The sequence below is a fragment of the Ruegeria sp. BHSA162 genome, from assembly GCF_059613385.1.
Genome location: NZ_JBXWSK010000004.1, coordinates 56,550 through 110,367, shown reverse-complemented (window position 1 = coordinate 110,367; position 53,818 = coordinate 56,550). Strand labels below are relative to the sequence as shown.

Annotated in this window: 60 protein-coding genes and 1 tRNA gene (1 of these 61 running past the window's edge); 26 read left to right on the top strand and 35 right to left on the bottom strand. The window is 63.6% G+C overall.

Annotated elements, in window-relative coordinates:
* On the top strand, positions 1-439 hold the end of the coding sequence (locus AC2FM5_RS02855; RefSeq protein ID WP_170390712.1) for a DEAD/DEAH box helicase. It extends 950 nt beyond the left edge of the window; 439 of the gene's 1,389 nt are visible here — the last part of the coding sequence; its start codon lies beyond the left edge, outside the window; its stop codon occupies positions 437-439.
* Positions 440-498: 59 nt separating this feature from the next.
* On the opposite strand, the gene AC2FM5_RS02850 is transcribed toward AC2FM5_RS02855, so the two are convergent.
* Genes AC2FM5_RS02850 through AC2FM5_RS02840 form a run of 3 tightly spaced genes read right to left on the bottom strand, consistent with a single transcriptional unit; the run spans position 499 to position 2,521 of the window.
* A complete protein-coding gene (locus tag AC2FM5_RS02850) occupies positions 499-1,401 on the bottom strand; it encodes an EamA family transporter (RefSeq protein WP_496733786.1) in 903 nt (300 codons plus the stop codon).
* A gap of 21 nt (positions 1,402-1,422) precedes the next feature.
* Positions 1,423-2,325, bottom strand: a complete 903-nt coding sequence (locus AC2FM5_RS02845) for a fatty acid desaturase (protein ID WP_496733782.1) — start codon at positions 2,323-2,325, stop codon at positions 1,423-1,425.
* Complete coding sequence (locus tag AC2FM5_RS02840) at positions 2,318-2,521, bottom strand: DUF2061 domain-containing protein (protein WP_149774534.1); 204 nt, start codon at positions 2,519-2,521, stop codon at positions 2,318-2,320. The genes AC2FM5_RS02845 and AC2FM5_RS02840 overlap by 8 nt, the downstream gene beginning before the upstream one ends.
* 110 nt (positions 2,522-2,631) lie before the next feature.
* On the opposite strand from AC2FM5_RS02840, the gene AC2FM5_RS02835 reads away from it, so the two are divergent.
* Entirely contained in the window at positions 2,632-3,498 is an 867-nt protein-coding gene (locus AC2FM5_RS02835) for a helix-turn-helix domain-containing protein (RefSeq protein WP_496733779.1), read from the top strand.
* 90 nt (positions 3,499-3,588) lie between these two features.
* The gene (locus AC2FM5_RS02830) at positions 3,589-3,771 is read left to right on the top strand and encodes a hypothetical protein (RefSeq protein ID WP_093962276.1); all 183 of its coding nucleotides are present in this window, start codon (positions 3,589-3,591) and stop codon (positions 3,769-3,771) included.
* Here AC2FM5_RS02830 and AC2FM5_RS02825 read toward each other — a convergent pair.
* The 3 genes from AC2FM5_RS02825 to bcoG form a co-directional block, all read right to left on the bottom strand.
* Positions 3,768-4,529: an SDR family oxidoreductase gene (locus tag AC2FM5_RS02825; RefSeq protein ID WP_496733777.1), complete on the bottom strand. Its 762-nt coding sequence runs from the start codon at positions 4,527-4,529 to the stop codon at positions 3,768-3,770. The two genes, AC2FM5_RS02830 and AC2FM5_RS02825, sit on opposite strands and share 4 nt — an antisense overlap.
* Entirely contained in the window at positions 4,526-5,989 is a 1,464-nt protein-coding gene (locus tag AC2FM5_RS02820) for a carnitine 3-dehydrogenase (RefSeq protein WP_496733774.1), read from the bottom strand. The genes AC2FM5_RS02825 and AC2FM5_RS02820 overlap by 4 nt, the downstream gene beginning before the upstream one ends.
* An 81-nt stretch (positions 5,990-6,070) precedes the next feature.
* On the bottom strand, positions 6,071-6,985 hold the full coding sequence (gene bcoG / locus AC2FM5_RS02815) for a 3-dehydrocarnitine:acetyl-CoA trimethylamine transferase BcoG (RefSeq protein ID WP_496733772.1): 915 nt from the start codon (positions 6,983-6,985) through the stop codon (positions 6,071-6,073).
* Positions 6,986-7,118: 133 nt separating this feature from the next.
* Here bcoG and AC2FM5_RS02810 point away from each other — a divergent pair, with 133 nt between their 5' ends.
* The gene (locus AC2FM5_RS02810) at positions 7,119-8,105 is read left to right on the top strand and encodes a GlxA family transcriptional regulator (RefSeq protein ID WP_170358955.1); all 987 of its coding nucleotides are present in this window, start codon (positions 7,119-7,121) and stop codon (positions 8,103-8,105) included.
* Positions 8,106-8,175: 70 nt separating this feature from the next.
* Here the strand turns inward: AC2FM5_RS02810 and AC2FM5_RS02805 are convergent, their stop codons facing one another.
* The 3 genes from AC2FM5_RS02805 to AC2FM5_RS02795 are packed head-to-tail and all read right to left on the bottom strand — an operon-like array spanning position 8,176 to position 11,211.
* Positions 8,176-9,222 (bottom strand): aldo/keto reductase, encoded by a 1,047-nt coding sequence (locus tag AC2FM5_RS02805; protein ID WP_170599608.1) that lies wholly within the window; start codon positions 9,220-9,222, stop codon positions 8,176-8,178.
* Between the two features lie 56 nt (positions 9,223-9,278).
* A complete protein-coding gene (locus AC2FM5_RS02800) occupies positions 9,279-9,740 on the bottom strand; it encodes a DNA polymerase III subunit chi (RefSeq protein ID WP_170366151.1) in 462 nt (153 codons plus the stop codon).
* Between the two features lie 4 nt (positions 9,741-9,744).
* A complete protein-coding gene (locus AC2FM5_RS02795) occupies positions 9,745-11,211 on the bottom strand; it encodes a leucyl aminopeptidase (protein WP_496733769.1) in 1,467 nt (488 codons plus the stop codon).
* 228 nt (positions 11,212-11,439) lie between these two features.
* Here AC2FM5_RS02795 and lptG point away from each other — a divergent pair, with 228 nt between their 5' ends.
* The 5 genes from lptG (at position 11,440) to rsmA (ending at position 17,841) form a co-directional block, all read left to right on the top strand.
* Positions 11,440-12,540, top strand: a complete 1,101-nt coding sequence (gene lptG / locus AC2FM5_RS02790; RefSeq protein WP_496733767.1) for an LPS export ABC transporter permease LptG — start codon at positions 11,440-11,442, stop codon at positions 12,538-12,540.
* Positions 12,540-14,708 (top strand): LPS-assembly protein LptD, encoded by a 2,169-nt coding sequence (locus AC2FM5_RS02785; protein ID WP_496733765.1) that lies wholly within the window; start codon positions 12,540-12,542, stop codon positions 14,706-14,708. Before lptG ends, AC2FM5_RS02785 begins: the two co-directional genes overlap by 1 nt.
* On the top strand, positions 14,699-15,952 hold the full coding sequence (locus AC2FM5_RS02780; RefSeq protein ID WP_496733763.1) for a peptidylprolyl isomerase: 1,254 nt from the start codon (positions 14,699-14,701) through the stop codon (positions 15,950-15,952). Before AC2FM5_RS02785 ends, AC2FM5_RS02780 begins: the two co-directional genes overlap by 10 nt.
* A complete protein-coding gene (gene pdxA / locus AC2FM5_RS02775) occupies positions 15,949-16,914 on the top strand; it encodes a 4-hydroxythreonine-4-phosphate dehydrogenase PdxA (protein ID WP_496733761.1) in 966 nt (321 codons plus the stop codon). Before AC2FM5_RS02780 ends, pdxA begins: the two co-directional genes overlap by 4 nt.
* An 84-nt stretch (positions 16,915-16,998) precedes the next feature.
* Positions 16,999-17,841, top strand: coding sequence for a 16S rRNA (adenine(1518)-N(6)/adenine(1519)-N(6))-dimethyltransferase RsmA (gene rsmA, locus AC2FM5_RS02770; RefSeq protein ID WP_170390353.1), 843 nt, complete (start codon positions 16,999-17,001; stop codon positions 17,839-17,841).
* A 68-nt stretch (positions 17,842-17,909) separates the two neighbouring features.
* Here rsmA and AC2FM5_RS02765 read toward each other — a convergent pair whose 3' ends face one another.
* The 3 genes from AC2FM5_RS02765 to prfA form a co-directional block, all read right to left on the bottom strand.
* Positions 17,910-18,482, bottom strand: a complete 573-nt coding sequence (locus AC2FM5_RS02765) for a DUF4167 domain-containing protein (protein ID WP_170338278.1) — start codon at positions 18,480-18,482, stop codon at positions 17,910-17,912.
* A gap of 239 nt (positions 18,483-18,721) precedes the next feature.
* Positions 18,722-19,567 (bottom strand): peptide chain release factor N(5)-glutamine methyltransferase, encoded by an 846-nt coding sequence (gene prmC / locus AC2FM5_RS02760; RefSeq protein ID WP_496733758.1) that lies wholly within the window; start codon positions 19,565-19,567, stop codon positions 18,722-18,724.
* A complete protein-coding gene (prfA, locus tag AC2FM5_RS02755; RefSeq protein ID WP_496733796.1) occupies positions 19,564-20,619 on the bottom strand; it encodes a peptide chain release factor 1 in 1,056 nt (351 codons plus the stop codon). Before prfA ends, prmC begins: the two co-directional genes overlap by 4 nt.
* Before the next feature lie 56 nt (positions 20,620-20,675).
* Here prfA and AC2FM5_RS02750 point away from each other — a divergent pair, with 56 nt between their 5' ends.
* Positions 20,676-20,984, top strand: a complete 309-nt coding sequence (locus AC2FM5_RS02750) for a hypothetical protein (RefSeq protein WP_425328542.1) — start codon at positions 20,676-20,678, stop codon at positions 20,982-20,984.
* On the opposite strand, the gene AC2FM5_RS02745 is transcribed toward AC2FM5_RS02750, so the two are convergent.
* The 4 genes from AC2FM5_RS02745 to AC2FM5_RS02730 form a co-directional block, all read right to left on the bottom strand.
* A complete protein-coding gene (locus tag AC2FM5_RS02745; protein ID WP_496733756.1) occupies positions 20,910-21,317 on the bottom strand; it encodes a DUF1499 domain-containing protein in 408 nt (135 codons plus the stop codon). The genes AC2FM5_RS02750 and AC2FM5_RS02745 overlap by 75 nt on opposite strands.
* Positions 21,318-21,383: 66 nt before the next feature.
* Positions 21,384-22,331, bottom strand: a complete 948-nt coding sequence (speB, locus tag AC2FM5_RS02740) for an agmatinase (protein ID WP_496733754.1) — start codon at positions 22,329-22,331, stop codon at positions 21,384-21,386.
* 69 nt (positions 22,332-22,400) lie between these two features.
* On the bottom strand, positions 22,401-23,378 hold the full coding sequence (gene speB / locus AC2FM5_RS02735; protein ID WP_496733752.1) for an agmatinase: 978 nt from the start codon (positions 23,376-23,378) through the stop codon (positions 22,401-22,403).
* 35 nt (positions 23,379-23,413) lie between these two features.
* A complete protein-coding gene (locus AC2FM5_RS02730; protein WP_496733750.1) occupies positions 23,414-24,577 on the bottom strand; it encodes a M20 aminoacylase family protein in 1,164 nt (387 codons plus the stop codon).
* 66 nt (positions 24,578-24,643) lie between these two features.
* Between AC2FM5_RS02730 and mazG the strand changes: the two genes are divergently transcribed.
* The 3 genes from mazG to AC2FM5_RS02715 all read left to right on the top strand — a co-directional run bounded on the left by mazG (position 24,644) and on the right by AC2FM5_RS02715 (position 26,950).
* On the top strand, positions 24,644-25,501 hold the full coding sequence (mazG, locus tag AC2FM5_RS02725) for a nucleoside triphosphate pyrophosphohydrolase (RefSeq protein WP_170432260.1): 858 nt from the start codon (positions 24,644-24,646) through the stop codon (positions 25,499-25,501).
* Between the two features lie 61 nt (positions 25,502-25,562).
* Positions 25,563-26,504 carry a nucleoside hydrolase gene (locus tag AC2FM5_RS02720; RefSeq protein ID WP_170449773.1) on the top strand — a complete coding sequence of 314 codons (942 nt, stop codon included), beginning with the start codon at positions 25,563-25,565 and terminating at the stop codon, positions 26,502-26,504.
* Positions 26,501-26,950, top strand: coding sequence for a GNAT family N-acetyltransferase (locus AC2FM5_RS02715; RefSeq protein WP_170358922.1), 450 nt, complete (start codon positions 26,501-26,503; stop codon positions 26,948-26,950). Before AC2FM5_RS02720 ends, AC2FM5_RS02715 begins: the two co-directional genes overlap by 4 nt.
* Here AC2FM5_RS02715 and AC2FM5_RS02710 read toward each other — a convergent pair.
* The 7 genes from AC2FM5_RS02710 to AC2FM5_RS02680 all read right to left on the bottom strand — a co-directional run bounded on the left by AC2FM5_RS02710 (position 26,947) and on the right by AC2FM5_RS02680 (position 32,991).
* A complete protein-coding gene (locus AC2FM5_RS02710) occupies positions 26,947-27,117 on the bottom strand; it encodes a hypothetical protein (RefSeq protein WP_170338259.1) in 171 nt (56 codons plus the stop codon). The genes AC2FM5_RS02715 and AC2FM5_RS02710 overlap by 4 nt on opposite strands.
* Before the next feature lie 134 nt (positions 27,118-27,251).
* Entirely contained in the window at positions 27,252-27,794 is a 543-nt protein-coding gene (locus AC2FM5_RS02705) for a GNAT family N-acetyltransferase (RefSeq protein WP_496733746.1), read from the bottom strand.
* 46 nt (positions 27,795-27,840) lie between these two features.
* Positions 27,841-29,118, bottom strand: coding sequence for a phosphopyruvate hydratase (eno, locus tag AC2FM5_RS02700; protein WP_170366178.1), 1,278 nt, complete (start codon positions 29,116-29,118; stop codon positions 27,841-27,843).
* Between the two features lie 135 nt (positions 29,119-29,253).
* Positions 29,254-30,138 (bottom strand): DMT family transporter, encoded by an 885-nt coding sequence (locus tag AC2FM5_RS02695; protein WP_170449765.1) that lies wholly within the window; start codon positions 30,136-30,138, stop codon positions 29,254-29,256.
* A 148-nt stretch (positions 30,139-30,286) separates the two neighbouring features.
* The gene (locus AC2FM5_RS02690) at positions 30,287-30,700 is read right to left on the bottom strand and encodes a Fur family transcriptional regulator (protein ID WP_093962302.1); all 414 of its coding nucleotides are present in this window, start codon (positions 30,698-30,700) and stop codon (positions 30,287-30,289) included.
* 81 nt (positions 30,701-30,781) lie between these two features.
* On the bottom strand, positions 30,782-31,486 hold the full coding sequence (locus AC2FM5_RS02685) for an endonuclease/exonuclease/phosphatase family protein (protein ID WP_170358914.1): 705 nt from the start codon (positions 31,484-31,486) through the stop codon (positions 30,782-30,784).
* Positions 31,487-31,572: 86 nt separating this feature from the next.
* On the bottom strand, positions 31,573-32,991 hold the full coding sequence (locus AC2FM5_RS02680) for a protein adenylyltransferase SelO (RefSeq protein WP_496733743.1): 1,419 nt from the start codon (positions 32,989-32,991) through the stop codon (positions 31,573-31,575).
* A gap of 66 nt (positions 32,992-33,057) precedes the next feature.
* Between AC2FM5_RS02680 and AC2FM5_RS02675 the strand changes: the two genes are divergently transcribed.
* Positions 33,058-33,477 (top strand): cupin domain-containing protein, encoded by a 420-nt coding sequence (locus AC2FM5_RS02675; RefSeq protein WP_496733741.1) that lies wholly within the window; start codon positions 33,058-33,060, stop codon positions 33,475-33,477.
* Between the two features lie 90 nt (positions 33,478-33,567).
* Positions 33,568-35,109: a phospholipase D family protein gene (locus tag AC2FM5_RS02670; protein ID WP_496733739.1), complete on the top strand. Its 1,542-nt coding sequence runs from the start codon at positions 33,568-33,570 to the stop codon at positions 35,107-35,109.
* Between the two features lie 12 nt (positions 35,110-35,121).
* On the opposite strand, the gene AC2FM5_RS02665 is transcribed toward AC2FM5_RS02670, so the two are convergent.
* The 3 genes from AC2FM5_RS02665 to AC2FM5_RS02655 all read right to left on the bottom strand — a co-directional run bounded on the left by AC2FM5_RS02665 (position 35,122) and on the right by AC2FM5_RS02655 (position 37,313).
* Positions 35,122-35,574 carry a TspO/MBR family protein gene (locus tag AC2FM5_RS02665; RefSeq protein ID WP_170402610.1) on the bottom strand — a complete coding sequence of 151 codons (453 nt, stop codon included), beginning with the start codon at positions 35,572-35,574 and terminating at the stop codon, positions 35,122-35,124.
* A gap of 29 nt (positions 35,575-35,603) precedes the next feature.
* Entirely contained in the window at positions 35,604-36,116 is a 513-nt protein-coding gene (locus AC2FM5_RS02660; protein WP_496733736.1) for an aggregation factor core, read from the bottom strand.
* Between the two features lie 75 nt (positions 36,117-36,191).
* On the bottom strand, positions 36,192-37,313 hold the full coding sequence (locus AC2FM5_RS02655; protein WP_496733735.1) for an anhydro-N-acetylmuramic acid kinase: 1,122 nt from the start codon (positions 37,311-37,313) through the stop codon (positions 36,192-36,194).
* Positions 37,314-37,376: 63 nt separating this feature from the next.
* On the opposite strand from AC2FM5_RS02655, the gene tyrS reads away from it, so the two are divergent.
* The gene (gene tyrS, locus AC2FM5_RS02650) at positions 37,377-38,627 is read left to right on the top strand and encodes a tyrosine--tRNA ligase (RefSeq protein WP_496733733.1); all 1,251 of its coding nucleotides are present in this window, start codon (positions 37,377-37,379) and stop codon (positions 38,625-38,627) included.
* A gap of 54 nt (positions 38,628-38,681) precedes the next feature.
* Here tyrS and AC2FM5_RS02645 read toward each other — a convergent pair whose 3' ends face one another.
* Entirely contained in the window at positions 38,682-39,383 is a 702-nt protein-coding gene (locus tag AC2FM5_RS02645) for a GntR family transcriptional regulator (RefSeq protein ID WP_496733731.1), read from the bottom strand.
* A 112-nt stretch (positions 39,384-39,495) separates the two neighbouring features.
* On the opposite strand from AC2FM5_RS02645, the gene AC2FM5_RS02640 reads away from it, so the two are divergent.
* Both AC2FM5_RS02640 and AC2FM5_RS02635 read left to right on the top strand, forming a co-directional pair.
* A complete protein-coding gene (locus AC2FM5_RS02640) occupies positions 39,496-40,446 on the top strand; it encodes a GlxA family transcriptional regulator (protein WP_170338740.1) in 951 nt (316 codons plus the stop codon).
* A gap of 76 nt (positions 40,447-40,522) precedes the next feature.
* A complete protein-coding gene (locus AC2FM5_RS02635) occupies positions 40,523-41,278 on the top strand; it encodes a 3-hydroxyacyl-CoA dehydrogenase (protein WP_496733729.1) in 756 nt (251 codons plus the stop codon).
* Between the two features lie 55 nt (positions 41,279-41,333).
* Here AC2FM5_RS02635 and AC2FM5_RS02630 read toward each other — a convergent pair whose 3' ends face one another.
* The 3 genes from AC2FM5_RS02630 to AC2FM5_RS02620 all read right to left on the bottom strand — a co-directional run bounded on the left by AC2FM5_RS02630 (position 41,334) and on the right by AC2FM5_RS02620 (position 44,527).
* A complete protein-coding gene (locus tag AC2FM5_RS02630; RefSeq protein ID WP_496733727.1) occupies positions 41,334-43,145 on the bottom strand; it encodes an ABC-F family ATP-binding cassette domain-containing protein in 1,812 nt (603 codons plus the stop codon).
* Between the two features lie 69 nt (positions 43,146-43,214).
* Positions 43,215-43,955: a GNAT family N-acetyltransferase gene (locus tag AC2FM5_RS02625; RefSeq protein WP_170390374.1), complete on the bottom strand. Its 741-nt coding sequence runs from the start codon at positions 43,953-43,955 to the stop codon at positions 43,215-43,217.
* Positions 43,956-44,053: 98 nt separating this feature from the next.
* Positions 44,054-44,527, bottom strand: a complete 474-nt coding sequence (locus tag AC2FM5_RS02620) for an outer membrane protein assembly factor BamE (protein ID WP_093962985.1) — start codon at positions 44,525-44,527, stop codon at positions 44,054-44,056.
* An 83-nt stretch (positions 44,528-44,610) separates the two neighbouring features.
* On the opposite strand from AC2FM5_RS02620, the gene AC2FM5_RS02615 reads away from it, so the two are divergent.
* The 8 genes from AC2FM5_RS02615 (at position 44,611) to AC2FM5_RS02580 (ending at position 49,975) form a co-directional block, all read left to right on the top strand.
* Positions 44,611-45,147, top strand: a complete 537-nt coding sequence (locus AC2FM5_RS02615) for a YceD family protein (RefSeq protein ID WP_170418420.1) — start codon at positions 44,611-44,613, stop codon at positions 45,145-45,147.
* Between the two features lie 205 nt (positions 45,148-45,352).
* Positions 45,353-45,559: a 50S ribosomal protein L32 gene (gene rpmF / locus AC2FM5_RS02610; protein WP_093962313.1), complete on the top strand. Its 207-nt coding sequence runs from the start codon at positions 45,353-45,355 to the stop codon at positions 45,557-45,559.
* A gap of 24 nt (positions 45,560-45,583) precedes the next feature.
* Positions 45,584-46,669 (top strand): phosphate acyltransferase PlsX, encoded by a 1,086-nt coding sequence (gene plsX / locus AC2FM5_RS02605; protein ID WP_170358888.1) that lies wholly within the window; start codon positions 45,584-45,586, stop codon positions 46,667-46,669.
* Positions 46,670-46,692: 23 nt separating this feature from the next.
* Positions 46,693-47,664 carry a beta-ketoacyl-ACP synthase III gene (locus tag AC2FM5_RS02600; RefSeq protein WP_093962315.1) on the top strand — a complete coding sequence of 324 codons (972 nt, stop codon included), beginning with the start codon at positions 46,693-46,695 and terminating at the stop codon, positions 47,662-47,664.
* A 96-nt stretch (positions 47,665-47,760) separates the two neighbouring features.
* Positions 47,761-48,063 carry an integration host factor subunit alpha gene (ihfA, locus tag AC2FM5_RS02595; protein WP_093962316.1) on the top strand — a complete coding sequence of 101 codons (303 nt, stop codon included), beginning with the start codon at positions 47,761-47,763 and terminating at the stop codon, positions 48,061-48,063.
* An 18-nt stretch (positions 48,064-48,081) separates the two neighbouring features.
* Positions 48,082-48,696, top strand: a complete 615-nt coding sequence (locus AC2FM5_RS02590; RefSeq protein WP_496733722.1) for a MerR family transcriptional regulator — start codon at positions 48,082-48,084, stop codon at positions 48,694-48,696.
* 61 nt (positions 48,697-48,757) lie between these two features.
* Positions 48,758-48,834: transfer RNA gene (locus AC2FM5_RS02585), tRNA-Pro, on the top strand.
* A gap of 61 nt (positions 48,835-48,895) precedes the next feature.
* Entirely contained in the window at positions 48,896-49,975 is a 1,080-nt protein-coding gene (locus tag AC2FM5_RS02580; protein ID WP_170390378.1) for a 2'-deoxycytidine 5'-triphosphate deaminase, read from the top strand.
* Positions 49,976-49,978: 3 nt separating this feature from the next.
* Here AC2FM5_RS02580 and AC2FM5_RS02575 read toward each other — a convergent pair whose 3' ends face one another.
* The 5 genes from AC2FM5_RS02575 to AC2FM5_RS02555 all read right to left on the bottom strand — a co-directional run bounded on the left by AC2FM5_RS02575 (position 49,979) and on the right by AC2FM5_RS02555 (position 53,783).
* Positions 49,979-50,218 carry a hypothetical protein gene (locus tag AC2FM5_RS02575; protein WP_093962319.1) on the bottom strand — a complete coding sequence of 80 codons (240 nt, stop codon included), beginning with the start codon at positions 50,216-50,218 and terminating at the stop codon, positions 49,979-49,981.
* A gap of 63 nt (positions 50,219-50,281) precedes the next feature.
* A complete protein-coding gene (gene scpB, locus AC2FM5_RS02570) occupies positions 50,282-50,941 on the bottom strand; it encodes an SMC-Scp complex subunit ScpB (protein ID WP_170338220.1) in 660 nt (219 codons plus the stop codon).
* Entirely contained in the window at positions 50,934-51,728 is a 795-nt protein-coding gene (locus AC2FM5_RS02565; protein ID WP_496733719.1) for a segregation and condensation protein A, read from the bottom strand. The genes scpB and AC2FM5_RS02565 overlap by 8 nt, the downstream gene beginning before the upstream one ends.
* Positions 51,718-52,725 carry a beta-N-acetylhexosaminidase gene (nagZ, locus tag AC2FM5_RS02560; RefSeq protein ID WP_496733717.1) on the bottom strand — a complete coding sequence of 336 codons (1,008 nt, stop codon included), beginning with the start codon at positions 52,723-52,725 and terminating at the stop codon, positions 51,718-51,720. Before nagZ ends, AC2FM5_RS02565 begins: the two co-directional genes overlap by 11 nt.
* Positions 52,722-53,783, bottom strand: coding sequence for an SPOR domain-containing protein (locus tag AC2FM5_RS02555; RefSeq protein WP_496733715.1), 1,062 nt, complete (start codon positions 53,781-53,783; stop codon positions 52,722-52,724). Before AC2FM5_RS02555 ends, nagZ begins: the two co-directional genes overlap by 4 nt.
* Positions 53,784-53,818 lie beyond the last annotated feature (35 nt).

Here is a 53,818-nt window from a genome sequence, read left to right as displayed (position 1 = left end):
CATTCCGTCGGTCAGCCATGTGTTCAACTTCGACGTGCCCAGTCACCCCGAGGACTATGTGCACCGCATCGGCCGCACCGGCCGCGCCGGTCGTGAGGGCAAGGCGATCACCATCTGCTCGGCCCGCGATGAAAAGGCGCTGGATGCGATCGAGAAACTGATCCAGAAGGAAATCCCGCGTCTGGACAACCCGGTTCAGGCCGAACCGGCCGAGGCCGAGGACAAAAAGCCCGAAAAGAAATCGCGCGCCTCGACCCGCAAGGACGAGGTCAAGAAGGACAAGCCCGCCAAGGACGCCGCGTCGAACGACAAACCTGCCAAGGAAAAGCGTGGCAAAGGCCGTGGACGTCGTGACGATGGCGGTCCGGCCGTCGTCGGCATGGGCGATCACTTGCCCAGCTTCATCGCACTCAGCTTTGACGAACGCCGCGCGGGCTGACCCGCCTGCATGGCAAAAAGTTCAGAAGGCGCACGGGCCTCCGCGCGCCTTTTTGCATCTCAGATCGCGGCGACCAGGATCAGGATCGAGAGGCCCAGCAGGACCATCCCCACAATCTCGCGCCGGGTCACCGTCTCGCGGAAGACCAGGACCGAGGCCATGAGGCTGAAAATCAGCTCCACCTGCCCCAGCGCTTTGACGTAGGCCGCGTTCTGCAGGCTGAAGGCCCAGAACCAGCAGAACGATCCGCCGAGGCTGGTCAGCCCGACGAAGACGCCGGTGCGCCGCGTGTCCCACACCGCGCGCAGCTCGGCCCGGTCGCGCCAAACCAGCCACAGCGCCATCGACAGGAACTGGATCGAGACCACGACCGCCAGCGTCACCAGCGCCCGGAACCAGGCCTCGCCATCGCCCAGTTGCAGCGACGCGCCGCGATAACTGACCGCAGAAAAGGCGAACAAGACGCCCGATCCCAACCCCAGTTGCGAGGCGCGGTTGGTTAGGTGACGCCACCACGCCCCACTGCCGCCCGGTGTTTTCGACAACAGGAGAACCGCCAGCAGCCCCAGCAGGATGGCCCCGAACGCACCGGTTGAAACCCGGTCGCCCAGCACGACGAAACCGACGATTGCGGTCTGGATCACCTCGGTTTTCTTGAAGGTGATGCCGACGGCAAAGTTGCGCTGTTTGAACAGCGCCACGACGCAGATCGTGGCAAGGATCTGGGACAGCCCGCCGATGGCGGCATAAAGCCAGAACAGAGGCGGCAGCGCCGGCAGCGGCAGACCGCTGAGCCGGATCGCTCCTGCCAGACCCAGCAGCACCAGAGGCATCGAGTAGGCAAAGCGCGCAAAGGTCGCGCCGGTCGCCGACAGCTTCACGCTGCTCAGCGATTTCTGCAGCATGAAGCGCACCGTCTGAAAGGTGGCGGCGGCCAAGGTTACGGGAATCCACAAACTCATGGCTTCCCTTCTGTCGTCAAATCAAGGTTTTGGCCAGAGCGGATGCGCCACCGGATCCTTGGCGCGCCAGATATACTGCCGGAAAACCTGCCCGTACGAGCGATAGACATAGGCCTCGTTGCAGGCCAGATAGCGCTCTTTCCCTCGGCGATAGAGCGCGGGCAACCGATACCATGGCGCCGCCGGGTTCATGTGATGAACGACGTGCAAGTTGTTGTTCAGAAACAGAAAGGCAAGCGGCCCTCGGTCTTCGACAATCACCGTGCGGGCGCGCGACTTTTCGTGCGCGCGGTGTTCCAGAAAGGTGCGGATCTTGACCAGCGCAAGTCCCAGATAGGCCGAAAGGACAAAGGCCCAGACCGGCATCGCTGATTGCGCCACGACCCACAGAACCACCGCCACGCCGAGCAGATGGAAAGCCCAGGCTAGCCAGATGTCGCGGTCCCCGCGCACCGCACCGCGCCAGTCGTCGCGCAGAAAAGCCAACTGGCCGATGATCGGACCCAGCGCCATGCGCCCCAACAGCGTGTTGTTCGCCTGATAGACCCACCGCTGCCACCGCGGCAGCCTGATCCAGACCGCCGGGTCCAGATAGTTGGACTCCGGATCGTCATAGGGGTCGGTCAGGTTGGCATCCTGATGGTGCGCCAGATGCAGATCGCGGAAGCGGTTGTAGGGGATGAACAGGGTCAGCGGCAGCGCCATCAGCGCCTCGTTCAACGACTTTGCACGGAACGGGTGGCCGTGCAGCGCTTCATGCGTCAGTGAAGAATGCAGCGCCGCGACGACACCCATCATCGGCACCGCCAGCCACAGCGACCACACCGCCACGCCGAATATCGCAATCAGCCAAAGGGCATAGCAGGCTACGATCAGGGCAAAGGTCGGCCATTCGGGGGATTTTGGGGTGGTCGGCTCAGCCATGCCGCCCCCAAGAAATTCCGGCCCAGATGCGTTCGTAAATCACGTAGAGCGTCAGCCCGATGGCCGTGTTCACCACCGCCAATACGCCTCCGACGGCGGCCGAGCCGGTGGCGATCAGCCCCACCACGGTCATGACCGCAAGGCCCATCGCATTCCAAATGATTGCCTTCACGACAGATCTTCGCCGCGTTTCCATTCCGGTCCCCAGTCTTTTTTGGTTTTCACATAAGCGTTACCTGCCGCCGGCCCTGTCGAGAATTCCGAATATGATTAACAAATCTCAGCGACCGTGATATTTATCATCACATGCAGGAAAATTTCGACAAACGAGACCGCGCCGCGCAGTTCCGCCTGCGCCTGGCCCGCGCGATGGACCAGCGGAAGATGAGCCAAAGCGCACTGGCGCGCACCATCGGGGTCGATCGCTCGACCGTGTCCCAGTTGCTGACCGATACGGGCGCGCGCCTGCCCAACGCCCATGTGGTGGGCAGCTGCGCCTCGGCTCTGGGGGTGTCGGCGGATTGGCTGCTCAGCCTCTCGGACCGACCCGAGAGCGCGGCCGAGTTGCTGGCCAGTTCGCTGACCATGACCGAGGCACCCCGCGCGCTGGTCGACGAACGCATCTTTGAATGGCACCAGCAGGCCGCGGGGTACAAGATCCGCTATGTTCCGGCCACCCTGCCCGACATGCTGAAAACCCGCGCCGTGCTGGAATGGGAATACGCGCCGCATCTGGGCCGAACCGCTGACCAGGCCATCGGCGCCTCCGAGGACCGCCTGACCTGGATGCGCGGTGCCCAGTCGGACTATGAAATCGCCATGCCGCTGTATGAGATTCACAGCTTTGCCCATGGCACCGGCTATTATGACGGGCTGCCCCTGAATGAGCGGCTGGACCAGATCGATCACATGCTGGAGCTGTGCGAGCAGCTGTATCCGCGCATGCGCATCTACCTGTTCGATGCCAAGCGGCTTTATTCCGCGCCGGTCACCATCTTTGGTCCGCTGCTCTGCGTTTTCTATGCCGGCAGCCATTACATGGCCTTTCGCGACCGGGACCGGATCGAGGTTTTTACGCGCCATTTCGATACCTTGGTCCGCGAAGCTGATCTGACCGCCCGGCATTTCCCGACCCATCTGCGCCAACTGCGCGCGGCCATTTCGGCAGGGTGACGCCAGTCCATGGGTGCAATTTCCCAGCTGATCCCCTATATTGAAGTGCGCGAAAATCCGAACGATCCGACCCAAAGGAGGATATCAGGAATGGACGCTCTCAAAACCGCTCAATACGCGCGCGCCCTGTATTCGGCGCATGGCGACAAGGCCGAGGCCGAAGCCGCCCAGAAAGCCCGCGAATTCGAAGCCGCAGGAAACGTGGAAGAGGCACAGAACTGGCAGGCCGTCCGCGCCTCGATCCGCCAGATGCGCGGCCCAAACCAGGGCTAAAGCTTGGGGTCGGGGTTCACGGTATGCCCATCGACGGCGATGACCTGCCCCGACACCAACCGTGCCGCATCCGAGGCCAGGAACACCGCCATGGCGGCAATGTCATGCGCTTCGACGAAGCGGCCCATTGAAGTACCCGCCGCATAGCCCCGATAGACCTGATCGCGGGTCATGCCCTTGGCGGCCGCTTCGCGCTGCAGCACGCCCTCCATCCGAGGGCCTTCCACCGCGCCGGGGCAGATGACGTTGCAGCGCACGCCGTGCGGCCCCAGCTCCATCGCCAGGGTCTTGCCCAGCCCGATCACCGCCCATTTCGCCGCTGCATAAGGCGCACGGTTGGGATAGCCGTACTGCCCGGCGGTCGAGGATGTGATCAGCACCACGCCGCGCCCCTGCCGTTTGAGCATCGGCGCCGCGTATTTCGCGCTCAGAAACGCCCCGTCCAGATTGACGGAAATACATTTTTGCCAATCTCTTAGCGCCACATCTTCGACCAATGCGGTCGGCCCCGCGATACCCGCATTCGCGCACAGAACATCCAAACCGCCCCACTGCGCCGCGATTTCGGAGAACAGCGCTGCGACGGCGGCCTCATCCGACACATCGGCCTGCGACCGCCCCCAGTGATCCGGGCAGGCCTGAAGCGCCTTGAAGTCCACGTCCGCCACCCAGACCTGCGCGCCCGCGGCGTCGAACGCCTCGGCCATCGCGCGCCCGACGCCCGAGGCACCGGCAGTGATCAGAACCCGACCGGTCATGACGGTTTGCGGATGGCCGCCCCTGCGCCCTCGGGATAGGGCAACCCGGCCTGCGCTTCGGCGATGCGGGCCATTGCGGCTTCGATCTGCGGCGACGGCGCACAGGGCCGACGGGTTTCCAGGCTGACATGCAGCAGAAAGCTCTCGCCCGTGGCCAGCAGTTTGTCGCCCTCGAACATGCTGTGGAACAGGTGCAGCTTCTTGCCCTGCCCCAACAGCATCTGCGTGCGCACCTCGATTTTCGCCCCGGCATGGGCCTCGTCCAGATACCGGATGTGATTTTCAGCCGTGAAATAGCTGCCGCCCGAGGCGATGTAGTCGGCATCGCAGCCGATGATCTCCATGAAACGGTCGGTCGCTGCGGCAAAGGCCTCGAGATACCGCGCCTCGTTCATGTGGCCGTTGTAGTCGGTCCAGTCGAGCGGCACCGCGCGGGCCAGCGTCAGGATCGGCTGGCTCAGATCGGCCTGATCCAGCGCCGGCAGGGCACCCGGCTTCAGCAGCGCGTCATGCTGGTTCAGCACCGCCCCCGCGCCCCAGTCGCGTGCCTTCAAAGCCCGCATCATTCCCACCAGATTATTGTCGCGAATCCGCTCCAGCTCGCGGATCGAGTGCATCCCCGACTGCGCGTCCGACTGGTCGGCGATCATGTCGACCAAATCATCGGTGAACTCGGGCACATCCATCAGCTTGGTCCAGGGCCATTTCAGCGCCGGGCCGAACTGGGCCATGAAATGCCGCATCCCGGCCTCGCCCCCGGCCACGCGATAGGTCTCGAACAGGCCCATCTGCGCCCAGCGGATGCCAAAGCCCATGCGGATCGCCTCGTCCACCTCCTCGGTCGTGGCTACGCCGTCCTTGACCAGCCACAGCGCCTCGCGCCAGACGGCCTCGAGGAACCGGTCGGCGATATGCGCGTCGATCTCCTTGCGGACCTGCAGCGGGAAGAACCCGACCGAGCGCAACACGTCCTTGGCCTGCGCGACCAGTTCAGGCGGGTTGGCGGACGAAGGCACCAGTTCGACCAGCGGCAGCAGATAGACCGGATTGAACGGGTGCGTCACCACGATCTGTTCGGGCCGCAGCGCGCCTTCCTGCAACTCGGACGGCTTGAACCCGCTGGTCGAGGACCCGATGATCGCCCCCGGATCACAGTCCTCCTGCAGCCCCTTGTAAACCTTCAGCTTCAGGTCCAGCCGCTCGGGCACGCTCTCCTGTATCCACGTTGCCCCCTGCACCGCGTCGGCCATGTCGCCATGAAAGCTCAGCGCGCCTTCGGGCGGCAGCGGCACATCGCTCAGCCCGGGCAGCGACCGCCGCGCGTTGTCCAGGACCTCGCCGATCTTGCGCTCGGCCTCGGGGTCCGGGTCGAACACCCGCACGTTCCAGCCATTCAGCAGAAACCGCGCGGCCCATCCGCCGCCGATCACGCCACCACCGATGATCGCTGCCGTCTTCATCTTCTCTCCTTCGCCCCGAACGTTCACGCCGCACCGGGGGCCATCGTTGTTTGACAGATTTTGCGAGGGTCGCCCCGCCCGTCAGGACGCCACAGGCGCCCGTTTGACCAGCCCCAGTTTCTCGCGCACCTCGGCCGGGCCGATCACCCGCGCGCCCATGTTCTCGATGATCGTTCCGGCGCGCTCGACCAGTTGCCAGTTCTCGGCCAGCACCCCCTTGTCCAGCCACAGGTTGTCCTCGAGCCCCACGCGCACGTTGCCGCCCGCCAGAACCGAGGCCGCCACATAGGCCATCTGATGCCGCCCCAGCGAGAACGCGCTGAAGGTCCAGTCGTCGGGCACGTTGTTCACCATCGCCATGAAGGTGTTCAGGTCGTCCGGCGCGCCCCACGGCACGCCCATGCACAGCTGCACCAGCGCATTCGGGGCCAGAACGCCCTCTTTCACCAGTTGCTTGGCAAACCACAGATGGCCAGTGTCAAAGGCCTCGATCTCGGGCTTCACCCCCAGATCGGTCATCATCTGCCCCATCGCCCGCAACGCGCCCGGCGTGTTGGTCATCACATAGTCGGCCTCGGCAAAGTTCATGGTGCCGCAATCCAGCGTGCAGATTTCGGGCAGACACTCGGCCACATGGGCCACGCGTTCCGAGGCACCGATCATGTCGGTCCCCTCGGCCACGGGAAAAGGGGCTTCGACTCCGCCGAACACGATGTCACCGCCCATGCCGGCGGTCAGGTTCAGAACCACGTCCACCTCGGCGTCGCGGATGCGGTCCGTCACCTCGCGATACAGGTCAAGACGGCGGCTGGGCGCGCCGGTTTCGGGGTCGCGCACATGGCAATGAGCCACCGCCGCCCCGGCCTTGGCGGCCGCGATCGCACTGTCGGCGATCTGCTTGGGCGAACGCGGCACATGCGGGCTGCGATCCTGCGTCCCACCCGAGCCGGTCACGGCACAAGTGATGAATACTTCGCGGTTCATTTCCAAAGGCATGGTGTTATCCCCAAGTTATACACGGCTTCGCCATGGGTTTTCCCCAGGCTTCTCCCCGGATTCCGATTTGCGTCTGGCCCCGACTCTGGCGCAGCCTTGACCAGACAACTTGCCAGAATGCGAATCAGACTTGATGAAATCCGCAAAAAACATCCTCCAGCCCGAGCACCGCGCGCTGAAAACCGCCGTTCTGGTGCTGGACGAGTGCAACACGCTCAGCTTCGCCTCGGCGGTGGACCCGATGCGCGCCGCCAACCGGCTGGCCGACCGCCCGGCCTTCGACTGGGACTACGTGACCGCCACGCCCGAGCCGGCGATGCTGACCAGCGCGTTGCAGGTGCCGGGCATCCCGCTGGCGCGTCTCGACCACTGCGACCTGATGATCGTGATCGCGGGGTTCAACCTGGTGCGCCACGCCACCCCCAGCCTTCTGGCCGGGCTGCGCCGCATCGCCAATACCGGCGCCACGATGGCGGGCATCGACGGAGGCCCCTGGCTGTTGGCCGAAGCGGGGCTGCTTGACGGTCACGCCGCCACCACCCATTGGGAAGATCTCGAGACCTTCGCCAGCCGCTTCCCCGAAGTCGACGTGCGCCCCGACCGGTTCACCGTGTCGGGCAACCGCCTGACCTCGGGCGGCGCGATCCCCGCGGTCGAGATGATGCTGCAAATCATCGCGGCACGCCACGGCGCCGGCTTCGCGGCCCGTGTCTCGGGCCTGTTCCTCTACGAAGGCGCCCCCGAACCCGGCAGACCACAGAGCCGTACTGGGGCGCCACACCGCCACAGCGCCCTGACCGCCCGCGCCAACGCGATCATGCAGGCCGCGCTGGACGACCCGCTGCCCCTGGCCGAGATCGCAAAGGCCCTGGGAACCAGCCCGCGCACCCTGCAGCAGCAATTCCGCCTGCGCCTCAACACCACGCCACAGGACCACTACCTGCAACTGCGCCTGGCCGAGGCCCGCCGTCTGGTCACCGATACCGACATGCCGCTGATGGATGTGGCACTGGCCACGGGGTTCACGTCACAATCCAGCTTTGCGCGCGCTTTCCGCACGGCGCATGGACTATCCGCCCGCGACCTCAGGCAGGACCGCACCCAGCCCACCCATCACTGACGGGCGAGCTTCATCTGGTCATAGATTTGGGGGGAGTTGGCCACGGCGACGGGCGCAGCGCCCCCATCCCTCAATACGGCATCGGATGCGCGCGATGGGCCGCGTTGATCTCGGCCATAACCTCATCGGACAGCACGACATCCCGCCCCTCCAGGATCCGCTCCAGCTGCGCCTGCGTGGTCGCGCCGAAGATGACCGAGGTCATGAATGGCCGCGCCTGGCACCAGGCCAGCGCCATGTGCACCGGGTCCAGCCCGTGTTTAGCGGCAATCGCCAGATAGGCTTCGACCGCGTCGAAAACCCGGTCGCCTTTGCGCCCGCCCATCTGCGGCACGATCGACATGCGCGATCCCTCGGGCACCGCCCCGCCCTGATACTTGCCGGTCAGAAATCCGGCGGCCAGCGGCGAGAAGGCCAACAGACCCACATCCTCATAGGCGCTCAACTCGGCCATGTCGGTGTCATACAGGCGGCACAGCAGGGAATACTCATTCTGGACCGAGGCCACCCGCGGCGCACCCATCTCTTCCGACAAGCGCAGCCACTGGGCGGTTCCCCAGGCGCTTTCGTTCGACAGGCCGAAGGCGCGGATATTGCCCTTGTCCACCTGCGCCTGCAGCGCCTCGAGGCATTCGCGCATGTTGTCCAGAACCGCCTGCCTGTCGCCGCCCGAGGGGTCATAGTCCCAGTTCTGCCGGAACATGTAACTGCCTCGGTTGGGCCAGTGAAATTGGTACAGGTCGATGTAGTCGGTCTGCAGACGCCGCAACGATCCCTCGATGGCCCCGGGGATCGTGCTGGCCGAGATCGGTGCTCCGTCCCGCGCATGCGTGAAGCCGGCCCCCGAGTGCTTGGTCGCCAGAACATAGCTTCCGCGGCGGGCCGGATGTGCCGCATTCCAGTTGCCGATGATCTGCTCGGTCTTGCCTACGGTCTCCTTGGTGATCGGGTTGACCGGGTACATCTCGGCGGCATCAAGGAAATTGATCCCGGCTGCCAGCGCCGTGTCGATCTGACGATGCGCATCCGCCTCGGGGGTCTGCGTGCCGAATGTCATGGTTCCGAGGCACAGGTCCGAGACCTGGATGCCCGTGCGGCCCAACGGTTTCATTTTCATCAATCAATCTCCTGTCGCGCGGATCGCCACGCCTGCAATCTGATTTTGGTCCCAAGTCAGCCGGATTCGGCCTTTTTCTCCCAACGGCCGGATTCCTCCGACCAATACTGCGCCGCGCAACCCGCCGCGGTCAGCGTCTTCCATTGACCACGCGCATGGTCCACCGCGCTTGGATCGTTGCCGTCGAACAGGATGCAAACCCGCTCCGAGGCGGTCACCTCATCCGGCGTCACCTCGGCCCCGTCCACCGCCATCAGGCAAGACGGGTTGTTGGCAGCGTCCGCCTCGGTAGTCAGCAGAATCGGCTGAACCGCGTCATACGGCCCACCTGCCTGCCCATGCGGCAGAAACGCGTCTTCGGGGCCCAGCCAAAGCCTTTCGTCCAGCCAGTCCATCCGCGCAGGGTCAGTACCTCGCACCGCAATCCGCCACCCGGCCTGTCGTGCCTTGTCCAGCAATACCGGCAAGGTCTGCTCAAGTGGATGGCGGGTCAGGTGGTAGAAGTAGACGGCGCCCATCGACCTACTCGAAATTGTCCTGCACGAAACGGCTGAGCGCACGGACGCCCCAACCCGTGGCGCCCTTGGGCGCATAGGACGTTTCCACCGCGACCGAGGCCACGCCCGCGATATCCAAATGGATCCAGGGTGTTTCTTCCTTGACGAAACGCTGCAGAAACTGCGCTGCGGTGATCGAACCGGCCGGCCGGCCGCCCACGTTCTTCATGTCCGCGATGCGCGACTTCAGCAGATCGTCATAAGCCTGCCCCAGCGGCATACGCCACGCGCCTTCATCCTCGGCCCGGGCCGCCTTCAGGAACGCGTCGCAGAAGGTGTCGTTGTTGGAAAACACGCCTGCGTTTTCATGCCCCAGCCCGATGATGATCGCGCCGGTCAAGGTGGCCAGATCGATCATGCCGACCGGATTGAACCGCTCCTGTGCGTACCACATGACGTCACACAGCACCAAACGGCCTTCGGCGTCGGTGTTGATGATCTCGACCGTATCGCCCTTCATCGACTTCACGACGTCGCCCGGCCGCGTGGCACTGCCCGAGGGCATGTTCTCGACCAGCCCGACCAGGCCCACGACATTGGCCTTGGCCTTACGCTTGGCCAATGCGCGCATGGTGCCCGCAACGACGCCTGCGCCGCCCATGTCCATGGTCATATCTTCCATACCAGCGGCCGGTTTGATCGAAATACCGCCGGTGTCGAAAACGACCCCCTTGCCGACCAGAACCAGCGGTGCGTCATCAGCATCGCCGCCATTCCACTGCATCACGACGACTTTCGAGGGGCTGTCCGACCCTTGCCCGACGCTCAGCAGGGTCCTCATGCCCAACTCGGCCAGCTTGTCTTCGTCCAGCACCTCGACCTTCAGGCCCAAATCCTCCATCTCTTTCAGACGGTTGGCAAATTCGCTCGTTGTCAGGATGTTGGCCGGTTCGTTCGTCAGGTCGCGGGTCATGCGCACACCATCAGCAACCGCATAGAGCGGTGCGAAGGCGGCCTTGGCGTCGTCGGGCTTGGCGTGGCAGATGGACACCGCGCCTTTTGCGTCATCGTCCGTGGTTTTGTGCGCGTCAAAATCATAACTGCGCAAAGCAATGCCCAAGGCCAGTTCCTCGGTCCGTACCTGGTTGCCCGCCATGACCAGCAGGTCCTTGCCACCTGCCAGCTTGGCCAGCGCAGCACCGCCCTTGCGGGCTTCGTCCGGTTCGGGGCGGCGTGGCAGGACGAGGATGTCCAATGCCTCTGCCTCCATCCCGCCGGGCCAAGCCAACGAGATCACGTCGCCAGTCTTGACCTTGGCGAAACGGTCGCTTTCCACCAGCCGGGCCACGGCACCACGGGTCAGTCGGTTTGCGCGGCGCGCGGCGGGGTTCATCTTGCCATCGGCGGGAATGAGAATGGCCACCCGGCCTTGGGCCTGCGCCATCAGGTCCAGTTCGAAGGCTTGAAAACGGATTGGTACCAGACTGCTCATTTCTTGCTCCTGAAAAACTCTGCCCACAGACCTAGCCCGCGCCGCCGCCATTGACCAGATAGCAGTTTTCCCCGCCCGCCAATTGCATTAAGGTCGCGCCAAAATGACCGGCAGGCTCGGGGGAGAAAACTTGGCATCATTCGGCAGGCATAGGCCGTCGCGCATGTTTTTGTGCCTTGGCGATTCTGGCAACAGGCCTGCTGGACGCCACGTGCCGGGGATGCGGCCGTGATTCTGGACCGGTACTTCGCCCGCCGCTTTTTGCAGAGCTTTCTGGTGATTGGGGCCATCTTCCTGACACTGATGATCCTGATCGACCTGATCGAACAGGCCCGTCGGTTCAATGACGCCGACCTGTCATTTGGCCAGGTTCTGCAGCTGACGCTGTTGAACACACCCGCTGCGATAAGCGAGATGCTGCCGCTGTTGATGATCCTGTCGACCATTGCCCTGTTTGTCGGCCTCGCACGCAGCTCGGAGTTGGTGGTGACCCGGGCGATCGGCCGCTCGGGTATCCGCGCGCTGTTGGCACCGGTCCTTCTGGCGCTGATAATCGGAACTCTGGCGGTGGCCCTGCTGAACCCGATTGCGGCGGCCACGTCCGAGCAGTACCGGCATTTCTCGGATCTATACAAAAACGGTGGCAGTTCCGCTCTCTCGATCAGCCGCGACGGGCTTTGGCTGCGTCAGGGCTCGCCGCAGGGCCAATCGGTGATCCATGCCCGCGCATCGACCAACGACGCCGAGCTTGAATTGATCGACGTGACCATCATCACGTTTTCGCCCGAAGGTCTTCCGACCCGTCAAATCATCGCCGACGGCGCTCGCCTCGACGACGGGGCCTGGATCCTGCGCAACACCAAGGAATGGCCCCTGTCCAGCGACACCAACCCCGAGACCCACGCCGTCTCGCATGAGACCCTGCGGCTGCCCACTTCGCTGACCCGTCAGCGCATTCTTGAAACCTTGGGCCAACAGGACAGCGTCTCGGTCTATGACCTGCCCCAACTGATCCGCGACCTGCGCGAGGCGGGCTTTTCAACCAAGCAATACGAGGTTTGGCTGCAGGTGCAGCTGGCGCGCCCATTCTTCCTGATTTCGATGGTGTTGATCGGCGCGGCTTTCACCATGCGGCATGTGCGGTTCGGGGGCACCGGCGTCGCCGTGCTGACGGCTGTTCTTCTGGGGTTCGGCGTATATTTCGTGCGCAATTTCGCTCAGATTTTGGGCGAGAACGGCCAATTGCCGATTGTGATTGCGGCCTGGGCACCACCGTTTGCGGCCATATTGCTGTCGCTCGGCCTTCTGCTGCACGCGGAGGACGGCTGATGCGGCGCTTTCTGCCCCTTCTTTTGTCCAGTGCCGTGTTCTTTTCCGGTCCGGGGCTGGCATTGGCCCAGACCTCGGAGACCAGTACGCCCGCGCCTGACACGGCACAACAACAGGATCAGCCTGCCCTGCTGGTGGCTGACAGGATCTTCATCACCCCGGATCGCAAACTGGTGGCCGAGGGCAATGTCGAAGCCTTTCAGGGCGACGTCAAACTGTCCGCACAGCGCGTGGTGTTTGACCGCGAGTCGGGCGAGCTGACGCTGGAGGGTCCGATCCGGATCGATCAGGGCGGACGCTCGACCGTCCTTGCGGACTCAGCGCAGCTGGATGACGGCATCCAGAACGGGTTGTTGACCGGCGCACGGCTGGTGTTCGACCAGCAGGTACAGATCGCGTCGGTTCAGGCAACCCGCGCGGCAGGACGCTACACGCAGTTCAGCAAAGTCTCGGCCACGTCCTGCCATGTCTGCGCCGACGGTCGGCCGCCCCTCTGGCAGATCCGGGCGCGCAAGGTCACGCATGATCAGCTCGAACGGCAGTTGTATTTCGAGGGCGCCCAGTTCCGCATTCTGGATGTGCCGGTTTTCTACTTTCCAACCCTGCGTCTGCCGGACCCGACACTGGACCGGGCAACCGGATTTCTGGTGCCGTCAATCCGCACGACCTCGCAGTTGGGTACCGGCGTCAAAACGCCGTATTTCTTCAAACTGGGCGATCACAGGGATCTGACGCTGACCCCCTACCTGTCGTCCAAGACCACGACGCTTGGCTATCGCTACCGGCAGGCCTTCAAGAACGGCCGCATCCAGTTTGAAGGGGCCTATACCCGCGACGATGTACAGCAGGAGCAGGATCGGGGCTATTTCTTTGCAAATGGCTGGTTCAATCTGCCGAACGACTTCCGGCTGACCTTTGACGTCCAGACCGCATCGGACGACTCGTACTTGGCGGACTATGGGCTGCCTGACTATGACCGTCTGCGCAGCGAGATTGCGCTTGAGCGCATCAAACGCGACACGGCGTTTCGGACCAGCTTCATTCACTACAAGACCCTTCGCGACAGCGAGGAACAGGATGAGATCCCGTCGCAGGTCTTCGATCTGTTCTACCAGAAACGCTATTTCCCCGCGTCCGCTGTCGGCGGTGAGGTGCGGTTGGGCTTCGTCACCCACACCCACACCCGGACCAGCGACGAGGATACCATCGGGCGCGATGTGGCCCGCGCCACATTCGACGCCCAGTGGCTGCGCAGCTGGACCTTTGCCTCCGGGCTGCGCGCGGACGCTGAACTGGGGGCTTCGGTCGACACGTTCGACATTCGCAATGACAGCGCCTACCCCGACCAGATCACCCGGTCGACCCCGCGTGCGGCTTTGACACTTCGCTATCCGATGACCCGGCGCGAAGCCTCCGGCGCGACCCAGTTTCTTGAGCCGATCGCGCAGTTTGGCTGGACCCATGTTTCGGACACCGATGTGCCCGATGACGAAAGCACCTTCCAGGAATTTGACCAGGGCAACCTGTTGTCCCTGTCGCGCTTTCCGGCCGAGGATCGACGCGAAGACGGCACGACGGCGGTCGTGGGCGTGAACTGGGCTCGGTATGCCCCGGGCGGTTGGCGGGCATTGGCCACGGTCGGCCAGGTCTTCCGCTCGACCGCCGATCCGAACTTCACCGCTACGTCCGGCCTGCAGGGAACTTCGTCCGACCTGCTGCTGGCAGGGCAGATCAAGACGAACAATGGCCTGACGCTGGCCGCACGTGGATTGATGGATGGCGATTTCAGCTTTACCAAGGCTGAATTGCGCGGAACCTGGGCCAACGAGGGGACCCAACTGGGCGGAAGCTATATCTGGCAGCAGCCGGACCCGGCCGAAAACCTTGACATGGAAACATCCGAGATACGGTTGACCGCACGTCAACGACTGGATGAAAACTGGAGAGCCAACGCCCTGGCCCGCTATGATCTGGCAGAATCCGAACCGCTGCGGCTGGGCTTGGGTGTGACGTATGAAAATGAATGTGTGCAGGTTAACATGTCCGTCAGCCGGCGATATACTTCGACATCAAGTATTGAGCCTTCGACGGAATTCGGCTTTACCGTTGCACTGACAGGATACGCCGTTGAAGGCGGGGGCAAGAAGTATAAAAGAAAATGCAGCTGATTTCAGGTTTTTCCAGGTTCTTTCGTTCCCGTTGGCTGACGGTATTTGCGCCCGGCCTCGCGGTCGCCATGCTGGCAGTTGCGCCTCAGCAAGCCCCCGCGCAAAGCTTGTTTTCACCGGCGATCCGCGTGAATCAGGACATCGTCACCTGGTACGAACTGGATCAGCGCCAGCGGTTTCTTGAGATTCTGGGTATCCCCGGCAGCTCTGAGGCCGAAGTCCGTAAGGCACTGATCGACGAACGCCTGCGCAAACAGGCCATGCGTGAAGCCGGTATCCAGCCCACACCCGAAGACATTCAGGTTGCGATCGACGAATTCGCCTCGCGTGGTCAGCTGACCCCGGATCAATTCCTGAAGGCACTGGCTGATGCGGGCATCGACCGGGAAACCGTGCGGGATTATGTATCCAGTCAGCTGGCATGGCGCGACTATGTCAGCGCCCGTTTTATCTCTCAGGCCCGTCCGACGGACGACGAGATTGACCGTGCAATGGGTCAGACCGGCGGTGGCGGTCTTCAGGTTTTGCTGTCCGAAATCATCATCCCCGTGAATGCGCAGACCTTGGCACAGGCCGAAGCCTTGGCCGACGAGATCGCCCGTGTCGAAACCATCGATGCATTTTCGGCCGCCGCCACGCAGTACTCGGCAGCGCCGACACGCGAAAATGGCGGACGCCTGGACTGGTTGAACGTCAGCAACCTGCCTCCGGCGCTGCAACCGGTTATCCTTGGCCTGAAGAATGGCGAGGTCACGGCCCCGCTGAGCCTGCCCAACGCCGTAGCCCTGTTCCAGATGCGCGGCCTGCGAGAAGTGGCCGCCAGCACGCCGCGGTTCTCCAAGATCGACTATGCGGCCTATTACCTGCCTGGCGGACTCAGCCCCGAAACACTGCAAAGAGCCGCCGAACTGAAGGAAACGGTGGATACCTGCGACGACCTGTACGGCATCGCCAAGGGGCAACCGCCCGAGGTACTCGACCGGGTCTCGGCAAGTCCGTCCGAAATCCCGCGCGACATCGCGCTGGAACTCGCCAAGCTGGACCCAAACGAGGTGTCGACCTCTCTGACCCGAAACAACGGCCAGACGCTGGTGTTCCTCATGCTGTGCAATCGGACGCGCGATCTGGGTGAGGACACGTCGCGCGAGGACGTGGCCAACGCGCTGACGCAGCAACGCCTGCAGGCATTCGCCAACAGCCTCGTCGAACAACTGCGCGCCGACGCCACCATCATCGAGCAATGACCGCGCCCATCGCGCTCAGCTGCGGAGAACCTTCGGGCATCGGTCCGGAGATCGCCGCCAAGGCTTGGACCGCATTGCGCGACAGCTGCCCATTCTTCTACATCGGCGATCTCGACCATCTGCCGGACAACATTCCCACGACCGAGATCGTAGACCCCGCCCAGGTGGCTGACATCTGCGCAGGGGCGCTGCCGGTGTTGCCGCTGACCTTTCCGGCCCCGAACCTGCCCGGCCACCCCGATCCAGCCAATGCGCCTTCGGTGATAGACGCCATCGAAACCGGCGTGTCACTGGTGCAATCGGGCGCGGCCTCGGCCCTCTGCACGGCCCCGATCCACAAGAAGGCCCTGATCGACGGCGCCGATTTCGCCTATCCGGGCCATACCGAGTTTCTGGCGGCGCTGGCAGGCCGTTCCCGCGTGGTGATGATGCTGGCCAGTGAGCAACTCCGTGTGGTTCCCGCCACGATCCACATCCCGCTGTCGCAGGTGCCCTCGCGCCTCACGCCCGACCTGCTGCGCGACACGATCGCAATCACCGCCGACGGCCTGCGCCGCCAATTCGGCATCCCGCATCCTCGCATCGCGGTGGCCGGGCTCAACCCCCATGCCGGCGAGGGTGGCAAGATGGGCCGCGAGGAACTGGACTGGATCGCCCCTCTGCTGGCCGATCTCACCCCCGAGGGCTACACCGTCACCGGCCCGCACCCGGCAGACACGATGTTCCACGCCGCCGCACGCGCCCGCTATGACGCCGCTATCGCCATGTATCACGATCAGGCGCTGATCCCGATCAAGACCCTCGACTTCGACCGTGGCGTGAACGTGACCCTGGGCCTGCCCTTCATCCGCACCTCGCCCGACCATGGCACCGCGCTCGACATCGCCGGACAGGGCATCGCAAACCCCACCAGCCTGATCGAGGCGCTGAAACTCGCCCAACGCATGGCACAAAGCACTTGATCCTTCATCTGGCGCCAAATATCCCCGCCGGAGGCAAAAATTCTATGGCGCACCGCCTGCCCCTCGCGCCACGGTAACCGGATCATGAGCGCAATCGACACCCTCCCCCCGCTGCGCGAGGTCATCGCCAAGCACCAGCTCTCGGCGCGCAAGTCGCTGGGTCAGAACTTCCTGCTCGATCTCAACCTGACGGCCAAGATCGCCCGGCAGGCCGGCGACCTGAGCCAATGCGACGTGCTGGAGATCGGCCCCGGCCCCGGAGGCCTGACCCGCGGTTTGCTGGCCGAAGGTGCGCGCAAGGTGGTGGCGGTGGAAAAAGATACCCGCTGCATCGCCGCGCTTCAGGAAATCGCCGCTGCCTATCCCGGGCGGCTCGAGGTCATCAATGGCGACGCTCTTGAAATCGATCCGCTTGAACATCTGAACCCGCCCATCCGCGTGGCGGCCAATCTGCCCTACAATGTGGGCACGGAACTGCTGGTGCGCTGGCTGACCCCGCCGGAATGGCCACCCTTCTGGCAGAGCCTGACCCTGATGTTCCAGCGCGAGGTGGCCGAGCGCATCGTGGCGCAGCCCGGCACCAAGGCTTATGGGCGGCTGGCGATCCTGGCCCAGTGGCGGGCCGAGGCGCGCATCGCCATGTCCCTGCCCCCCGGTGCGTTCACGCCGCCGCCCAAGGTCAGCAGCGCCGTGGTCCACCTGACCGCCCTGCCCGAACCCCGCTTTCCGGCCGATGCCGGTATTCTGTCACGTGTCGTGGCCGCTGCGTTCAATCAACGCCGCAAGATGCTGCGCGCGTCGCTCAAGGGGATGGCCCCCGATATCGAGGACCGCCTGAACGCCGCCGGCATCAAGCCCACCGACCGTGCCGAGCAGATATCACTCGAAGCGTTCTGCGCGCTGGCGCGTGAGATACAAAAAACCTGATCCCGAACGAAAACGGCCCCGGACATCTCTGACCGGGGCCTTTGAACTCTGTGCGCAACCGCTATGGCTTATTCGGCAGCCTCTGGTGCATCACCGCCGCCTTGGGGGGCCTGCTCTTCTACGGCCTTAGGCTTGCGTGCGCGCGGTCTCCGGGCAGGTTTGTCCTTGCGCTCGGCCGCTTCGGCCTTGGCGCCCGCGCTTTCGGGCGTCTCGACAAGCCCGGATTCAGGAGTATCCGAATCGGCGTTCAGATCAACGATGTCCGGCTGCGGAGCCTCGGCCGGGTCCGCCTGGCGTGCGGCTTCACGTTCCTGCCGTTCCGCCCGCTCCCGATCGCGCTCGGCCTGACGCTCGCGGTTCTGGCGTTCCTGCTCTTCCCGACGCGCTTCCATTTCGCGTTGCGCCTCGCTCAGCAGGCGCAGGTAATGCTCGGCATGTTGCTGAAAGTTTTCGGCAGCGACGCGGTCATTGGCCAGCTGTGCATCGCGCGCCAGCTGGTTGTACTTGTCAATGATCTGCTGCGGCGTGCCGCGCACCTTGCCCTCGGGCCCCGAGCTGTCGAAAACCCGGTTAACGACGTTTCCACCAGAGGGACGATTGCGGTTGTTCTTTGCCCGCGAGCGGGATTTGGAGGATCTCATCTTACTGTACGTCAGCCTTGTCTTGCACTGTCGATCCACCCGTATTCTGCGCTGCTCTGTGGCCTGTGCCGTCACGGGATGTCGACTTTTTTGGGCTTGGCGTCAGGGGTGCGCCGAAGGGGCGTCAACCGCGCTGACTACTCTGAGTAAGCATGTCCTGACGGCGCAGACAAGGGGTTAATACACCAAATGCCGGGTTTTTTACCCCGACCGGCGTAAATCGGCCTCAGAATCCGCGGCTAGCCCGGCATTCTGGCGCCCACCACCCGGTCCCGCCCGTCCAGATCAGGAACCACACGGATATCCGCCAGCCCCGCCGCGTCGAACAACGCGCTAACCGCCTGCGCCTGTGTCGGACCGATTTCCACCAAAAGCCGTCCGCCGGGCACAAGGTGATCAGGGGCGCCGGCCGCAATCCGGCGATAGGCGTCCAGCCCGTCCGCTTCATCCGTCAAAGCCAGACGCGGCTCGTGCTCGCGCACTTCTGGAGACAGCCCATCCATCTCATCCAGCGCGATATAGGGCGGATTGGAAACGATCAGGTCGAAATGGCCGCCAATGTTTCCAAACCAGTCCGAGCGCTGGATTTCCGCCCGATCCTGCACCCCGTGGGCCACCGCATTGGCGCTGGCCTGCAGGCAGGCGGCCTCGCTCAGGTCGACGCCCAGCCCGGTTGCGCTGGTGCGTTCCGCAAGCAAAGTGATCAGGATGCAGCCCGAGCCGACGCCCAGATCCAGCACGCGGTCGAACGGCTGGCTGAGGGCCGCTTCGATCAGCGCTTCGGTTTCGGGGCGCGGGTCCAGTACGTCGCGGCTGACGCGGAAGCGTCGGCCGTAGAATTCGCGCTCGCCCAGAAGATGGGAAACCGGCACCCGGATCGCGCGCAGCGACACCAGTTGCTCATAGCGTTCGGCGATCTCGGGCGAGAGCTCTTCGGGCGCGATCAGGGTCACGCGGCTGGCCTCGATCCGGGCGGCATGGGCCAGCAGAACCCGGGCGTCCCGCGCCGGGTCGTCCACACCTGCGGCCCGCAGGCGCGCGGTGGCGGCCACCATGGCCTGTGCCGCTGTCAGCGCCGCGATCATTGCGCCATCTCCGCCAACAGGCGCGCCTGATCATCGGCGGTCAGCGCATCGATCACCTCGTCCAGATCGCCCTGCATGATCTGGTCGAGCTTGTAGAGCGTCAGGTTGATCCGGTGATCTGTCATCCGGCCCTGCGGGAAATTATAGGTACGGATGCGCTCGGAGCGGTCGCCCGACCCCACCTGGCTGGCCCGGTCGGCCGAGCGCTCACTGTCGATCCGCTGACGTTCGAGGTCATAGAGACGCGTCTTGAGCACCTGCATCGCGATCTCGCGGTTGCGGTGCTGTGACTTCTCGGAACTGGTCACCACGATCCCCGTCGGCAGGTGGGTGATCCGTACCGCCGAGTCGGTGGTGTTCACGTGCTGCCCACCCGCGCCCGAGCTGCGCATCGTGTCGATGCGAATGTCATTCGGGTCGATCTGGATGTCCACGTCCTCGGCCTCGGGCAGAACCGCCACCGTCGCCGCCGAGGTGTGTATGCGCCCGCCGCTTTCAGTTTCGGGTACACGCTGCACGCGGTGCACGCCGGATTCGTATTTCAGCCGGGCAAAGACGTTGTCGCCCTTGATATGGGCCACCACTTCCTTGATGCCGCCCAGTTCGGTCCGCTGTTCTTCGATGATCTCGAACTGCCAGCCGCGCGCCTCGGCATAGCGCTGATACATCCGCAGCAGGTCGCCCGCGAACAGCGCCGCCTCGTCGCCGCCGGTGCCGGGGCGAATCTCCAGCATCGCCGGCCGCGCATCGGCCGCGTCCTTGGGCAGCAGCGCCAGTTGCAGCGCATGCTCGGCCTCGGGGATGCGCGCCTTGAGCTGCGGGATCTCCTCTTCAGCCAGCTCTTTCATGTCGGGGTCGCCCAGCATCGCCTCGGCCTCGGCCAGATCGGCCCGCAGCTGGCGCCAGGCTGCGATCTGTTCGACCACCGGTTTGAGGTCGGAATATTCCTTGGCCAAAGCCGCGATATCGCCGCCCGAGGCGCCATCGGACATGGCCGCTTCGAGGTACTGGAATCGCTGAGTGATCTGTTCAAGACGTTCTTCGGGGATCATTGGGGCGGTGTCTATCATCCGACGGCTTTGGTCAAGGCCCCGGCTTGTGCTAAGCTATGCCCATGAAACGGATCATGGCCCTGCTGATTGTCTGCGCAACGCCCGGTCTGGCCGATGTCATCGGCCCCGGTGGCAAGGTGCAGGATTGCTATTGCACCGACACATCCGGCGCACGGGTGGAACTGGGTGAGATGGTCTGCCTGCAGGTCGATGGCCGCATGTTCATGGCTCAGTGCCAGATGTCGCTGAACGTGCCGATGTGGCGCGAGGTGTCCGAGGGGTGCCTGTCTTCAGGACTGCAGAGCCGCCAGCCAACCGTCGACCCGGGTGCGGTTGACGTCGAAATCCCGTCGGCCAAATCGTAACCGTCCATAGATGCGCAACGTGTCGCCGTCCTGCTGGGCGGTAGTGTAGTCGGGAAAGCCGAACACCCGGCTGCGGGACACATAGGTGATCCGGCCCTCATCCACCGATCCGGCCAGCACCGTCGTACGCGGCGTCGACCGCGCCATCTTGTCCAGCCGCGCGAGGCCGTCCGGCCCGGTCTGCACCACGCGGATCACGCCTCCGGGCAGGTCACGATCTGCCTCGGCCACGACTGGCACATGCCAGCGCGCGGGATCGGCCGGTGCCAGCCGCACATAGAGGCCAAGCCCGACAACCGCGGCGACGATCAACCAAAGAACCATGCGTTTCATTCCAATCAGACCTTCCGGCAGAACCCTAGCCGCCCGCCGGTACCTGGCAAGACCTGCCGGCCCCGCTTACCGTGACGTCACACCGGGCAGGATGCACAGCAGCTCGAACAGCAGGTTGGCCGCCGTCAGCGCAGTGTTGCCCGACGGATCATAGGGCGGTGAGACCTCGACCAGGTCGCAGCCGACCACGTTCATGCCCCCCAGCGCGTGGATCAGCTGCAGCGCCTGCGGCGTGGTCAGCCCGCCGATCTCGGGCGTGCCGGTGCCGGGGGCATAGGCCGGGTCCAGGCTGTCGATGTCGTAGGTGACATAAACCGGATGCTTGCCGATTTCCTTGCGGATCAACGCCCCGATCTGGGTCAGGTTCTGTTGCCACAACTCCCACGCAGGAAACTGCCGGAACCCCCAACCCTTGGACTCGGTGAAATCGCTGGCCGCATAGCCCGAGCCGCGGATACCGACCTGAAAGGTCTTGGCGGGCACGATCAGCCCCTCTTCATACGCGCGGCGAAAGACGGTGCCGTGGGTTTCGCGCTCGCCGAACATTTCGTCATTCACGTCGGCATGGGCGTCCACATGCACCAGAGCAACGGGCCCGTGTTTCGCGGCAACGGCCCGCAGAATCGGCAGTGTGATCGAATGATCGCCCCCCATCGCCACCGGGATCACGCCCTGCGCAAGGATCGCGTCATAGCTTTCCTTGATGATCCGAAGGCTGTCGGCCAGCGAGAAGGTGTTGATCGCCAGATCTCCGATATCGGCGATCTGGAGGCTGTCGAAAGGCGCAGCGAAGGTGGCCATGTTGTAGGGCCGGATCATCGCGCTTTCGGCGCGGATCTGCTTGGGGCCGAACCGGGTGCCCGACCGCCACGAGGTTCCGATATCCATCGGCACGCCCAGCACCGCCACGTCCAGCCCCGCCAGCGTATCGGCCGCGGGCAACCGCATGAAGGTGTTCGGCCCCGAAAACCGCGCCAGATCATTGCCGCTGATGGGTTGGTTGAATTGGCTCATGGCGTGCGCGCCCCCTGTCCCGTTGGTTCACCTGATACCGGCCATAGCAAAACCATGGCTAACCAATGGTTAAAGCCGCCCGTCTTTCGCCAGCTTGGTCCATCCCAGCAGGCAGATGATCTGGGTCGCAACATGCGCCCCCGCGATCGCCGTGGCCCCCGACGTGTCAAACGGCGGAGACACTTCGACCACGTCGCCGCCCTTGATGTTGATCCCGGCGATGTCGCGCAGGATGATCTGCGCCTGGATCGAGCTGAGCCCACCCCAGACCGGCGTGCCGGTGCCGGGGGCAAAGGCCGGGTCCAGCCCGTCGATATCAAAGCTCAGATAGACAGGACTGTCGCCCAAAATGCCCTTGATCTTCTGCGCCACGGCGGCGGGGCCGGATTCATAGACCTCGCGCGCGTCGATGATGTTGACGCCCAGCGTGTCTTCGTTGGTGGTGCGGATCCCCACCTGGACCGAGCGTTTCGGGTCCACGATCCCCGACTTCACCGCCTTATAGAACATGGTGCCGTGGTCCACCCGGCTCATGTCGTCATCGGCCCAGGTGTCGGTATGGGCGTCGAACTGCAACAGCGACATCGGCCCGTATTTCTCGGCATAGGCCTTGAGAATGGGAAAGCTGACATAGTGGTCGCCCCCCAGCGTGACCGAAGCCACATCCGCCGCCAGAATGGTGCGGATATGATTGGTCAGCGTGTTGGGAAAGGCGGGGATGTTGGCATAATCATAGGCCATGTCGCCATAGTCGATGATCGCCAGCTCGCTGAGCGCATCGAAAGGCCAACCATAGGGCGCATCGGGCGATTGCAGGGCGCTGGCCTCGCGGATCGCGCGCGGGCCCAGACGGGTGCCGGGGCGGTTGGTCACCGCCTGATCGAACGGCACGCCGGTCACTGCGATATCGGCGCCGGTCAGATCCTTGGTGTACAGCCGCCGCAGAAAGGACGTGGCCCCGCCAAAGGTGTTTTCATAGCTCAACCCCTTCAGGTCGGGGTTGGTAAAGGCCTCATCGACCTGATTTTTCGCGTCTTCCAATGCCATTTTGGCCCGTATCCTCCCTGATATCGACCGGACCGTCAGGTCAACGGCTGCGCCTTTTCGACGATGCGCGCAAAAAACGAGGCACCCACCGGTGCGATCTCGTCGTTGAAATTGTACTTGGGGTGATGCAGCCCCGGCCCGTCGCCCTGCCCCAGGAACAGATAGGCGCCCGGGCGCTCCTGCAGCATGTACGAGAAATCCTCGGCCCCCATCTCGCGGCCCGAATTTGCGATCACCCGATCGGCGCCTGCCACTTCGCGCGCCACCTCGGCGGCGAAACGGGTCTTGTCCGCATCGTTGACCGTGGCCGGATAGCCCACGACGTAATCCAGCGTCGCCGTGACCCCGTAGGATGCCGCCTGCCCCTGCACGATTTCTTCAAGACGGGTCATCACCATCTTCTGCACCGCCGGATCGAAGGTGCGGACGGTGCCGTTTAGATAGGCGGTGTCGGGGATCACGTTGTTCACGGTCCCGGTGTGGATCTGGGTGACCGAGATCACCAGATCGTCCAGCGCATAGTGGTTGCGGCTGACGATGGTCTGGATTGCCTGCGCGATTCCGCAGGCGGCCATGACCGGGTCGCGCGTGTCGTGTGGCATGGCACCGTGGCCACCCACGCCCTGAATGTGGATGTCGAACGTATCGACCGCCGCCATGATCGGCCCGGGCGTGGTATAGAATGCGCCCTCGGCAAAGCCCGGCGCATTGTGCAGCGCATAGACCTCGGCGATGTCGAACCGGTCCATCACACCCTCTTTGACCATGATATCCGCACCGCCGCCCTCTTCCTCGGCGGGTTGGAACAGCAACGCCACCCGGCCCCGGAAATTCCGCGTCTCGGCCAGATACCGCGCCGCGCCCAGCAGCATAGTGGTGTGCCCGTCATGCCCGCAAGCATGCATCATGCCCGGTGTCTTCGAGGCATAGTCCACACCCGTTTCCTCAGCGATCGGCAGCGCATCCATGTCGGCGCGCAGCCCGATCGTGGGGCCATCGCCCTGCCCGGTGATGATCGCCACGATCCCTGTTTGCGCGATCCCTTCGTGCAATTCGTCCACGCCGAATTCGCGCAGCCGCTCGGCCACGAAGGCGGCGGTCTGGTGGCAGTCGAACTCCAGTTCCGGGATCGTGTGCAGGTGCTGGCGCCATTCGGCCATGTCGGCGGCGTAATCGGCAATGCGGTTGACGACGGGCATCGGGGGTGGACTCCTGATCCAAGCTGCGGGATGGATGCATCTGACACCGGAACAAGGGGCTTCGCAATGGCTGAAAATCCACTGATCCACGATACCGACGCCGGAATCGAGCGGCTGCTGGAGATCATGCGCCGCCTGCGCGACCCGGAAACCGGCTGCCCATGGGACATCGAACAGGATTTCGCCACCATCGCCCCCTACACGATCGAAGAGGCCTATGAGGTCGCCGACGCCATCGAACGCCAGGCCTGGGACGAGCTCAAGGGCGAGCTGGGCGACCTGCTGTTCCAGTCGGTCTTTCATGCGCAGATGGCCGAAGAGGCCGGGCATTTCACTTTTCAGGACGTGGTGCGCACCATGTCCGACAAGATGGTGGCCCGCCACCCGCATGTCTTCGGCGACGAATCCCGCGACAAGTCTGCCGAACAACAGACCCGCGACTGGGAGGCGATCAAGGCCGCCGAGCGCGCCGGAAAGGAACAGAAAGGCGCGCTGGACGGTGTCGCCGCCAACCTGCCCGCCTTGCTGCGCGCCTACAAGCTGCAGAAACGCGCCGCACGGGTGGGGTTTGACTGGCCCGATGTCAGCCATGTGCTGGACAAGATCACCGAAGAAGCCGCCGAACTGACAGAGGCGCGCAACCAGATGGACGCCGACGCGCTCGAGGACGAATTCGGCGACCTGCTGTTCGTGATCGTCAATCTCGGCCGCCATCTGGGCATCGAGCCCGAGGCCGCGCTGCGCCGCACCAACGCCAAGTTCACCCGCCGGTTCGAACAGGTCGAAGCCCGGCTGGCCGCACGTGGCAAGACGCCGTCAGACAGCACGCTGGAAGAGATGGACGCCCTGTGGGACGCGGTGAAAACCGAAGAACACCGGGCAAATGGCAAACTCCCGCCGCTCAAGGCCGCAAGCGACGCCTGAAACCGCTGGACAAGCCGGGCCGCGCTTGCCAGTGTCCGCCCTTCAAGACCCCGGAGGCCCCATGACCGCGCGCAAGATCATCATCGACACCGACCCCGGACAGGACGACGCCGTCGCCATCCTGCTGGCCCTGGCTAGCCCCGACGAGATCGAGGTTCTGGGCATCACCGCCGTCGCCGGCAACGTGCCGCTGGAGCTGACCGCAAAGAATGCGCGCATTGTCTGCGAACTGGCCGGGCGCACAGACATTCCGGTCTTTGCCGGGTGCGACCGCCCGCTGAAACGCCCGCTGATCACCGCCGAGCATGTGCATGGCAAGACCGGGCTGGACGGCCCCGTCCTGCCTGATCCGCAGATGCCGTTGGCCGAGGGGCATGGCGTCGATTTCATCATCGACACCCTGCGCGCGCATGATCCCGGCGCCGTCACCCTCTGCCCACTGGGGCCGCTGACAAACATCGCCACGGCCTTTCAGAAGGCCCCCGACATCATCGGGCGCGTACAGGAAATCGTGCTGATGGGTGGCGCTTACTTCGAAGTCGGAAACATCACACCCACCGCCGAATTCAACATTCATGTCGACCCCGAGGCCGCTGATATCGTGTTCAAATCCGGCGTTCCGATCGTGGTGATGCCGCTGGACGTGACGCACAAGGCCCTGGTCACCAAACCGCGCAACGACGCGTTCCGCGCCCTTGGCACCATGGTTGGAATCGCGGTGGCCGAGATGACCGACTTCTTCGAACGTTTCGACAAGGAAAAATACGGCAGCGAGGGCGCGCCCCTGCACGATCCCTGCGTGACCGCTTACCTGATCCGCCCCGAGCTGTTCTCGGGCCGCCATGTGAACGTCGAGATCGAAACCCAGTCGGACCTCACGCTCGGCATGACCGTCGCCGACTGGTGGGGCGTCACCGACCGCAAGCCCAACGCGCTGTTCATCGGCGACGTGGACGCCGACGGGTTCTTTGCCTTGCTGACCGAACGGCTGGCGCGGCTATGAGTGCCGCTCTGCGCCTTGCCCGTCCCGAGGACCTTGATCGCCTGATGGGCCTGGTCGCCGCCTTTCACGCTGAGGCCGGGATCGAACAGGACCCCGACCAAAGGCGCGATGCGCTGACGCCGCTGCTGGAAGGCATCCCGCATGGCTGTATTTATCTGATCGGCCCGTCGCGCGCACCGTTGGGCTACATCATCCTGACCTTCGGTTGGTCGGTCGAGTTCGGGGGGATGGACGGGTTCGTCGATGAAATCTACATCCGGCCCGCCATTCGCGGCCGCGGAATCGCCACCGAGGTTCTATTGGACTTGCCCAAAGCGCTGGCGGGTGCCGGCCTGACGGCCCTGCATCTGGAAGTGGATCGAACCAACGAGGCCGCGCAGAAACTCTACCTTCGGACCGGCTTCAAACCGCGCGACCGTTACATGTTGATGAGCAAAAAGCTCTAGCGTGACTCACCGCGGAAGATCAGCCCGGGATTGTAGTACATCTCTTGCACCGGATCGTTCTGCGACACCGGCTCGCCGGTGATCGGGTAGGTGTCAGGCCCTGCGCAGGCCGCCAGAACCCCGACGGAAAGCACGGAAATAACGAGAAGGATTCTTGAAGCGGACATCACGTTCTCCTTTTCTGCTGTACCGTCAAGCTACGCCCGACAACCTCGCACTTGTAGGAACAAGTTCACACATAATCACATTTATGCTTGCATTTTTTCTTCCTGCCTGAATCAAACCCTGGGGTAATGGGAAATTACCCTGCAATTCCATCGGATTCGGAAGAGTCACCCGTCAGTGACATTTCGAAGAACAACAGCTGGCCCTGGGCGATCTCGGGTATATCCGAATAGGCATCGCGCAGCTTGAACCCCAGCGACAGATACAGCCGAGTCGCCGCTTCCAGCGGTTTTCCGGTGTCCATCCGGATCATCTCGAACCCGTCTTTGCGGCACTGGGCAATCAGCGCCTGCATGATCGCACACCCCGCACCCGTACCCCGAGCGTCATCGGTCACGAACACGCGCTTGATCTCGGCGATACCCGGACCGATCGTCTGGAACATCCCGCAGCCCACCGCCTGACCATCCAGCATCGCCAGCCGGGTCCCGCCCTTGGGAGGCATATGCTCGATTTCGATGGCGGACAGAACAGCTGCATATTTCTCGGGTGGATAGAACGTGTTCACGACCTGTCGCGACCGTTCATCCAGCGTCAGCAGGTAGGCGTGATAATCCCAACACAAACGCCGGACAGCATCGAACTGGTCCGGCGTTTTAGGTTCAACGATACTTAGCATGACGGACCCCCGGCCAATGTCGGGGGACAGCCTAGCAGCTTGTGCCTTACTTGCGAAGGATCGAACGCCCCGCGTATTCGGCGACCTCGCCCAGCGTTTCCTCGATGCGGATCAGCTGGTTGTACTTGGCCAGCCGGTCCGACCGCGCCAGCGAGCCGGTTTTGATCTGACCGCAGTTGGTGGCCACGGCCAGATCGGCGATGGTGGCGTCCTCGGTCTCGCCCGAGCGGTGCGACATCACGTTGGTATAGCGGGCGCGGTGCGCCATATCCACGGCGCGCAGGGTCTCGGTCAGCGAACCGATCTGGTTCACCTTGACCAGCATCGAGTTGGCGCAGCCCTTCTCGATCCCTTCGGCCAGTCGCGCGGGGTTGGTCACGAACAGGTCGTCACCTACCAGCTGCACCTTGCCGTCCAGCTCGTCGGTCAGCGCCTTCCAGCCGTCCCAGTCATCCTCGGACATGCCATCCTCGATCGAGATGATCGGATAGTCGTTCACCAGGGCTGCCAGATAGGCCACGTTCTCGTCGCTGCTGAGGGTCTTGCCCTCGCCCGACAGGACGTATTTGCCGTCCTTGTAATACTCGGTGGCGGCGCAATCGAGCGCCAGGTAGATCTCGTCACCCGGCTTGTAGCCCGCCTTCTCGATCGACTTGAGGATGAAATCCAGTGCCTCGCGGGTCGAGGCGATGTTGGGGGCAAACCCCCCCTCGTCGCCGACACCGGTGGCCAGCCCGGCGGCCGATAGTTCCTTTTTCAGAGTGTGGAACACTTCCGAACCCATGCGCACCGCTTCGCGGATGTTGCTGGCGGCCACGGGCATGATCATGAATTCCTGGATGTCGATCGGGTTGTCGGCATGTTCGCCGCCATTGATGATGTTCATCATCGGCACCGGCAGAACCCGCGCCGAGGTGCCCCCCACGTAGCGATAGAGCGGCTGGGTGGTGAAATCCGCCGCCGCCTTGGCCACGGCCAGCGACACGCCCAGAATGGCGTTGGCGCCCAGGCGGCCCTTGTTCGGGGTGCCGTCCAGCTCGATCATGGCGGCGTCGATCGCCACCTGCTCGGTCGCGTCAAAGCCCACCAGCTCTTCGGCGATCTCGCCGTTCACGGCGGCCACGGCTTCGAGCACGCCCTTGCCCATGTAACGGGACTTGTCGCCATCGCGCTTTTCCACCGCCTCATAGGCGCCGGTCGATGCGCCCGAAGGCACGGCCGCCCGGCCCATGGTGCCGTCTTCCAGAACCACGTCCACCTCGACGGTGGGGTTGCCCCGGCTGTCCAGGATTTCGCGTGCGTGGATGTCGATGATGGTGCTCATGATACCGGTCCCTGAAAATGCGTTCGGTTGCATGCCTCATACCAGCACGCGGGGAAAAGTAAACCGGGTCCGTTATCGCTAACACGCATATTTTCCGGCCTTTAGCGCCAACAGCGGCGTGTTTGCGCCAACAGGTCAGCAGACCGCCGGAGCCATGGCCCGCGCAATGCGCCGTTCGCGGATGAACGTGTACATGCCCGACCCGATGATCAGCGACGCGCCGATCATGGTCATCAGGTCCGGCCGTTCGCCGAACATCCACATCCCTGCCAAGATCGAAAACAGCAGCCGCGTATAGCGGAACGGCGTCAGGGCCGAGGCCTCGCCCACGCGCATTGCGGTCACGATCCCCAGATAGCCTAGAACACCAAAACCAACGGCACCGAAATAGGGTCCGATCTGCCCCATCTGCAGCGGCGCCAGAGGCTGCGCCGAGGTCAGCATCAGCACGCCGCCGGCAATCGCGACTGCCGCATAGGCCTGCAGCGCCACCACGGCCGAGGCCACGCGCGCGTCCAGCCGGCGGGTGATCAGGTCCCGCGCGGCAATGGCGATGACGCTGGCCACCACGAACAGAGCCTCGGGCCGAAACCCGTCCAGACCGGGGCGGATGATCATCAGAACGCCGATGAACCCGACACCGATTGCGCTCCAACGGCGCCAGCCGACCTGCTCGCGCAGGAAGAGTGCGGCTCCCATCGTGACCACCAGCGGCATCGCCTGGAACACGGCCGCAACGGTTGACAGGTCGACCAGGGACAAGGCCGTGACAAAACTCAGCGCCCCGACCGCCTCGGTGCACGCGCGGATCACGAACAGCGGTTGCCAGGCGGCCGAGTCAAAGATCGGTTTGCGTGTCACGATGGCCATGGCGGCAAAGACTAGCGCGCAGAACAGCCCCAACACGATCATGACCTGACCGGTCGGCACGGTGACCGACAAATGCTTGATGAACATGTCCTCAAGCGTGAAGGCGGCCATAGCGCCGATGACCAGCAGGATGCCGTTCGCGTTGTTCATGTCATTGCCTATTGAATTCGGACGGCTTAATTGCCGCGTCGCAACGCAGAAGACCCGGATCGCGCCCCCGTGGCAAGCGCGAAGAGGGCTTGGAATCATGAATAGATTTTAGATGACCAATCGCTTTTGGTGATGTGTCCCGGCCGGATCAGTCCTTGTCCAGCGGAACTCCGTACAACTCCAGCCGATGACCTTTCAGGCGATAGCCCAGCTTCGAGGCGATCTTTTCCTGCAGGGCTTCGATCTCGGGGTCCACGAATTCAATCACCTCGCCCGAGTTCATGTCGATCAGGTGATCGTGGTGGTCGCGCTCGGCGTCCTCATAGCGCGCACGCCCGTCGCCGAATTCCAGCCGTTCGAGAATGCCGGCCTCTTCGAAAAGTTTGACGGTGCGATAGACGGTTGCGATCGAAATGCCCGCATCCAGCGCCGAGGCGCGTGCGTACAGTTCCTCGACATCGGGATGATCATCACTGTCCTGCAGTACCTGCGCGATGGTTCGACGCTGGCCGGTCATGCGCAGGCCTTTGGCTTCGCAACGCGCGATGATCGTGTCCGCCATGTCATCCCCCAGAATCCGTTCGGGTTTCTGTCTTAGTACGTCCGCGCAGATTTCGCCACTGTGATTTGCGCCCGCTGCGCCTTAGCCCGCCAGCCGCAGATCGGCCCAGACCGGCAGGTGGTCCGAGGCGATATGCGCGGGCCGTTCCCCGTGCACGCCGTGGGCCAGCGCCTCGAGCCCACCGCCCAGCGCGATCCGGTCCAGCGCGCCCAGAGGCTGCGCGGCGGGAAAGCTGGGCACAGGCGGCAGGAACCGCATGTCGGGAGCCAGACGGTCAAGAATCGGTTGGCGTGACCATTCGTTGAAATCCCCTGCCCAGACGGTGGGCATCCGGTCCAGCGCGCGGCCGTCCTGCCGCAGGTGGATGATCTGCTGACGGCGCCACGCCGAGAACAGCCCCAGATGCATCCCCATCACCCGCAAAGGCCCGATATGGGTGTCGAACTCGACCCGGACCGCCCCGCGCGGCTCCAGCCCCGGCAGATCGTGATGCGCGGCGCAGCGCACCCGGATGTGGTCGCCCCGCCAGATCACCGCGTTGCCATGCCAGCCCAGACTGCCCGCACCGCCCAGATCGACGATCTTCCACCCGGCCTCGTCCAACATGAAATGCGGAAGCGCCGCCGGGCGCGGCGGCAGGCGTTTGTCGGCCTCTTGCAGCACCACGATATCGGCGCCCAGCCGGTCCAGCACCTGCAGGATGCGCTGCGGCTGGCGTCGCAGATCCAGTCCGACGCATTTCTGGATGTTGTAGCTGGCAAGGCGCAGCTTGGGCAAAGTGGTCATCGGTTTTCTACGGTTGTACCCCGTCAGGATTCGCAGGATCGCGCCTGGACGCAAGCCGATAGTTCAGCACAGATGCCGAAACCCGCTCAGGTCCCGCAAAATGTGGCATGCACCACCTCGTCCTGCGTGGGCGGGCGTATCAGATCGGCGGCGTCGGGCTGGTCGCCATAGGGCCGGGCCAGCACTGCATTCAGCCGGTGGAACGGGGCATAGTCGCCCTGAACGGCGGCCTGGATCATCTGTTCGACCCGGTGGTTGCGCGGGATGAAGGCGGGGTTGGCCGCGTGCATCACCGCGGCCGGGTCCGCCTCGCGCGTCAGTCGCGCGCACCACCCCTCGGCCCAGCTGTCGAAAGCCGCCGGATCGGTGAACTGGTCCCGCGCCGCATCGCTGCCCAGCGCGCGGAAGGTATTGGTGAAATCGGCCTGACTCTGCGCCATCCGCGTCAGCAGGTCCGAGATCAGCGCAAGGTCGCCGTCCTCCTCGGTGGTCAGGCCGATCTTGGCCCGGAACCGGCGCAGCCAGTGCTGCTGCATCAATTCGGGCATGGCATGTACGATCTCGGTCGCCTCTTCCACGGCGGCCTGCTTGTCCTCGATCTGCTGGATCAGCGCCGTCGCAAGCTGTGCAAGGTTCCACACCGCAATCTCGGGCTGGTTGGAATAGGCATAGCGCCCCATCCGGTCGATCGAACTGTAGACGGTGTTCGGGTGATAGCTGTCCATGAAGGCGCAGGGGCCATAGTCGATGGTTTGGCCCGAGATGGCGCAGTTGTCGGTGTTCATCACCCCGTGAATGAAGCCCACCGCCATCCATTGCGCGATCAGCGCGGCCTGCGCGTCACGCACGGCGCGCAGCAGGCCCATTGGCCCGACGGCGTCCGGATAGTGGCGTTCAATGGCATAATCCGTCAGCCGCCGCAGGTCGGCGATCTGGCCGCGCGCGGCGAATACCTGGAACGTGCCCACCCGCAGATGGCTTTGCGCCACGCGGGTCAGCACCGCGCCGGGCATCGGGCCTTCGCGCAGCACGACCTCGCCGGTTTCCACCGCCGCCAAGGCGCGCGTGGTGGGTATGCCCAGCGCGTGCATCGCCTCGGACACGACATATTCGCGCAGAACCGGCCCCAGCCAGGCCCGCCCGTCCCCCTGCCGCGAAAACGGCGTGCGCCCCGAGCCCTTGAGCTGAATGTCGCGGCGGATCCCGTCCGTGCCCACCACCTCGCCCAGCAGCACCGCGCGCCCATCGCCCAGCTGCGGGTTGTAATTGCCGAACTGGTGGCCGGAATACAGCTGCGCCAGCGGCTCGGCCCCGTTAGGCAGAGCGTTGCCCGCAAACACCTGGGCCATGTCCTGCGCGTCACCGGGCGAGATGCCCAGCACCTGTGCCAGATCGTCATTGAAAGCCACCAGCCGCGGCGCGCGCACGGGTTCGGGCGCCTGGCGCGCATAAAAGGCGCCTGGCAACCGGGCATACGAATTGTCGAAGGGGATCGTCAGGGTCATGGCGCAAACATATGATCTGTGCGCAGTATTGCCAGCACCAAATCCCATCGCCGTGAAAGGCCCGCCATGACCGCCGACCAGATCATCGACCACCTGCAACTGCAGCCCCACCCCGAAGGCGGCTGGTATGCCGAGACCTGGCGCGCAGACAACACAGGCCGCCCCACCGCGACTTGCATCTATTTCCTTCTGAAACGGGACGAGGCCAGCCACTGGCACCGGGTCGATGCGACCGAGATCTGGCTGTTTCACGCCGGCGCACCGCTGATCCTGTCGATCAGCGAAACCGATACCGGACCTGCAAGCGATCACATGCTGTCCCCCGACCTGAGCGAGGGCGCGCCGCAGGTCATCGTACCCGCCGGGCATTGGCAGGCTGCCCGCAGCACCGGGGACTACACGCTGGTCAGCTGCGTCGTCTCGCCCGGGTTCCAGTTCGACGGGTTCGAATTGGCGCCGCCGGAGTTCGACATTCCCAGGAACTAAACCTCAAGCCCCTGCCGAACCATGCTTGAACTTGCCCTGCCCGATGCGGCAAGGTTCGCGTGTGTATGATTGGGCAAGGACGAGGGCGCGATGCGGCTGATCAAGACTTTGGTGACCGTGGCTGTGATCCTCGGCCTGGGCGTGCTTGGGATGCGGTTGGCTTTTCCGCTGCCCGAGACCAATTTCTCGGAGCGGACATACCGCCAACCCGCGGATTGGACTGGTCCGCTGGGCCAAGCCATCGAGCCGGCGATGCAGCGCAACCCCGGACTGGACGGCGTCCGCCCCCTTGGTCAGGGGCATACCGCATTTGCTGCCCGCGCCATTCTCGCGCGTGAGGCGGTCTCGTCCTTAGATGCCCAATACTACATCTGGCAGGATGACGTGACCGGCCTGATGTTGCTGGACGAATTGCGTGCGGCGGCGGAACGGGGCGTACGCGTGCGCCTTCTGGTCGATGACAACGGCATCTCGGGGCTGGACCCGCTTCTGGCTGAACTGGATGCCATGCCAACGGCCCATGTCCGCATCTTCAACCCGTTCACGCTGCGCAATCCCAAGCTGCTGTCCTATGCGTTCGATTTCGGCCGGTTGAACCGCCGCATGCATAACAAGTCCATGACGGTGGACGGTGTGGCCACGATTGTCGGGGGCCGAAACATCGGCGACATCTATTTCGACTACGGTGCCGGGACGCATTATCTGGATGTCGATACCATCGCGATCGGTCCGATCGTGGACGAGGTGGCCGAGTCGTTCGATGCCTACTGGAACAGCGGATCAGCCTATGATGCCGCGTTGTTCCTGCCCGCTGCGACCGACCCAAGCCTGAAAGTACTGGCCGAGGCCGCGCGTCAGACCGCGGCCGGGGCCGGATACCAAAAGGCAATCCGCGACAATGAACTGGCCGACCGCATCGCCGCCCGCGATCTGCCGTTCGAATGGAGCGCGGTCGAACTTTTTGTCGATGACCCGGCAAAGGGGCTTGGAGAGGTCGAGGGCGAGAACCTCATGGTCGAGCGTCTCATCACCTTTGCCGAAAGCTCCGAGACTTCGCTCGATCTGGTCTCAGCCTATTTCATTCCCGGTCCCCGCGGGGCCGAGCTGCTCGAACGGCTGGCGTCATCCGGGGTCAAAGTCCGGGTCCTGACCAATTCACTGGACGCGACCGATGTGATGCCGGTTCATGCAGCCTACATGGCCTATCGCGACGACCTGCTGGCAAGCGGGGTTCAGTTGCTGGAGCTGCGCGCGTTGCGCGACGAGCACAAGGAACGCAGCCTGCCCGAAATTCTTGCGGGCTCCGCCTCGGGCCTGCATGCAAAGGTGTTTGGCTCGGATGGCAAACGGATCTTCATCGGCTCATACAATCTGGACCCGCGTTCGGCCCGGCTGAACACCGAGATGGGGCTGCTGATCGAGAGCCCCACGATCGCGACAGATCTGGCCCGGCAACTGGACAAGCCGGAATTTGCCTATCGCGTCGAGATGGATGATGACGGTGGGCTGGTCTGGGTTCAGCAGACCAAGGACGGGACGACCACGACCTTTGAGACCGACCCGAACACCTCTCGGTTCCAGCGCGGCCTAGCCGCCGTCGTCAGATGGCTGCCGGTCGAGTGGATGCTCTGACCACCGCTGGCGTCAGTTCAGGACCGCGATCGACAGGTTCAGAACGGTCGCAAACGCCACCCATGCCAGATAGGGCACGAACGCCCAAGCCGAAACGCGATCCACCGGGCGGACACGTGTGATGAACAGAACAATCACCACCAGAAGCGCCAGGATCACTACCAATGCCAGCCAAGGTTGGTGCAGCACGAAGAAGGCGGGCGACCACAGGAAGTTCAGGCCAAGCTGCGCCCACCACAGGCGCATTGCGGGCGATCCCCGGTCGCGTTCGAACTGCCGCCATCCCGCCATCGCGATCAGCACGTACAGAACCGTCCAGACCGGGCCGAATACCCAGCCCGGGGGGTTGAAGACCGGTTTGTTCAGGTTCGCGTACCACTCACCCGGCCCCGTCAGAGTGCCGATCAGTATGCCGCCACCCAGTACCAGAACCAGAAATGCGATACGTGTCAGGGTCTTGGTCATGCCGGTTCCATCCGCAGGTGCATCGCCGCTCAGCAGGTCCCGACCGGTATAGCCGCGCGGGCCGCCGACGAAAAGACACCACGCGGCGGGTTCTGCGCGCCTTCCAAAGAGACCGTCGCACCCTGTATCTCGGCCCCCGAAACGGTGATCTCTCGTCCGCCGCCTGTGTCATCCACATCGATCGTAAAGGCGATTTCCGCACCGGGCGGCATGGCCCGGATGTCCAGATCGACCATCGACTGCCCATCCTGAACCTGAGGCAACCCGTTCAGAAACTCGGACCCCGAAACCATTTCAAAGGGCTGAAACACTTCGACCCCTGCCCCCGCGCCGGTGACATCAAAGATCAGCCCGCCCTGCGACGAGGACAAATCCAGACGCACCGTTGCAGCAGACAGGCTGCAATCGCTGGCGTTGCGAAGAACGAAGCGGTCCTTTGGCGCTCCCTCGACGAACTCAACCTGGACATCGGCCATGGCAGGCGCTGCGAGCGTGAACGCGGCGGCACAACCGGCCGCATTTTTGACAAGGGAACCGATCATCTTCATCTCCGGCGTTGTTGTGGCTACTGCTACAATTACGCGCGAGCGCCTTGGCAGGATCATTTTCCCCGCGTTTCAGCGCGGTGCGCCCTGCGACACCCGGCTGACCGTCCCCCCGCCAACCAACGCCTTTACCCCGGTGGTGCCGGGGCAAGAGGTCGGCATCCCCCGCGCCACGCGCACCGCCAGATAGGCAAAGGCCTGCGCTTCAAGCATGTCGCCATCCAGCCCCACGGCCTCGACAGGATCGACCGGGCAGTCCAGCGCCACGCGCAGCATCTCCATCAAGACCGGGTTCCTGCGCCCGCCGCCGGTGACCAGCACCCGCGCGGGCGGTCTGGGGCAATGCTCCATCCCCTGCACCACCGCCGCCGCACTCATGCCTGTCAGGGTGGCGACGGCGTCGGCGTCGCTTAATTCCTTCACCAGGCCGAACATCTCGGCGAAATCGTTGCGGTCCAGAGATTTGGGCGGCAGTCGGTTGAAATAGGGCTCGGCCAGGAACAGCTCCAGCGCGCCTGTCTCGACCGTGCCCTGCCGGGCCAGCGCGCCGTCGCGGTCCAACGGCAGACCCAGCCGCGCCTGCACCAGATCGTCGATCGGCGCATTGGCCGGGCCGGTGTCAAAGGCCAACAGCGCACCGGGCGCCTCGGGCCCGTCAAAGGACGGGTCCACATAGGTCAGGTTGCCGACACCACCCAGATTCAGAAAGCACAAGGGCGCCGTGGCCCCGACATATTTTGCGCAGGCAAAGTGGAAGAACGGCGCCAGCGGCGCGCCCTCGCCGCCCATGGCCACGTCATCGCTGCGGAAATCCCAGACCACGGGCACACCCAGCGCGACCGCCAGCCCCTCGCCATCGCCCACCTGCAACGTGCCCTTTCCCCGCGGCTCGTGCGCAAGAGTCTGGCCGTGAAAGCCGATCAGGTCCACGTCCTCGAATTCCGACAGCAGCTCGGCATGGGCGCGGGTCACCAGGTCTTCGGCGGCGTGCACTTCGGGTCCGCTCCATTTTCCCAGCGCGGCGCGCAGCAGCTTGCGCTCGTCCTCGGTATAGGGCCTGTACGCGCTGTCGCCGAACCGCAGGATCTGCCGCCCGTCGGTTTCCACCACCGCCGCGTCGACCCCATCGAGCGAGGTGCCCGACATGGCCCCCAGTGCCCGCACTGCCCCAACTTTGCCTCGGGCCTTATTCATGGCCTTTTCCTTCCCTCGTTCGCCGCCTATAACGTGCCCCGCAATTCAACCCCGAGGCAAGACATGACGTATCACCCCAAATCGGATTTCATCGCCACGATGATCGAGCGCGGCTTTCTGGCCGATTGCACCGATTATCAGGGCCTTGACGATGCTCTGACAAGCGGGGTGCAGACAGCCTATATCGGGTATGACGCCACCGCCCAATCCCTGCATGTCGGACACCTGATGAACATCATGGTTCTGCGCTGGTTCCAGAAGCTGGGGCACAAGCCGATCACCCTGATGGGAGGCGGCACCACCAAGGTGGGCGATCCGTCTTTCCGCTCGGACGAACGCCCCCTGCTGGGCCCCGAGCAGATCGACGCCAACATCGCCGGCATGCAGAAGGTGTTCGACAAGTACCTGTCCTATGACGACAGCGACACCGGCGCGCTGATGCTGAACAATGCCGAATGGCTGGACGACCTGAACTATCTCGATTTCCTGCGGGACATCGGGCGGCATTTCTCAGTCAACCGGATGCTGTCCTTTGAATCGGTGAAATCGCGGCTGGACCGGGAGCAATCCCTGTCGTTCCTCGAGTTCAACTACATGATCCTGCAGGCCTATGACTTTCTGGAGCTGAACCGTCGTTACAGCTGCATTCTGCAGATGGGCGGATCGGACCAGTGGGGCAACATCGTCAACGGCATCGACCTGACCCGCCGCGTGCTGGATCACGAGATCTATGGCCTGACCACGCCCCTGCTGACCACCAGCGACGGGCGCAAGATGGGCAAAAGCCAGGGCGGCGCCATCTGGCTGAACGGCGACATGCTGTCGCCCTACGAGTTCTGGCAGTTCTGGCGCAACACCACCGACGCAGACGTGGGCCGTTTCCTGAAGATCTTCACCGAGCTTCCCGTGGACGAATGCGACCGCATGGGCGCGCTGCAGGGGTCCGAGATCAACGAGGCCAAGATCCGTCTGGCCAACGAGGTGACGACCCTGCTGCACGGGGCCGAGGCCGCGGCCAAAGCCGAGGCCACCGCGCGCGAGGTGTTCGAAAAGGGCGGTGTGGGCGGCGACCTGCCCACTCTGACTCTGACTGCCGAGGATCTGGGCGACGGAATCTCGGTCGTGCAGCTGATCGTGAAGTCGGGCCTGGCGAAATCGGGCAAGGAGGCCAAGCGCCTGATCGCCGAAAACGGCGCCAAATTGGATGACGCGCCGCTGACCGATGCGGGGCTGATGATCGACGCGGCGGCCCTGTCCTCGCCCATCAAGCTGAGCGCGGGCAAGAAGCGGCACGCGTTGGTGCAGTTGGGCTGAACCGGCCTGACCCCGAACACGACACACGACGGCCGCCTTCGGGCGGCCGTTTTTCTATCCGCGCTCGACCGAGCCCAACGGCAGGTCCAGACCGGCCGGCGTCACGAACAATTCGATCTGATCGCGCGACAGCGCCCAGTGATCGGCCGCCAGCTGCCCCGCCGCCGCCTCGTCACGCGCCTCGATCGCGGCGATGATGGCGTCATGCTGGGCGCAGGCCAGATCAAGGCTTTCACCCATCCCGGCCTGACCCGGGCGGTAGAAGGTCATGCCGATGCGCGCATGGTCGATCAGCAGCCGCTGAAACGACGGCAGCAGGTAGACATTTGCCGCCATCTCGCCGGTGATCTCGTGGAACTGGTTGTTGGCCAGCGCGCGATCTTCGGCCGAGCTCGCCCGCAACGTTTCCCGAAACGCCGCCTGCGCCGCCTTCAACCGATCGATCTGGTCACCTGTCGCGTTCTGCGCCGCCAGCCGAAGCACCGCGCCATAGATCATCGGCGCCACCAGGAAGAAATCGCGCAGCGTGGCATAGGACATCTGCGACACCCGCGCGCCCCGGTTTTCACGCAGTTCAAGATAGCCCAGCCCGGCCAGATGCCGGAACACTTCGCGCAGTGGCGTGCGCGACAGGCCGAACGCCTCGGACAGCTGCGCCTCGTCCAGATCATCGCCAGGGCGCAGTTTCAGCGTCATCACCGCCGCCTTCAGATGCGCGGCCAGCGCCGCCCTGCGGCTTTTCGTGTCGTCTTTCATCCCCAACCTTCGCTTTGGTCGAATCGCGACACCCAGGATGTCGCCCCTGCTCTTGCCCCAAAAAATGCACCTTGTACACAATCAGCCTGACCGCCCGTGATAGACTGAGCGCATGACCCGCCCGCAACATTTCTGTTTCATCCTCGTTCCCGAGTTCTCGCACCTGGCCTTCTCCTGCGCGGTCGAGCCGCTGCGGATCGCCAACTGGGTCAGCGGCGAGGAACTGTACCGCTGGTCCTTCGCCTCGGAGGACGGCGCGCAGGCGGTGTGTTCGAACGGGTCCGTGACACTGGTGCATGGCGGGTTGGCGGACCTGCCGAAATGCGACCAGATCTTTGTTTTGTCGGGCATTCACATGCGCGATCACGTCAGCCGACCCCTGCTGGCCGCGCTGCGCCGCGAACGGGCGCGCGGCACGGCCATCGGGGCGCTGTGTTCGGGTGCGTGGCTGCTGGCCGAGGCCGGGTTCCTGAACGGGATGCAGGCGGCGATCCATTGGGAATATCACGACGCCTTCATGGAGGCTTTCCCGGACGTGAATCTGGTGCGCAGCGTCTTCGTGGCCGATGAAAAGCACATGACCGCCTCGGGCGGCACCGCAACGGCCGACCTGATGCTGCACCTGATCGAGCGCGACCACGGGCAGGACCTGTCGATCGCGGTGGCCGACCAGATGGTCTACAACGCCGTGCGCAACGCGACCGCCGATCAGCGTGTGTCGCTGCAATCGCGCAACGGCATGCGCAACGCGCATCTGGCCAAGGCGATCCAGATCATGGCCGACCGCATCAACGACCCGATCTCGCCGGCGGTGATCGCCGAACAGATCGGCATCTCGACCCGCCAGCTGGAACGGCTCTTCGGCAAATACCTCAACGCCTCGCCCAAGAAATACTTTATGGAACTGCGGCTGGACCGCGCGCGCAACCTGTTGTTGCAGACCGAATCCTCGGTCACCGACGTGGCCTTTGCCTGCGGCTTTGAAAGCCCGGGCCATTTTTCACGCGTGTACCGCGCCGCCTTCGGCGTCACCCCGATGCAGCAGCGCAGCCGGCTGGACTGAGTCACTGCCGACTGGACAGGACGTGCCATCTCGGATTATTTGAACGAACGTTCAGATCACTGGGGAGGAGCCCGCCATGCAATTGTCCACCACCGCTGCCGTCATCACCGGCGGCGCCTCGGGCCTCGGAGAGGCCACCGCCCGTTACTTTGCCGAGAACGGCGCGCAGGTCACCATCCTCGACCGCGATGCCGAGCATGGCGCGCAGGTCGCGACCGAGATCGGCGGACATTTCGCCCAGACCGACGTGACGGACGAGAACTCGGTCGCCGCGGCCATTGCGCTGGCGATGGAGAAGATGGGCAAGATCACCGCCTGCGTGAACTGTGCCGGCATCGCCTTTGGCATCAAAACCGTCGGCAAGGACGGCCCGCATCCGCTGGACTCCTTTCAGCGCACAATCGACATCAACCTGGTGGGCACCTTCAACGTGTCGCGTCTGGCCGCCGCCGAGATGGCCAAGAACGCGCCCGAGTCGGATGGCGCGCGTGGCGTGATCATCAACACCGCCTCGATTGCCGCGTTTGACGGACAGAAAGGTCAGGCGGCCTATGCGGCGTCCAAGGGCGGTGTCGTGGGCATGACCCTGCCGATGGCGCGCGACCTGGCCTCGACCGGGATCCGGGTCATGACCATCGCGCCCGGCATCTTCATGACCCCGATGCTGGCCGGCCTGCCCGAAGAGGTGCAGCAGCAGTTGGCCGCCGACGTGCCCAACCCCGCCCGTTTGGGCGACCCGCGCGAATATGGCCGGCTGGCCGGATTCATCGTCGAGATGGGCTATCTGAACGGCGAGGTCATCCGCATCGACGGCGCCCTGCGCATGCGCTGACATGACCGCATGGCGTGGGCAGAGCCGATCTGCCCGCGCCTCGGGTCGAGCCTGGCTAGGCCCCGGCCTCGGCCTTTTCTTCCAGTTCCAGCCATTCCTCCTCGGCGGCGGCCAGCTTCTCCTGCCGCTCGACAAGGGCTTCGGTCGCCTTCTGGAACTTCACCGGCTCGCGGGTGAACAGCTCGGGGTCCGACATCAGCTCCTCCAGCTTGGCGATCTCGGCTTCCAGCCGCGCGATCTCGGCGGGCAGCTTCTCGAGCCGGTGCTTTTCGGAAAAGGACAGGCCGGCTTTCGGCTTGGCTTCCTGCTTGACCTTCGGCTTGTTCTCTTTTGATTTCTCAGTCTTTTTCTCGACCATATCGCCGCGCTGCGCGACATAGTCCGACCAGCCGCCTGCATAGACCGTCGCGCGGCCGTTGCCCTCCATGGCGATGGTCGTGGTCGCCACACGATCCAGGAAATCGCGGTCATGGCTGACCAGCAGCACGGTGCCGTCATAGTCGTCCAGCAACTCCTGCAACAGGTCCAGCGTCTCGACATCCAGGTCGTTGGTCGGTTCGTCCAGCACCAGCAGGTTCGACGGTTTCGCCATCAGCTTCGCCAGCAGCAACCGCGCTTTTTCCCCGCCCGACAAGGACTTGACGGCCGCTCGTGCCTGCCGCTCGTCGAACAGGAATTCCTTGAGGTAACCCACGACATGCTTGGGCTGGCCGCGCACCATCACCTGATCGGCATTGCCCGAGACGCGCATCTCGGGGTCGCCGGTCAGGCTGTCCCACAGGGTCATCTCGTGGTCCAGCTGCGCGCGGGTCTGGTCGAAGACCGCGATTTCCAGATTGGTGCCCAGGCTCACGCTGCCTTCATCCGGCGCGACCTCGCCCAGCAGCATCTTCAGAACGGTGGTCTTGCCTACACCGTTCGGCCCGACAAAGGCCACCCGGTCGCCGCGCTGCACCAGCAGGTCCAGGTTGCGCACGATCGGCTTGCCGTCGAACGCCTTGCTGACGCCGCGCGCCTCGATCACCTTGCGCCCCGATTTCGGACCGGACTCCAAAGACATGGCCGCCGAGCCCTGACGCTTGATCTGCGCCGCGCGTTCGGCCCGCAGGGCCTGCAGCGCTCGCACCCGGCCTTGGTTGCGCTTGCGGCGAGCGCTGATCCCCTCGACTGCCCAACGCCCCTCGGATTTGATCAGCCGGTCCAGCTTGTGGCGTTGCTGATCTTCCTCTTCCCAGATCTTGTCGCGCCAGGCCTCGAATGCCTCGAACCCCTGCTCCTGCCGGCGCACCTCACCGCGGTCGATCCACAGTGTTGCCCGGGTCAGCGCCCGCAAGAACGCGCGGTCATGCGAGATCAGGACGAAGGCCGCCCGTGTCGCGCCCAGTTCACGTTCAAGCCAGCCGATGGCCTCGATGTCCAGATGGTTGGTCGGCTCGTCCAGCAGCATCAGGTCGGGGGCCTCGGCCATCAGCTTGGCCAGCGCTGCGCGCCGCCTTTCACCGCCCGAGGCGGTCTGAACCGCGCGCGAGGGGTCGAATTTCAACCCTTCCCCGGCCCGTTCCACCTTGTACAGCTCGCCGGGTTCAAGCCCGCTGGCCGCATAGTCGCCCAGCGTGGCAAAACCCTCCATCGTCGGGTCCTGCTCCATGTAGCCGACGGATTTGCCGGGCGGTATCACAATGTCGCCCCGGTCCGGCTCGACCAGACCGGCCATGACCTTCATCAGGGTGGATTTGCCCGAGCCGTTCCGCCCGACCAGCGCAACGCGGTCGCCGGGCTGAACCACCAGATCCAGGTCGGAAAACACCGGCTCGCCCCCGAAGGTCAACGAGATACCGGACATCTGCAACAAAGGAATACGTGCCATACGCGCCAGCTAAACCGGCAGGCATTGGGCGTCAACGCCCCAGCCACACCTTTTGGCAGCAGCGCGGCTTCAGCCCGCGATCATCCGCAAGAGGCGTTTCCGCGCCGCGGGAATCGCACCGATCTCGACGCCGGTGAACACATGCAGCGTGTTCAACTGGCGATCCACCACCGCATGGTCGCTGACCCAACCGCCCATCATCAGATAGGTGCGCAGCAGCGGCGGCATTCGCAGCATGGCCTTTTTGGCATCCGGGCGTCGCCGCAGCCGCGCGGCAAAGCGAAACACGTCCGGCGCCTTGACCCGCGGCAACCAGCGTTTGGGCGCAAGGTGGCGATGTTTGAGCATCGCGAAGGCATCCAGGTATTCCGCGGTCTCAGTCCCTGCGAAGGACGAGCATCCAAACAGCAACTGGACGCCGTTGCGGTCGACGAAGGCCGTCATCGCGCCCCAGGCCACCCTCAGGATATCTGGATCCGTCCAATCGGGATGGATGCAGAACCGCCCCATTTCCACCATGCGCCCATCAAAGCTTTGCAAAGCGGAAAGGTCATAGAACTGGGCCGAATAGCTGCGGCTGATTTCTCTGCCGCTGTCCATGACCAGCATCCGGAAACAGCAGACTAACTGGCCGCCTGCCTGCGAATCCTCGACCAGAACATGGGCGCAGGAAACGTCGAAGTCGTCCTGATCCGTCTCGGCTGTTCGGAATGCAAGAGTACGAAGATTCTTGGCCGCCCGCACGTCCTCGGGACACCGCGCCAGGCGCGCGCGGTAGCGGCCCTTGTCCAGCAAAATATCATCGGCCATGGTCGCATCCTCCACGGTTTCTCACCGATTGCGATCTGCCTGATCCCATGCACCAATAGTGTGACCGCCGTGTGAAGCTTTCAACCGGCGGCCGGAAATTAGCTGGCCCCCGGGATGTTCGACGGGCTGAATTGGCCGATGTTGCCCAGCAGCTGCCGCAGGAAGCCTTTGTCCTGAACACTGGAGTCCGTCACACGGCGATCCAGCACGATGACATAGCCGTCTTCGAGACCGAATTTCTCGATATTGCGGACGACGCCACGCTGGTCAAAGCTGATCGCCACCAATTCGCGCGAGACGACCTCGGGGCGTTTGGGGCCATAGTGGCGAACGCGCGACGCCACATAATAGAAACCCGAATCCTTCAACACACCTGACGAGCTGGGCGCGCCAGCCTTTTCCAGAACCGTGTCGCGGGTATCGACGCCAACCTTGATCTCGGCCAGCTCTTCCGGGGTGGGGATATAGCCGTGTTTCTTGTAGACCGGGGTACAGGCAACAGCGGTGGCCAGAACAAGCGTGCAGGCAACCGCCCTGGACGCCGGTTTCAGCCTGTTCAGTACTTTCAACATGTTCACCCTCTTGCCTTGGTCCCTTGCGGCTTCTATCCGATTACAGAAACCCATGCCCCGGTTCAACACAGGAAAGGGTCACAATGTCCGACCTCTCAACATTGCGCGTCGCCGATCTGCCGCAAAACAGCCCGACCGCGTTCGAATTGCGCCCCCTTGCCCGGCAACTCGAAGAAATTCGTGATGCGTTGGGCCTGCTCGGGCTGCGCAAGCTGAGTTTTGTCGGCGAGCTGCGCGCGAAGGGCAAGCGTGATTGGGTGTTGACCGCCAAGCTGGGCGCAACCGTCATACAGCCCTGCGTGGTGACGCTGGACCCGGTCACGACCCGGATCGAGGCCCCGGTACGGCGCGTTTTCCTGGCCAATTGGACCGAACCCGACGAACCCGAATTCGAAATGCCCGAAGATGACGAGACCGAAGCCTTGGGCCCGGAAATCGATCTGGACCAGGTGATGCGCGAGGCATTGTCCCTTGCGTTGCCCCAATACCCCCGGAAAGACGGTGCACATTTGGGCGACGCGAACTATACCGAACCGGGCAAACAGGCGATGACCGACGACGATGCCAAACCCTTTGCCGGGCTGGCGTCCCTGCGTGACGCACTGAAAAAAGACGAGTGACAGGGGATCGATTTCCTGTCATAGCAGGCGCTCAGAAAAATCGCTTGAACATGTCGAGAATCGCAGTATTTTCGCGCGCTCATCGGAATTTGGGTTGGACATCGCGGGGCTTGTTCCCTAAACGCACGTCACACCACGAGAAAACGAAGAATGAAACCCGGCCTGCAGCGAATCTGCTGGCCCTTAGTAGACAAAGGTTGAGACCATGGCCGTCCAACAGAACAAAGTTTCCAAGTCGCGTCGCAACAACCGCCGCGCACACGACGCTCTGGTTGCTGCAAACCCGAACGAATGCGCGAACTGCGGCGAGCTGAAGCGCCCGCACCACGTTTGCGCAGCCTGCGGCCACTATGACGATCGTGAAGTCGTCGCTCAGGCCGACGACATCGACCTGGACGAAGACGCGGCCTAAGCCTGATTGAACGCAGGTTCTGGCATGACAGCGCAGCCCACGCAGACCGGAAAGATCATCATCTCGGTTGACGCAATGGGCGGGGATTCAGGTCCCGGCGTGGTCGTGGCTGGAATCGCGAAGTCAGCGAAGAAGAACCCCGAGATCGGATTTCTTCTGCACGGCCCGGAAGATGTGCTGAGCAAGCTTGTATCGAAACGGCGTGTCCTCGACGGACGCGTCGTTTTTCGTGATTGCCCGGACGTGGTCACGATGCAGGACAAGCCCAGCCAGGTGGTGCGCAGCGGCAAGAACACCTCGATGTGGTCGGCGCTGGAATCGGTGCGTCAGGGCGAGGCCCATGGTGCCGTGTCCTGCGGCAATACCGGCGCGCTGATGGCGCTGTCGATGATGCGACTGCGCAAACTGCCCGGGGTAAACCGCCCCGCCATCGCGATTCTGTGGCCATCCCGCAACCCTCAGGGTTTCAACGTCATGCTGGACGTGGGCGCGGATGTGCGGGCCGACGCCAAGGATCTGCTGCAGTTTGCACTGATGGGCGCTTCTTATGCGCGCAACGGCATGGAACTGACCCGCCCGCGTATCGGACTGCTGAACGTCGGCACCGAAGAGCACAAAGGCCGCGCCGAACTCAAGGAAGCCCATGCCCTGATCACCGAATTCGCGGATCAGGCAAACTTTGATTTCGTGGGCTTCGTGGAAGGCAGCGACATTCCAGGCGACAAGGCGGATGTCATTGTTACGGATGGGTTTACCGGAAACGTCGCCATCAAGACCGGAGAAGGCACGGCCAGCCTGATCGGTGACCTGCTCCGCGAGGCCTTCAAGTATTCGCCCCTATCTCGCCTGGCCTCGGTTCTGGCCATCACCTCTCTGCAGCGATTGAAGAAACGCATCGACCCGCGCCGCGTCAACGGCGGGGTCTTTCTTGGCCTGAACGGCACTGTCATCAAATCCCACGGAGGCGCCGACGCCACCGGCGTGTCTGCCGCGATCAAGCTGGCTTTCACCCTGGCCAAGTCCGGCTTTGCGGAAAAATTGGCAGCACGGGTTGCATCCACGGCTGAGCTTGAACAAGATGCAGCGCAATCTGCGCTGCAGACCAAATAAGAACAAAGAAGGCAGTACCCCAGATGGCAGGCCGTTCAGTCGTTGTAGGTGTCGGGCATTACCTGCCCAAGCGGGTGGTTCCGAACTCCGAATTCGAAAAGACGCTTGATACGACCGATGAATGGATTCGCACCCGTTCCGGTATCGAACGTCGGCACTTTGCGGCCGAAGATGAAACCACGTCCGATCTGGCAACCTATGCGGCCAAAGCCGCTTTGCAGGACGCCGGCCTTACAGCTGATGACATTGACGCAATCGTACTGGCGACCTCGACCGCGGATCTGACGTTCCCGTCGGCCGCAACCATGGTTCAAGCCAATCTGGGCATGACCCGGGGGTTTGCCTTTGATGTTCAGGCCGTCTGCGCCGGTTTCGTGTTTGCGCTGAGCAACGCCAACGCCCTGATCCTTTCGGGTCAGGCCAAGCGGGTGCTGGTGATCGGCGCCGAAACTTTTTCGCGGATCATGGACTGGACCGACAGATCGACTTGCGTGTTGTTCGGGGATGGGGCCGGTGCTCTCGTGCTCGAGGCGCAGGACGGTGCCGGAACAAGCGATGATCGAGGTATCCTGTCCACGGATCTGCATTCGGATGGACGTTACAAGGACCTTCTGTACGTGGACGGCGGGGTGTCGACGCAATCGACGGGCCATCTTCGGATGCAGGGCAACCAGGTGTTCCGCCATGCGGTCGAAAAGCTCACCGCCACGGCAGAAACTGCCCTGGAACGCGCTGGACTGAACAGCCAGGACGTCGACTGGATCGTGCCGCATCAGGCCAATATCCGCATCATTCAGGGCACCGCAAAGAAGATGGGCCTGCCCATGGATCACGTTGTGGTGACCGTTCAGGACCACGGAAACACATCGGCCGCCTCGATTCCCCTGGCCCTGTCGGTGGGCAAGGAACGGGGCCAGATCAAGCAAGGTGATTTGATCGTGACCGAGGCGATTGGCGGCGGTTTGGCATGGGGCTCGGTGGTCCTGCGCTGGTAACCGGCGCAATCCGGCTTACAGAGCCGCCCGCAATTCATTGATATTGACAGCGAATTTGCGCTACCCCTATGCTCGAAAATCAATAGGGGAAATGTCATGGGCGATAATACACTGACGCGAATGGATCTGAGCGAAGCCGTGTTTCGCGAAGTTGGGCTGTCACGCAACGAAAGTGCACAGCTTGTCGAAAGCATTCTGAACCACATGTCGGACGCGCTGGTGCGTGGCGAACAGGTCAAGATTTCGTCCTTCGGCACTTTCAGCGTTCGTGACAAATCAGCCCGTATTGGACGCAACCCGAAAACCGGTGAAGAGGTTCCGATCCAGCCGCGCCGCGTGCTGACTTTCCGCCCGTCGCATCTGATGAAGGATCGCGTCGCCGCCGGGAATCGCAAGTAAACCCGGGGCCAGGAGGATATGAGCAAGTCACCCGACGCGTTTCGCACCATCAGTGAAGTTGCGGATTGGCTCGGTGTTCAGGCCCATGTCCTGCGATTCTGGGAAAGCCGGTTTGCACAGGTCAAACCAGTCAAGCGGGCTGGCGGTCGCCGTTACTACCGCCCCAACGACATGCGCCTGCTGGGCGGCATCAAGAAGCTGCTGCACGAGGACGGCATCACGATAAAAGGCGTTCAACGCATTCTGAGGGAACAGGGCGTGGCCCATGTGGCGGCGCTGTCACCCGACATCGATGTCAGCGCAGAATCACCACAGACGCCACAGGACGTGGTGGTGTCCTTTCCGCCCAAATCGACCGGTCAGCAAATCGACCTCGATCTGCAGGCCGGCACTGATTGTCCCGGATCGCCAGAGCCTCAGGAAACACCCAGTTCCCCAGACCCCGAGCCGGCGCCCGCGCCCACTGCGGTCAACGGGGACGATGGCATCAGCCCTGCCCCGCTGTTCGGCGGCATCGCCTCCAAAGCTTGGCAGACTACGGATTTTGACGCTGAGGCGCTGCGCCAGATCGCTCCGATCGCGAGGGACCTCAGGGCATGGCTCAGCCGGGTCGAAGGTCAAAAGGCGGGATAAGAAGAAAGGCAATGTTTTCCTCTTGCCCCTGCCGGGAAAATCATTATGAACAGCCCAACGTCGGGCTATGGCGCAGCCTGGTAGCGCGTCCGTCTGGGGGACGGAAGGTCGCAGGTTCGAGTCCTGCTAGCCCGACCAAATCACACCGACGTTTATGGCAGACAGGCCAGATCCCGCTCTGGCACCAGGGGGGATCGGAATGACAGGTGTATGCCCGAACCAGCAAATCGAGGCGATGATCGCGCGCGGTGAGATCTCCGCCGAGCCGGCCATTCTGCCCGCTCAGATCCAGCCCGCCAGCCTTGATCTTCGTTTGGGAACAGTTGCTTACCGCGTCCGTGCGTCATTTCTGGCGGGCGAAAGCCGTTCGGTGTCCGAACGGCTGGCCGAGTTCGAAATGCACCGGATCGACATCACCGACGGCGCCGTTCTCGAAAAAGGTTGCGTCTACCTTGTGCCCCTGATGGAAGCGTTGTCCCTGCCCGGTGACGTGACCGCTGTCGCCAACGCCAAAAGCTCGACCGGGCGTCTGGACCTTCTGACCCGTACCATCACCGACGGCGGAACCGAGTTCGACCGGGTGCCCGCAGGCTATTCGGGGCCCCTCTACGCCGAAATCTGCCCGCGGTCCTTTTCTGTTCTGGTGCGTCCGGGCATGCGGCTGAACCAGATCCGTTTCCGGCAAGGCCAGGCGGTTTTGTCCGATGCAGACCTGACCGCTCTGCATGCGGAATCACCATTGGTCGATGGTCCGGCCGTCATTCAGGACGGTCTGGGGTTTTCGGTCGACCTGCGCCTGCCCAACACTGACCTTGTTGGCTATCGCGCGAAACCGCATACCGGCGTGATCGACCTTGACCGGATCGGCGAATACGACCCACAGGAATACTGGGAAGAGGTGCGTACCAAGGACGGGCGGATCATTCTGGATCCGGGCGCATTCTATATCCTGGTCAGCCGAGAGGCAGTTCACATCCCACCGATGTACGCGGCCGAAATGGCGCCCTATCTGGCGATGGTGGGCGAATTCCGGGTGCACTACGCGGGCTTTTTCGATCCGGGCTTCGGTCATGCCGAAGCCGGAGGCGCCGGGTCACGTGGAGTTCTGGAAGTTCGCTGTCACGAAGCGCCCTTCGTACTGGAGCATGGACAGGTCGTCGGGCGGCTGGTCTATGAGCGTATGGCCGAGATGCCGACACAGCTGTACGGCGCAGGAATTGCTTCGAACTATCAGGGCCAGGGCCTGAAATTATCGAAGCATTTCAAGTCCGCACAGTAAACCTCAGAACCGCATGAACCGCCGCATCTGGCGGGTCAGCTGCTTGGCCTGTTTCATGCTCGGGCTCTGTCCGCCTGCACTTTGCGCCATGCGCCGGTCGGTCTGAGGATCGCGCGCCTGGCTCTGTTGGCCCGGCTTGCGGGTCGCACGATCGGCAAGGTCAAAACCTTTGTCGACACCGCGCGTGACCAGCCTGCGCATGACTTGCCGAACGATCATGTCGATGATGCGGTTTGCGTTCATTTCGGTCTCCGTTCCTCTGCGCCGAACCTAACGGCGATATGCGCCGACAAATGGGCGACGCAATCAATCTTCCTCGAACAGTTCAGACTGATCTTCGTCACCCGTTTCATCTTCGTTGGCCTCGCCGATCGGCATCGCACCCGGCGGCGGCCGGTTTTCCAGCAAGCCAGCAGCGCGCAGTTCCTTAAGGCCCGGCAAGTCACGCGCGCTTTCCAGACCGAAATGGTCCAGGAATTGAGGCGTTACGACAAAGGTCACCGGACGGCCCGGCGTCATGCGGCGACGGCCCAGCCGGATCCACTCCATCTCCAGCAGCTGGTCGATGGTGCCCCGCGACACGGACACGCCGCGGATTTCTTCGATCTCGGCGCGGGTGCAGGGCTGATGATAGGCCACGATCGCCAGGGTCTCGATGGCGGCGCGGCTCAGCTTGCGGGTCTCGACCGTTTCCTTCTGCATCAGGAAGCCCAGATCGGGGGCCGTGCGGATGGCCCACGCCTCACCCACTTTGACCACGCGGACCCCGCGCCCTTCATAACGTTTCTGCAGCAGTTCCAGCGCTTGCGCGGCGTCGCAGCCATGCGGCATCCGCGCCTCAAGATCGGCCACTGTCACCGGCTCAGCGCTGGCGAACAGTACCGCCTCGACCATACGCTCCTGCTCAGCCAGCGGAGGCGCTTCGAACAGGGTGCCGGTGCCGTCGTCTTCGGGGGCGTCAGTCACGTTTGTCGGTCCTTCTGCGCAGTTGGATCGGAGCAAAGGTCTCGCTTTGCTTGATCTCCATATGTCCTTCCTTGACCAGTTCCAGCGAGGCCGCAAACGTCGCCGCCGTGGCCGAGCGCCGCCGCACCGGGTCAACGTCCCATCCGTCGGGCAGGTAAGTTTCCATGTCGGTCCAGGTTCCGGCAAATCCGATCAGCGGGCGCATCCGTTCCAGCGCCTGCTCCATCGTGAAAACGGCGTCGCGGTCCATCACGAAGGGCCGGAACTCGTCGCGGGTGCGGATGCGGGCATAGCCCTGCATCAAGTCCAGCAAGGTGGCGGAATAGGTGACCGTGCGGATGCGGGTGACATCCTCGCCCTGCCCGCGGCTGAAGAAATCGCGCCCCAACTGGTCGCGCGCCATCAGGCGGGCGGCCGCGTCGCGCATCGCCTGCAGGCGTTCCAGCTGAAAGGCCAGGTGAGCGGCCAGTTCCTCGCCCGTCGGCCCCTCTTCATCGGGGTCGGGCGGCAGCAGCAGCCGGGATTTCAGAAAGGCCAGCCACGCGGCCATCACCAGGTAGTCGGCGGCCAGTTCGATCCGGAGGGCGCGGGCCCGTTCGACAAAGGCCAGATATTGTTGCGCCAGCGCCAGAACCGAGATCTTGCGCAGATCGACCTTTTGCGTCCGCGACAGGGTCAGCAGCACGTCCAGCGGGCCTTCAAACCCGTCGACGTCCACGATCAGCGCCTCGGCGGCCAGCCGATCGGCGACCGAAACCGGGTCTTCGCTGAAAAGGTTATCCGTCATATACCTGCCCGCCCATCAGACGGGATAGTTCCGTCTCGGCGGCACGGATGTCAAGTTCCTTGGGCGATTGCCGCTGTGCCAGCGCCTTGTCTGCGCGGGCTTGTGCCGCCTCGGACATCTCGCCCGCAGCTTCCATGACCGTCGCCCTGTCGGCAAGCGAGCCGTTGCAGTGCAGCACAACATCGCATCCTGCGGCCAGCGCCTGACGTGACAGGTCGGCCAAAGACCCGCTGAGCGCCTTCATCGAGATGTCGTCGGTCATGATCAGGCCATCAAACCCGATCTGATCCCGGATCACAGCCATCATCTGCGGAGAGATCGTTGCCGGTCGTTCATCGAGCTGCTCAAAGACCAAATGGGCTGTCATGCCCATCGGCAGGTCGTTCAAGGCGCGAAACGGGGCAAAATCGGTCTGCAACAGATCGACCAACGGCGCATTGACGTGTGGCAGATCGAAATGGCTGTCCAAGGTCGCCCGCCCGTGGCCGGGAATATGCTTGACGATGGGCAACACGCCACCGTCCAAATGACCCTGCGCAACGGCCCGGCCGATTTTTGCGACCGTTGCAGCATCGCCACCGTAGCACCGGTTGCGCAAAAACGCGTGGGTGTCTGGACGCGCCAGATCCACCATCGGTGCGCAGTTGCTGTCGATCCCCATGGAATACAGTTCATGCGCGATCAGGCGGTGCCGCAGGTACATGGCCCGCTCGGCATGGTCGCCGGCACGTTCCGCATGATCCAATGGGGGCATCCATTGCCGGGCAAGTGGCGCGCGCAAACGTTGGACCCGTCCGCCTTCTTGATCGATGGTGATCGGACAGTTTCGGCCGACAGCCTCGCGAAAGTCGCCACACAAGGCACGGACCTGATCCGCGGTTTCGATGTTGCGGGCAAACAGAATGAACCCGAACGGGTTCATTTGGCGAAACAAGGCCTTTTCTTCGGGTGTCAATCGCAGCCCGGCCGCATCCGTGATCGTGGCGCCAAACCTCACCGCACGGCAACCGGGATACAGTCAGCGTCCTGTGCGACAAGGGCGGCGCAGAACTGGCGCGAGTCGCTCAGGTCATCGAACCCCAGGACCCGCAGACGGTAAAACGTGCGGCCTCCGCTTGAGGTTTTCTGGATAACCCTCTGCTTTCCATCCATATATTCGCCAAACCGACGATACAGCCTGTCCCATTCGGCCTGCGCGACCTCGGGGCTTTCAAACGCACCCAGCTGCGCCAGCCGGGTACCCTTGGTCAAGGTGTTCGGGTCGACATCCAACCCTACAGCAGCCTTGACCGCGGCGTTGATCGCGTCTTCGTTGACCGCAGGGCGCACAGCGGAAGCCGCGCGCGCCGGGCGGCGGATCGGACGCAGGGACCGGCGCACGCCCGGCAGGGCCGCGATTTCGGGATCCGGCAACTGAGCGGCGAGATCGGCCGGATCAATGGCTGGCTCGTCATCGGCCAAGTTCAGGGATGCAAGCTGCACACCCGCTTCGGTCTGCGGTGTCTCAACGGCAGGCGCGCCGGACAGTTCGGCCACCACGGCGTCAACTGCGCCTTGACGCAGTTCGGCCGCTTCCTGGTTCGAGATTTCTTGTTCGACAACATGCACGGCGGGGGTCGGCTTCAGCTCGCCCATCGCCACGTCTTCATCCGTCAGGGAAACGGGGCGCGGCGCAAGGATCAGCCGGTCGGCCGGAGGCGCCGCGGTTCCAACCGCCGCAACTGCATTGACCGCAAGACCCTGGTGATCGGCGGGTGTGCCCCCGGGAGTTTCCGGCTGCACCCGCATCGGCCCCTCGGCCGCGCGTACGACCGGTACGCCGCTCACATCGCGCATGACCAGCTTGTACCCCCAGATCGCGACGCCAGCGACAAGCGCCAGAGACGCGGCAGCACCCAGCAGGTTGACGACCCGCCCGAGGGCCGCGCCCGCCGGCACACCCTCAGCCTGGTCCATCATGTCGTCGGGAAATTCATACCCATCTTCGGGGTGGAACTGATTCGAGTAATGCGCGTGCTCGGGGCTGGTCTGCCCCGAGAAATCGTAACTGGTCATATCCGCCTCACTGCCCGTTTCGCGCCTGAAATTGG

Bases quoted from the DNA above. Each gene is read 5' to 3' on its own strand.
- AC2FM5_RS02615 (WP_170418420.1), top strand. From the start codon at position 44,611: ATGTCCGACCTCTCAACATTGCGCGTCGCCGATCTGCCGCAAAACAGC.
- AC2FM5_RS02850 (WP_496733786.1), bottom strand. From the start codon at position 1,401: ATGAGTTTGTGGATTCCCGTAACCTTGGCCGCCGCCACCTTTCAGACG.
- ihfA (WP_093962316.1), top strand. From the start codon at position 47,761: ATGGGCGATAATACACTGACGCGAATGGATCTGAGCGAAGCCGTGTTT.
- AC2FM5_RS02705 (WP_496733746.1), bottom strand. From the start codon at position 27,794: ATGCTAAGTATCGTTGAACCTAAAACGCCGGACCAGTTCGATGCTGTC.
- AC2FM5_RS02685 (WP_170358914.1), bottom strand. From the start codon at position 31,486: ATGACCACTTTGCCCAAGCTGCGCCTTGCCAGCTACAACATCCAGAAA.
- speB (WP_496733752.1), bottom strand. From the start codon at position 23,378: ATGGCATTGGAAGACGCGAAAAATCAGGTCGATGAGGCCTTTACCAAC.
- AC2FM5_RS02745 (WP_496733756.1), bottom strand. From the start codon at position 21,317: ATGAAACGCATGGTTCTTTGGTTGATCGTCGCCGCGGTTGTCGGGCTT.
- AC2FM5_RS02575 (WP_093962319.1), bottom strand. From the start codon at position 50,218: ATGAACGCAAACCGCATCATCGACATGATCGTTCGGCAAGTCATGCGC.
- AC2FM5_RS02805 (WP_170599608.1), bottom strand. From the start codon at position 9,222: ATGAAAATGAAACCGTTGGGCCGCACGGGCATCCAGGTCTCGGACCTG.
- speB (WP_496733754.1), bottom strand. From the start codon at position 22,331: ATGAGCCAATTCAACCAACCCATCAGCGGCAATGATCTGGCGCGGTTT.
- AC2FM5_RS02660 (WP_496733736.1), bottom strand. From the start codon at position 36,116: ATGATCGGTTCCCTTGTCAAAAATGCGGCCGGTTGTGCCGCCGCGTTC.
- AC2FM5_RS02715 (WP_170358922.1), top strand. From the start codon at position 26,501: ATGAGTGCCGCTCTGCGCCTTGCCCGTCCCGAGGACCTTGATCGCCTG.
- AC2FM5_RS02555 (WP_496733715.1), bottom strand. From the start codon at position 53,783: ATGACCAGTTACGATTTCTCGGGGCAGACCAGCCCCGAGCACGCGCAT.
- mazG (WP_170432260.1), top strand. From the start codon at position 24,644: ATGGCTGAAAATCCACTGATCCACGATACCGACGCCGGAATCGAGCGG.
- AC2FM5_RS02720 (WP_170449773.1), top strand. From the start codon at position 25,563: ATGACCGCGCGCAAGATCATCATCGACACCGACCCCGGACAGGACGAC.
- AC2FM5_RS02655 (WP_496733735.1), bottom strand. From the start codon at position 37,313: ATGAATAAGGCCCGAGGCAAAGTTGGGGCAGTGCGGGCACTGGGGGCC.
- bcoG (WP_496733772.1), bottom strand. From the start codon at position 6,985: ATGCCTTTGGAAATGAACCGCGAAGTATTCATCACTTGTGCCGTGACC.
- AC2FM5_RS02690 (WP_093962302.1), bottom strand. From the start codon at position 30,700: ATGGCGGACACGATCATCGCGCGTTGCGAAGCCAAAGGCCTGCGCATG.
- AC2FM5_RS02665 (WP_170402610.1), bottom strand. From the start codon at position 35,574: ATGACCAAGACCCTGACACGTATCGCATTTCTGGTTCTGGTACTGGGT.
- AC2FM5_RS02780 (WP_496733763.1), top strand. From the start codon at position 14,699: ATGCAGCTGATTTCAGGTTTTTCCAGGTTCTTTCGTTCCCGTTGGCTG.
- AC2FM5_RS02825 (WP_496733777.1), bottom strand. From the start codon at position 4,529: ATGACCGGTCGGGTTCTGATCACTGCCGGTGCCTCGGGCGTCGGGCGC.
- AC2FM5_RS02635 (WP_496733729.1), top strand. From the start codon at position 40,523: ATGCAATTGTCCACCACCGCTGCCGTCATCACCGGCGGCGCCTCGGGC.
- tyrS (WP_496733733.1), top strand. From the start codon at position 37,377: ATGACGTATCACCCCAAATCGGATTTCATCGCCACGATGATCGAGCGC.
- AC2FM5_RS02620 (WP_093962985.1), bottom strand. From the start codon at position 44,527: ATGTTGAAAGTACTGAACAGGCTGAAACCGGCGTCCAGGGCGGTTGCC.
- AC2FM5_RS02580 (WP_170390378.1), top strand. From the start codon at position 48,896: ATGACAGGTGTATGCCCGAACCAGCAAATCGAGGCGATGATCGCGCGC.
- AC2FM5_RS02730 (WP_496733750.1), bottom strand. From the start codon at position 24,577: ATGCCCGTCGTCAACCGCATTGCCGATTACGCCGCCGACATGGCCGAA.
- AC2FM5_RS02675 (WP_496733741.1), top strand. From the start codon at position 33,058: ATGACCGCCGACCAGATCATCGACCACCTGCAACTGCAGCCCCACCCC.
- pdxA (WP_496733761.1), top strand. From the start codon at position 15,949: ATGACCGCGCCCATCGCGCTCAGCTGCGGAGAACCTTCGGGCATCGGT.
- AC2FM5_RS02710 (WP_170338259.1), bottom strand. From the start codon at position 27,117: ATGTCCGCTTCAAGAATCCTTCTCGTTATTTCCGTGCTTTCCGTCGGG.
- AC2FM5_RS02600 (WP_093962315.1), top strand. From the start codon at position 46,693: ATGGCAGGCCGTTCAGTCGTTGTAGGTGTCGGGCATTACCTGCCCAAG.
- rpmF (WP_093962313.1), top strand. From the start codon at position 45,353: ATGGCCGTCCAACAGAACAAAGTTTCCAAGTCGCGTCGCAACAACCGC.
- prfA (WP_496733796.1), bottom strand. From the start codon at position 20,619: ATGATCCCCGAAGAACGTCTTGAACAGATCACTCAGCGATTCCAGTAC.
- plsX (WP_170358888.1), top strand. From the start codon at position 45,584: ATGACAGCGCAGCCCACGCAGACCGGAAAGATCATCATCTCGGTTGAC.
- AC2FM5_RS02845 (WP_496733782.1), bottom strand. From the start codon at position 2,325: ATGGCTGAGCCGACCACCCCAAAATCCCCCGAATGGCCGACCTTTGCC.
- AC2FM5_RS02695 (WP_170449765.1), bottom strand. From the start codon at position 30,138: ATGAACAACGCGAACGGCATCCTGCTGGTCATCGGCGCTATGGCCGCC.
- AC2FM5_RS02795 (WP_496733769.1), bottom strand. From the start codon at position 11,211: ATGAGCAGTCTGGTACCAATCCGTTTTCAAGCCTTCGAACTGGACCTG.
- AC2FM5_RS02670 (WP_496733739.1), top strand. From the start codon at position 33,568: ATGCGGCTGATCAAGACTTTGGTGACCGTGGCTGTGATCCTCGGCCTG.
- AC2FM5_RS02625 (WP_170390374.1), bottom strand. From the start codon at position 43,955: ATGGCCGATGATATTTTGCTGGACAAGGGCCGCTACCGCGCGCGCCTG.
- AC2FM5_RS02565 (WP_496733719.1), bottom strand. From the start codon at position 51,728: ATGACGGATAACCTTTTCAGCGAAGACCCGGTTTCGGTCGCCGATCGG.
- AC2FM5_RS02765 (WP_170338278.1), bottom strand. From the start codon at position 18,482: ATGAGATCCTCCAAATCCCGCTCGCGGGCAAAGAACAACCGCAATCGT.
- AC2FM5_RS02645 (WP_496733731.1), bottom strand. From the start codon at position 39,383: ATGAAAGACGACACGAAAAGCCGCAGGGCGGCGCTGGCCGCGCATCTG.
- AC2FM5_RS02750 (WP_425328542.1), top strand. From the start codon at position 20,676: ATGCCCATGAAACGGATCATGGCCCTGCTGATTGTCTGCGCAACGCCC.
- AC2FM5_RS02590 (WP_496733722.1), top strand. From the start codon at position 48,082: ATGAGCAAGTCACCCGACGCGTTTCGCACCATCAGTGAAGTTGCGGAT.
- AC2FM5_RS02630 (WP_496733727.1), bottom strand. From the start codon at position 43,145: ATGGCACGTATTCCTTTGTTGCAGATGTCCGGTATCTCGTTGACCTTC.
- rsmA (WP_170390353.1), top strand. From the start codon at position 16,999: ATGAGCGCAATCGACACCCTCCCCCCGCTGCGCGAGGTCATCGCCAAG.
- AC2FM5_RS02840 (WP_149774534.1), bottom strand. From the start codon at position 2,521: ATGGAAACGCGGCGAAGATCTGTCGTGAAGGCAATCATTTGGAATGCG.
- AC2FM5_RS02680 (WP_496733743.1), bottom strand. From the start codon at position 32,991: ATGACCCTGACGATCCCCTTCGACAATTCGTATGCCCGGTTGCCAGGC.
- AC2FM5_RS02785 (WP_496733765.1), top strand. From the start codon at position 12,540: ATGCGGCGCTTTCTGCCCCTTCTTTTGTCCAGTGCCGTGTTCTTTTCC.
- eno (WP_170366178.1), bottom strand. From the start codon at position 29,118: ATGAGCACCATCATCGACATCCACGCACGCGAAATCCTGGACAGCCGG.
- AC2FM5_RS02830 (WP_093962276.1), top strand. From the start codon at position 3,589: ATGGACGCTCTCAAAACCGCTCAATACGCGCGCGCCCTGTATTCGGCG.
- AC2FM5_RS02800 (WP_170366151.1), bottom strand. From the start codon at position 9,740: ATGGGCGCCGTCTACTTCTACCACCTGACCCGCCATCCACTTGAGCAG.
- AC2FM5_RS02810 (WP_170358955.1), top strand. From the start codon at position 7,119: ATGAAATCCGCAAAAAACATCCTCCAGCCCGAGCACCGCGCGCTGAAA.
- AC2FM5_RS02640 (WP_170338740.1), top strand. From the start codon at position 39,496: ATGACCCGCCCGCAACATTTCTGTTTCATCCTCGTTCCCGAGTTCTCG.
- AC2FM5_RS02820 (WP_496733774.1), bottom strand. From the start codon at position 5,989: ATGAAGACGGCAGCGATCATCGGTGGTGGCGTGATCGGCGGCGGATGG.
- AC2FM5_RS02835 (WP_496733779.1), top strand. From the start codon at position 2,632: ATGCAGGAAAATTTCGACAAACGAGACCGCGCCGCGCAGTTCCGCCTG.
- prmC (WP_496733758.1), bottom strand. From the start codon at position 19,567: ATGATCGCGGCGCTGACAGCGGCACAGGCCATGGTGGCCGCCACCGCG.